Genomic DNA, 42,990 nt, shown 5'->3' on the forward strand with positions numbered 1-42,990 from the left:
GCGGCCGAGAACGGCGACGCGATCTTCGGCAACATCGACACCTGGGTGCTGTGGAACCTGACCGGCGGCGTGGACGGCGGCGTGCACGTCACCGACCCGACCAACGCCAGCCGCACCATGCTGATGGACCTGGAGACCCTCGACTGGGACGACGAGCTGCTGTCGTTCTTCGGCATCCCCCGCTCGATGCTGCCGGAGATCAAGCCGTCGTCCGCGCCGGAAGCCTACGGGACGAGCCGTCCGGACGGGCCGCTCGGCGGCGAGGTGCCCCTGACCGGCATCCTCGGCGACCAGCAGGCGGCGACGGTCGGGCAGGTGTGCTTCGCGGTCGGCGAGGCCAAGAACACCTACGGCACCGGCAACTTCCTGCTGCTCAACACCGGCGAGGAACTCGTCCGGTCCAAGGCGGGGATGCTCACGACCGTCTGCTACAAGTTCGGCGACCAGCCGACCGTGTACGCGCTGGAGGGCTCGATCGCGGTGACCGGGTCGGCCGTGCAGTGGCTGCGCGACCAGCTCGGCATCATCTCCGGCGCCGCGCAGAGCGAGTCCCTGGCCCGGCAGGTCGAGGACAACGGCGGCGTCTACTTCGTGCCCGCCTTCTCCGGCCTGTTCGCGCCCTACTGGCGCTCCGACGCCCGCGGCGCCATCGTCGGCCTGTCCCGCTTCAACACCAACGCGCACCTGGCTCGGGCCACCCTGGAGTCGATCTGCTACCAGTCCCGCGACGTGGTCGAGGCCATGCGCCAGGATTCGGGCGTCTCCCTGGACGTCCTGAAGGTCGACGGCGGCGTCACCGCCAACGAGCTGTGCATGCAGCTCCAGGCCGACATCCTCGGCGTCCCGGTCTCGCGCCCCGTCGTCGCCGAGACCACCGCCCTCGGCGCCGCCTACGCCGCCGGCCTCGCCGTCGGCTTCTGGAACAACACCGACGAACTCCGCCAGAACTGGAACGAGGACAAACGCTGGCACCCCACCTGGGACGAGAACCAGCGCGAGGCCGGATACGCCGGCTGGAAGAAGGCCGTCGAGCGCACCTACGGCTGGGTGGACGTGGACTGAACGGCGCATGGCCCCTCTGGACGGGCCGCAGATGACATAGGTTACAATGAGTGACAATATCGTCACTAACCGGAGTGTACTCCGGGCGCCGAGAGGATCGCGCATGCTCAGACGCCTCGCCGTCACCGTCCTTGCCGCAGGTGCCCTTCCGGCGGGCGCCCTCGTGGCGGACGCCGGCGCCGCACAGGCCGCCGCCGTCCAGCGGCACGGCCGGGCGGAGGTCGACTTCACCGGCACCGTCGCGCTCGGCAACTGCTCGGGGTCGCTGGTGCGGGGGCCGCGCTCCCGCGACACCGACCACGCGCTCGTCCTGACCAACGGGCACTGCCTGGAGTCGGGGATGCCGCGGGCCGGCGAGGTGATCGCCGGCCGGCCCTCGTCCCGGACGTTCCAGCTCCTCGACCGGACGGGCGGCGCCGACCTCGGCACCCTCACCGCGACCCGGCTCGAGTACGCCACGATGACCGACACCGACGTGGCCGTCTACCGGCTGGACACCACCTACGGCGCGATCCGGTCCAGGTACGGCGTGTCCGCGCCGCGCCTGGCCACGTCCGGGCCGCGCGACGGCACGGAGATCCGGGTCGTGTCCGGCTACTGGCGGAAGATCTACGCCTGCGCGGTCGACGCCACCGTGCACCGGCTGCGCGAGGCGGGCTGGACGTGGCGCGACTCCATCCGGTACACGTCCGGGTGCCGGCCGATCCACGGCACCTCGGGCTCGCCGATCATCAGCGTCCGGACCGGGCAGGTGGTCGGCGTCAACAACACCGCCAACGACGACGGCGAGCGCTGCACCCTCGACAACCCCTGCGAGGTCGCCCGCGACGGGCGTATCACCGTGCGCCACGGCACCGGCTACGGGCAGCAGACCTCCGGGCTCGCACGCTGCCTCGGCGCCGGCAACCGCGTCGTCCTCGGCGGGACGTGCACTCTGCCCAGGCCGTGACGGCCGGGGTGCTCACCCCTCGGCCAGCAGTCCCATCCGCAGCCGGTCGAGGGTGGCGCGCAGCAGCCGCGACACGTGCATCTGCGACAGCCCGATCTGCTCGGCGATCTGCGTCTGCGTCTTGTTGCCGAAGAACCGCAGCAGCAGGATGGTGCGCTCCCGCTCGGGGAGGTCGTCGATGAGCGGGCCGAGGGCGTGGCCGTCGATGAACGCCTCCAGCGCCGGGTCGTCGGACCCGAGGTACTCGCCGACCGTGCCGTTCTCGCCGCTCGGCGACCCGTCCGCCGGAGCCTCCAGCGACAGCGGGCGGTAGGCGTCGCAGGCGATGATGACCTCGATCGTCTCCTCCTGGTCGATGCCCATCAGCTCGGCGATCTCGGCGGTCGTCGGGGACCGGCCGTGCTCGCGGGTGAACTCCTGCACGGTGCGCTGCAGGATCGGCCGCAGCTCCTGGATGCGGCGCGACACCCGGATCCCCCAGGTCTTGTCGCGGAAGTGCCGCTTCACCTCCCCGGTCACCACCGGGTAGGCGTAGGTGACGAAGCGGTCGCCGATGCCCGGGTCGAACCGGTTGATGGCCTTCACCAGGCCCAGGTAGGCGACCTGCTGGAGGTCGTCGAGCGGCTCGCCCCGGTTCGCGTACCGGCGCGCCACGCCGCGGACGAGCGGAGCGTGCATGTCGACGATGCGCGCGCGGAGCCGTTCCCTCCGGGGATCGTCCTCCGCCAGCCGGTTCATCTCCGCGAGCAGGATCTCGGTCTGGCCGTCGTTGAACCGGGTGGATTGCGCCGACGTCATGCGTGCTCTCCTTTACGGGCGAGGCCGGCGAGGGCAGGAGGCTGTCGCTCGCTGCCGACCCCCTACCCGCCGCGGAAGCGATCACACGGATCCGCCCGCACCGGGCGGATAGACGCACCTCATGCGGGTAACCGGGCGGTGAGCGGGAGGCGGCGAGGCAGGAGGTGGAGCCGTGAGCACGATCACCGAATCGGTCATCGTCACCGTCCCGATCCGCACCGCGTGCGACCAGTGGACGCGGTTCGGGGCGTTCCCGTTCATGGACGGCTCCATGGACGGCGCGGAGGAGGTCCGCCGGCTCGATGCCACGACGCTGCGCTGGACGGCGCGCGGCGGCCCGGCCCTCGCGGGCGTGGTGACGTTCCACCGCCTGGACGAGACCACCACCCGCGTCACCGCGCGCCTGGAGATCGGCCCCGAGGGCCTCGCGGGCGCGGGCGTGGACCGCACCGGTGCGCTGACGCACCGCGTCCGGGGGGACCTGCGCCGCTTCAAGACCTTCATCGAGTCGCGCGGCGCACACATGAAGCCGCGCGGCGCGCGCGGCCCGGCGGTCGGCACGGCGGGCACCGACCGCTCGGACCCCTGACCGCCATTACGATGGGGAGTCCCCCGGGCGGCGCCCGGGAGACGGCGGTGGGGCCCGCCGTGCCCGGTGTCCGGGCGAACCGCGGAGCACGACCGCCAACGGTCCCTACCGGTGAACGCTGTCGCTACTGGTAGGAGCACGTCATGCCCACCCCTCCCGTGGACCCCGATGTCGACCTGCACGATCCGGCCCAGCGAGCCGAACTGTTCCGGGCGCCCTGGGGGACGCTCGGCGCGGTGTCGGCGGGCGGCGTGCTCGGTGCGCTGGCCCGGTACGGGCTCAGCACTGCGTTCCCGAACGGGCCGGGGGAGTTCCCGTGGGCGGTCTTCTGGGTCAACGTCTCCGGCTGCCTGCTGATCGGCGTGCTGATGGTGCTGATCACCGAGGTCCGTCAGGCGCACCCGCTGGTCCGGCCGTTCCTCGGGGTGGGCGTGCTCGGCGGCTTCACCACGTTCTCCACCTACGCCGTCGACGTCCAGCGGGCGGTGGAGCACGGCGCGCCCCGCGTCGGGCTGGCCTACCTCGCGCTGACGCTCGCCGCCGCGCTCGCCGCCGTCCTCGCCGGGGTGCGGCTGACCAGGGCGTTCGCCCGACGCCGGGCACCGGAGGACGCCGCGTGACGATCCTGCTGGTCGCGCTGGGCGCCGCCGTCGGCGCCCCGCTGCGCTACCTGACCGACCGGGCGGTGCAGGCCCGGCACGACTCGGTGTTCCCCTGGGGGACGTTCACCGTGAACGCGGCCGGCTCGTTCATCCTGGGCCTGCTCGCGGCCCTTCCGGTGGACGGCGGCGCGATGGCCTTCGCCGGGACGGGCTTCTGCGGCGCCCTGAGCACCTACTCGACGTTCGGCTACGAGACGCTGCGGCTGGCCGAGACCGGTGCCCGCTTCTACGCGCTCCTCAACGCCGCCGCCGGCGTCGCCGCGGGCCTCGGTGCCGCCTATTTCGGCATGGTCGTCGCGCAGGCGCTGCCCGGCGGGTGACGCGGCCGGCCGAAACGGGGGGGAGAAAGCTGGTGCGGCCCATGCTCGCAGCTCGGGGCACTTGGCTCCGAACCGACGAGTGGGCCGCGAGGAGACTCTGCCCCGGAGAGCATGACCGTAAACCGGAAGGTGTTTGAAGTGTCGCGCCGAGGGCAGCACGCCCTGCCGCGCGGGGCATGGCCGGGACCGCGCCCGGCATGGTCGGGACCGCCCCGGGTAGCAGGTGGCCATGGCGAGCGGAGGACGGATGCGGGTCCTCGTGACGGGGTGGCCGAGCTTCCTGCACGGCGAGGCCACGGCGGGCGACGTGCTGGCGATGGAGGCGGTGCGGCAGGGTCTGGCCGCGGCGGGCGCGGAGTGCGACCTGGCGTGGAGCCCGGTGTTCCGGCCGGGCGGCCTCGGCCTCGACCGCGCCGACCCCGCCGCCTACACGCATCTGGTGTTCGCCTGCGGGCCGCTGCGCGGGCGGCAGATCGAGGAGCTGCACCGCCGGTACGCGCACTGCGTCCGCGTCGCCGTGGGCGTCTCGGTCGTCGATCCCGACGACCCCGCGGTCACCGGGTTCGACGCCGTCCTGCCGCGCGACACGCCCTCGGCCGCCCCGCGGCACGACCTCGCGGCGCTGCCGGAGAGCCCGTCGGTGCCGGTCGTCGGGGTCGTCCTCGCGCCGGGCCAGCGCGAGTACGGGCACCGGCGGCTGCACGAGCGCGTCGGCCGCGAGCTGGAGGGCTGGCTCGCCACCCGCGAGTGCGCGCGGCTGCCGCTGGACACGCGCCTCGACCCGCGCGACTGGCGCATGTTCGCCACGGCCGCCGAGTTCGAGTCGGTGCTGCGCAGGCTCGACCTGGTGGTGACGACCCGGCTGCACGGCCTGGTCCTGGCGCTGAAGAACGGGGTCCCCGCGCTGGCGGTGGACCCGGTCGGCGGCGGCGCGAAGGTGACCGCGCAGGCGCGGGCGTGGTCGTGGCCCGCCGTGGTCACCGTCCCCGAGCCGGCGGCCCGGCCGGGCCGGGAGGGGGAGCCGCTGCTGGACGCGGCGGTGCTGGACCGGTGGTGGGCCTGGGCGCTGTCGGCGGAGGGCGCCGGGCGGGCCGCGGCGGCCCCGCCGGACGGGAGCGTGATCGGCGAGCTGCTGGACGTCCTCGGCGCACGTTAAGGACTGGATATATCGGGCATTTTCTGCATTTCATACGCAGGAAGGAGCGTCCGCCATGCGGCATGAGGAGTTCATCGGACAGGTCCAGCACCGCGCCCACCTCTCCGGTCACGGCGAGGCCGAGCGGGCGACACGGGCCGTCCTGGAGACGCTCGGCGAACGGATACCCGAGGGGCTCGCCGACAACCTCGCGGCGCAGCTGCCGCACGAGATCGGCGAGCACCTGCGCCGGACCGAGGTCTACGGCGGTGCGGGCAGCGGCGAGCGGTTCGGCCGGCACGACTTCATCGAGCGGATCGCGGTCCGCTCGGGTGCCGACGAGCCGCGCTCGGCCTACCTGGCCCGCGTCGTGCTGGAGGTGACCGACGAGGCGACCGAGGGGGGCGTGACGGACAAGGTGCGGCACAGCCTCCCCTCGGACCTCCGGGACCTGGTGTCGGCCGGCCACAACGGCTGAGGGCGAGCGGCGGCTGAGGACTCGGCGGCCGAGGGCTCACGGGCTGAAGGCGCGCGGAACGGCCGCGGGGACGTTCGTCCCTCGCGGCCGTTCCGCGTGCGGGATCGGGCGGGGCGGGATCAGGCGGGGCGGGCGATGAGCAGCTCCCGCCCGAACCATTCGATGGTGCCGCGCAGGCCCTCCTCGACCGTGATCTTCGGACGCCAGCCGAGCAGCTCCTCGGCGAGGGCGGTGTCGGGGCGCCGGACGCGCGGGTCGTCCTGCGGCCGGTCGACGAACCGGATCCGGGACGCCGAGCCGGTCAGCTCGACGACCTGCCGCGCGAGGTCGGCCATCGACACCTCGTAGGGGCTGCCGATGTTCACCGGCCCCGGGTGGTCGGACATCGCGAGGGCGAGGATGCCGCGGACGGTGTCGTCCACGTGGCAGATCGAGCGGGTCTGCGAGCCGTCGCCGGTGACGGTGAGGTCCTCGCCGGTCAGCGCCTGCCGCAGGAACGTCGGGATGGCGCGGCCGTCGTCGGGCCGCATCCGCGGCCCGTAGGTGTTGAAGATCCGCACGATCGCGGCGTCGAGGCCGCGGGCGTGCCGGAACGCGGAGGTCAGCGCCTCGCCGAACCGCTTGGCCTCGTCGTACACGCTGCGCGGGCCGACCGGGTTCACGTTGCCCCAGTACGACTCGGGCTGCGGGTGCACCAGCGGGTCCCCGTACACCTCCGAGGTGGAGGCGAGGACGAACCGGGCGCCCTTGGCCTCGGCGAGGTCGAGCGCGTTGCGGGTGCCCTGGCTGCCGACCTCCAGGGTCTGGATCGGGTACCGCAGGTAGTCGGCCGGGGAGGCGGCCGAGGCGAGGTGGAACACGTACCCGACCTCGCCGGGGACGCGCACGGGGTCGGTGAGGTCGCGCTTGACGAACCGGAAGTCCCGCCGGCCGGCCAGGTGCGCGATGTTGCGGGACGTCCCGGTGAGCAGGTTGTCCATGCACACCACCGAGATCCCCGCGGCGAGCAGCGCCTCGCACAGGTGCGAGCCGAGGAAGCCGGACCCTCCGGTGACGACGGCGCGCGGGTGTCTCATCATTGCCTCCTCATCAGTTCGGGTGCTCCGCGGTCCGCGTGCGCGAGCACCGCCTCGGCGGCGGCGGCGGCCTGGTCCGCGGAGATCTCCAGCAGCCCCGGGAAGGGCTCGCGCCCGTGCGGGTCGCCGCGGCGGCCCGCCCACAGGACGCGGTGCTCGGCGCGGCCGGGCGGCCCCCACCGGGCGGGCGGCGTCGGGCCGAACAGCAGCACCGACGGCGTGCGGAAGGCGGTCGCGAGGTGCGCGACGCCGGTGTCGCCGCACACCACCAGCCGGGCGCCCGCGACGAGCGCGGCCAGCTCCGGCAGGGACGTGCGGCCGGACAGGTCGGCGGCCGGGCCCAGCCCGGCGAGGGCGGCCACGCGGCCCGCGAGCGCCGTCTCGCCGCGCCCGCCGGTCACGACGACGCGCTCGCCGCGCTCCCGCAGCGCCGCCGCGACCGCCGCGAACCGCTCGGCGGGCCAGCGGCGCGCCGGGAACGCGGCCCCGGGGTGGACGACGGCGGCGCCCGGCGCGGGCGAGGCCGCGGCCGGCACCGGCAGGTCCAGCTCGCCCGGGTCGGCGGGGAACCCGTACCAGGCGGCGAGGCGGCACCAGCGCGCCACCTCGTGCTCGTCGGGGTCCCACGCCGGCCCACCGGTGTGGGCCGCGGCGGGGCAGGCGAACGCCAGCATCCGGCCGGGCGCGAGCGCGGCGAGAAGCCGGTGGCTCCGCGGCCCCGAGCCGTGCAGGTTGACGGCGGCGTCCACCGGTCCGGCGGCGCGGAGCGGGGCGTCCAGGCCGTCCGCCGGGAGGACGTCGTCGACCGCGCCGGTCGCGCGGGCCAGCGGGCCGAGCACCGCCGGCGCGGCGAGCGCGATCCGGGTACCGGGCAGCCCGCGCCGCAGCGCCCGCAACGCGGGCACGGCGGTGAGCAGGTCGCCGAGCCCGAGGGCGCGCAGCACCAGCGCGCGGCGGGGCGTCACGGCCACGACGGCTCGTGCGAGGGGCAGACGACCAGCTCGCGCACCTCGCACCCGGCCGGCTGCGCGAGCGCGAACGCGATCGCCTCCGCCACGTTCTCCGGCGGGTTCAGCACGGCGTCCGCGCCCGGCCTGTACTGGTCGGGGCGGCCGTCGAAGAACGCGGTGTCCATCCCGCCCGGCACGATCATCGTGACGCCGACCCGCCCGGCCGTCTCGGCGGCGAGCGCCCGGGTGAACCCGACGACCCCGAACTTGGACGCGCAGTACGCGGTGGCGTCGCCGAGCGCCCGGAACCCGAGCGTGGACGCGACCGTGACGATCCGCCCGTGCGGCTCGTTCTCCAGGTAGGGGAGCGCGGCGCGGGCGACGGCGGCGGTGCCGAGCAGGTTCACCTGCACGACCCGCTCCCAGTCCTCGGCGGGGACGTCGCACAGCGCCCCGCACGCGTCGATCCCGGCGGCGGTCACGACGGCGTTCAGCCCGCCGGCGGCGCGGGCCAGCCCGTGCACGGCGCGCTCGGCGCAGCGCCGGTCGGCGAGGTCGGCCTGCATGTGCTCGAAGTCGTCCTTCGGGGGGTGCCGGTCGAGGATCAGCGGCCGGCCGCCGCCGTCGGCGACCCTGCGCGCGACGGCCGCACCGAGCCCGGAGGCGCCGCCGGTGATGAGGACGTTCATGACGCGGTTCCCTTCTTCGTGGACAGCAGGCGCGTGGTGGAGCGCCCTTCCAGCAGGGGCAGCAGGACGACCTCGCCGCCGTGCGCCCGGACCGTCGCGGCCTCGGGCAGCGTGGTCCCGGCGTAGTCGGCGCCCTTCACCCACACGTCGGGCCGGAGCCGCTCCAGCAGCGGCGCCGGGGTGTCGTCGTCGAACACCAGCGCGGCGTCGACGTCGCTCAGCGCCTCCAGCACCCGGACCCGGTCGGCGGCCGGCGTCACCGGCCGCGTCGGCCCCTTGCGGCGCCGGACGGACGCGTCGGAGTTGACGCAGACGATGAGGCAGCCGCCGAGCCGCCGCGCCTGCTGCAGCAGGCTGACGTGCCCGGCGTGCAGCAGGTCGAAGCAGCCGCCGGTCGCCACCACCGTCCCGCCCGCGCGCCGCGTCCGCTCGACGACGTCCCAGGCGTCCTCGCCGCGCTCGGGCACCAGCCGGGCGGTGCCGGTCTCGGCGAGCTGCGCCGACAGGGCCGCGGCGGCCCCGGCCCGGACGAACTCCGACGCCCGGTCGACGCCCTCGGTGACGGCGGCGGTGAGCGCCGCGCCGTCGGCGAGCGCGCCGACCGCACCGGCGGCGAAGCTGTCGCCGGCGCCGCACGAGTCGCCCCGCACGGGCCGGGCGGGTGCGAGGAACGGCGCCTCGGACCCGTCGCACAGCAGCGCGCCCTCCGCGCCGAGCGTGACGGCGACGCCCTCGATGCCGTAGGCACGGCCGAGGTGGCGGCCGCGCCGGCCGGCCGCCGACAGCCCGGACCCGCCGATGTCGGCGCCGTCCGCCGCGGCCAGCCGCGCGGCCTCCCGCTCGTTCGGGGTGAGCAGCCGGACGCCGGGCACCGGCGGCTCCCCGCGCGGGTGCGGGTCCCACACGACCGGGACGCGCGCCGGCAGCGCGCCGAGCAGCGAGCGGACCGCGCTGTGCCCGGTGACGCCGCGGCCGTAGTCGGAGACCAGCACGGCCCCGGCCCCCGCGATCGCGTCGGTGACGCGCGGGCCGACGGGCCCGTCGAGGGCCCGCCCTTCCCCGGCGTCCAGGCGCGCCACCGACTGCCCTCCGGACCGGATGCGCAACTTGCAGGGCGTCTCGCCGTGCAGGTGGAACGCGGCGACCTCCAGGTGCCGCTCCAGCATCGCGCGCAGCCGCCGCCCCGGCTCGTCGTCGGCGAGCGCGGTGACGAGCACCACCTCCCGCCCGGCCGCGGCCGCGAGCAGCGCGGCGAGGCCGGCGCCGCCGGGCCGCGGCAGCTCCTCGGCCCCCTCCACGACGGGGACGGGCGCGTCCGGGCACAGCCGGCTGCTGGTGCCGACGATGTCGATGTCGAGCAGGACGTCGCCGACCACCACCAGTGGTGCCGTCATGGCGTCTCCCTCCGCTCAGGCACGGGTCGCCCCGAGCGCCTCGTCCACCACCCCGCACAGCAGGTGGATCGCCGCGAGATGGATCTCCTGGACGGTCGAGGCGGTCCCGGCGGCCACGGTGACCGCCTCGTCGCACGCCGCGGCGAGCGGGTTCGGGCCGGGCCCGGTGACCGCCCAGGCCGCCATCCCGAGCCGCCGGGCGCCGCGCGCCGCCGCGATCACGTTGGGGCTGCGGCCGCTGGTCGACAGGCACACCAGCACGTCCCCGGGCCGGCCGTGCGCCCGCACCTGCCGCTCGAAGACGTTCGCCGCCCCGTAGTCGTTGCCGATCGCGGTGACCGAGGAGGTGTCGCCGTGCAGCGGGATCGCCGACAGCGGGCACCGCTCGCTCTCGAAGCGGCCGACGAGCTCGGCGGTCAGGTGCTGCGCCTCGGCGGCGCTGCCGCCGTTGCCGCAGGCCAGCAGCCGCCCCCCGCCGCGCAGCACCCCGGCCAGGCGGCGCCCCCACCCCTCCAGGACGGGCACCTGGTCGCGGAACAGCAGCGCCGCCTCGGCGAGCGCCTCCAGCCGCCGGTCGTGCACGGTGGAGGTGCGGGTCCCGGTCCCCGCCTGCGCGGTCACGCCGCCACCTCCGTCAGCGCGGCCGCGTGCCGGTACACCTCGGCGGTGTCGGCGGCGATCCGCGCCCACGAGTAGCGGCCGCGGGCCCGGTCCGCCGCGGCGGACCCCATCGCGGCGCGCTTCACCGGGTCGTCCAGCAGCGCCCTCATCGCGGCGGCCGCCGCCTCCGGGTCGCGCGGCGGGACGAGCGTGCCGGTGGCGCCGTCCGCGACGGTGTCGAGGTGCCCGCCGACGGCGCTCGCCACCACGGGCACCCCGCAGGCCATGGCCTCCAGCGGCACCATGCCGAACGGCTCGTACCAGGGGAGCGCGGCGACCAGGGCCGCCGACCGCAGCAGCGGCGGCACCTCCGCGCGGCCGAGCCGGCCGAGGAACTCCACCCGGTCGGCGACGCCGGCGTCCCGCGCGACGCGCCGCAGGCGGCGCACCTCGGGGTCGCCGTCCAGGCCGCCGCGCGGCGGCCCGCCCGCGATCGCCAGCACGGTGCCGGGCACATCCGCGAGCGCGCGGATGGCCGTGTCGACGCCCTTGCGCTCCACGAGCCGGGACAGCACCGCGACGCGGCGCGGACCGCCGTCCCCGGCGGCGAGGCCGTCCGGGGTGAACAGGCCGAGGTCCACGCCGCACGGCACCACCCGGACGCGTTCCCGGGGCACGCCCATCGCGCCCAGCTCGGCGACCTCGTCGGAGCAGGTGGCGATGACGGCCTCGGCGGCGCGCCCGATCGCGCGTTCCAGCCGGACGCGGGAGGCGGGGCTGGTGTCCTTGCCGCCCTGGTGGCGGCGCTTGACGGTGCCGAGCGCGTGGTAGGTCTGCACGACCGGCACGCGCCGCGCCCCGGGCGCCTGCGCGGCCTGGACCGCGGCGAGGCCGCTCATCCAGAAGTGGGCGTGCGCGACGTCGGGCGGGTCGGCGGCCCAGCGCCGCTCCAGGTACGTCCCGAAGTCGTGCATCCAGGGCAGCAGCCCGTCCTTGGGGATGCGCTCGGGCGGCCCCGCCGGGACGTGCTCGACGGCGACGCCGGGCGCGAGCCGCACCCGGTCCGGCAGGGCGGGGGCGTCGCGCCGCGTGTAGACGGTGACGTAGTGTCCCTGGCGGCCGAGCTCGGTGGCCAGTTCCGCGACGAACACGTTCTGCCCGCCGCCGTCCGCCCCGCCGAGTCCGCCGTCGGCGGCGAGCGGGCTGGCGTGCTCGGAGATCATGGCTATCCTCATCGCGTTACCTCCTGGAGAGTTCGCCGCCAGTCGCGCAGGAAGCGCGCCAGGCCGTACCGCTCGACGGCGTGGGCCCGCGCCTCCTTGCCCATCTGGCGGGCACGCGGCGGGTCCGCGGCCAGGGTCCGCGCGGCGTCCGCCAGGGCGGCGACCCGCGTGGACAGCACCCCGGCCTCCGGCGGCACCGCCTCGACCGCCTCGGTGGTGGCGAGCGCCACCACCGGCAGGCCGAGCATCATGGCCTCGATCAGCGCGAGGCCGAGCGAGGTCCACCGGTAGGGGTGGACGTAGACGCGGCGGCGGGCGAGCTGCTCGTGCATCCTCGCCTGCGGCAGGTCCTCGAAGGTCCACAGCGACTCCGGGGGGATGCCGAGGCGCCCCGGGACGCCGGCGACGTTCATCCCGAACAGGTCGACGGGGACGGCCGCGGCGAGCTCGGGCAGCAGGTCGGTGCCCGCGACGCGGCCGCGGCGCAGCGGGTCGTTGATGACCACGCCGGCGCGCGGCATGTCGGCGGTGTACCGGTAGCCGGGGTCGACGACGCCGTGCTCGATGACCAGGACCGGTGCCCGGCCGCAGTTCCAGAACAGCCGGTTGAAGTGGGTGACGTGCACGACCGGGATGTCGGCGCGGTCGTGCAGGAAGTGGCGGCTGTCGGGCACGACCTCCTCGGGGAGGCCCGCGTCGGCGGGGGTCCGGCGCGGTGTGTCGTGCTCGACGTAGACGGCGGGGACGTCGCGTCCGGGGCGCCGGCCGAGCCACTCCTCCGCCAGCCGCAGCTCGTGGGGGCGCTGCAGCACGACGGCGTCGACGTGCTCCTGGCGGAGGCGTTCGGGCGGCACCTCCACCGCCCGGTCGGGCCAGGTGAAGGTGCCGGGCCGGCCCCGCCCGTCCGGCCCGCGGCCGGGGACGACGGGGACGAGCGTGGTCTGCGGTCCGTGCACGAACGATGTCGCCCACGAGCCGTGCACGTGCCACATCAGGACTCTCATCGCGCGGGCGCCTCCTCCACGGTCGCCACGACCTCCACGGCGGCGGCGACCTCGTCGGCGGTGACGGTCGACAGGCAGGGGTGCCCGTCGACCGGGCATTCGCGGGCGCGGCTGTCCCTGCACGGGGCCCCCTGGTCGCCGAGCAGCGCCAGCGGGACCCCGAACGGCGCCCAGCGGGCGGCGGGCACGGTCGGCGCGAACAGCGACACGACCGGCGTCCCGACGGCCGCCGCGAGGTGCGCGGGGCCGGTGTTGCCGGCGACGACGGCGGCGGCGCCCGCGAGCACCGACGCCAGCTCCGGCAGCGATGTCCGGCCGCCGAGGTCGAGGCCGTCCTCGCCCGCCACGAGCGCGGTCAGCTCCTTCTCGTCGCCGTGGCCGGTGACGACCACCCGGCGGCCCGAGGCGCGCAGCAGCCGGACCGCCTCGGCGCAGCGCCCCGGCGGCCAGGCGCGCGCCGGCACGGACGTGCCGGGGTGCACCACCACGTAGCCGGGCCCGCCGGTGAGGTGGTCGGTGGCGGGCAGCGGCTCGCGGACCCGCAGCCGGGTGTCGGCCGGGGCCGGGAACCCGGCGTCCTCGGCGAGCGCCAGCATCCGCAGCGGCTCGGGGACGTCGGTGTCGGGCCGGTGCCGCAGGTCCAGCAGCGATCCCGGGTAGTCCTCGCTGATGCCGCCGATCCAGGGCGTCCCGGCGAGCCGCAGCAGCAGCGCCAGCGGCAGCGGCGACTGGTGGAACGAGGTGAGGACGAGCGCCCGGTCGAAGCCGCGCAGCTCCCGGACGAGCCGGTCGACCGCGGACCGCTTCACCGGCACCCGGTCGGGGTCGATCCAGGGGGCGCGCCACTCGATGACGCGGTCGACGCCGGGCAGCATGTCGGCGGCGGCGCGGCCCCGCGGGCCGCACAGCAGCACGACCTCGTCGGCGCGGGCGGCGACGGCCCGCACGGCGGGCCCGGCGAGCAGCACGTCGCCGAGGTTGTCCTGGCGTGCCACGAGGACCCTCATCGGCGCCGCCTTCCGCCGAGGACGAGTCCGCCGCCGAGGACGGGTCCGCCGCCGGGGGCCGGTCCGCCGCCGAGGACCAGTTCGACGGCGGCGGCCAGCGTCGGCGCCGTCTCCGGGGCCCGCGCGATCTCCGCGGGCCGGGTCCGCGCGGTCGGGACGAGGATGCCGCGCGCCCCCGCGGCCGCGGCGGCCTCGACGTCGCCGCCGGTGTCGCCGATCACGGCGCAGTCGGAGGGCAGCACGCCGAGCCGCTCGGCGGCGCGCTCGATCATGCCGGGCTCGGGCTTGCGGCACTTGCAGCCGTCGCCGTCGTCGTGCGGGCAGAACTCCCACACGTCGATGGGACCGAGCAGCTCCTCGGCGCGGGCGTTGACGCGCCGCACGTCCCCGGTCCCGATGAGCCCCTTGGCGACGCCGGACTGGTTGGACACCACGCCGATCCGGACGCCGTGGTCGCGGAGCCGGTCGAGGGCGCGCCGCGCGCCCGGCACCGGCTCGACCCGCGCGGGGTCCCCGTTGTAGGGGACGTCCCGGATCAGGGTGTCGTCGCGGTCGAACAGCACGGCCCGGGGGCCGCCCCAGCGACGCGCCCGCCGGTGGACCACCAGCCCCCGGACGCGATGCAGGACGGCGGCCGGCGGGATGGCGGCGCTCGTGACGAGCATCGTCGCCACCTCCCCGGGAGTCTTCGGGCCCGGCCTGATCCGCTCGTAGGCGAACCGCGCGGTCAGCGCGGTCCAGGCGCCCGCCGCGGCGGCGGCGACGGCCGCGCCGCGCCGGTCGCGCGCGGCGGGCGCCGCCGCGAGCGCGAGGAGCCCGGCGGCGGTGGTGAGCGCGTGCCGCCCGAGCAGGCCGCGGCCCTCGCCGGCGCGGGCGCGCCAGCCGGGCCCGTGTACCCGCCCCATCAGGACGTCGTCGGCGTTCCCGGCCTGCGCCCGCACCGACGCCCAGAACCCGGCCGGCCGGACCGGGTGGGTGACGCGCCGGTCGCCGAGGACGAGCCCGTGCCCGGCGTCCAGGGCGCGCAGCGCGAGGTCCGCGTCCTCGCGGTAGGCGCGGCGGAAGCGCTCGTCGAAGCCGCCCAGTTCGGCGAGGACGCCGCGCCGGTAGGCCATGTCGGCGGTGATCCATTCGGCGCTCGCGAGCCCGGCCGTGCCGCGCTCCCCGTCGGTGGGGAGCCGGCCGTCCGGCAGCGGGACGCTGACCCGGCCCTGCGACCCGCCGGCCGAGGGCGGCAGGTCCGCGAGGTCGGCGGCCAGCCGGGCGGGCCAGTCCGGCGCCGGCACGACGTCGTCGTCCAGGAACGCCACCCACTCGGTCGCGGCGGCGCGCCAGCCGGCGTTGCGGGCGGCGGCGGGCCCGCGGCCCCCCGAGCGCAGCACCCGCACCGGCGGGCCGGGCGCCGCGGGCAGCGGCAGCGGCGCGCCGGGCGCGGGCCGGTCGTCCACGACGATGATCTCGTGCGGGCCCCGTTCCGGTCCCGCCTCGAGCGCGGCGAGCAGCGCGCCCAGCGTGCCGCGCAGGCTCTCCCGGCCGATGGTGGGGACGACGACGGTGTAGTCCATCAGGCGCGAACCTCCCGGCGGCGCACCGTGAACGGCCCGATCGCGAGCAGGTCGACCGGCGCGGAGCCGAAGCACTCCAGCGCGTCGCGCGGGTCGTCGACCATCGGGCGTCCGGCGGTGTTCAGGCTGGTGTTGACGAGCACGGGCAGCCCGGTCCGGCGGCGGAACTCCGCGAGCAGGCGCGCCACGAGCGGCTCGGCGCCGGACTCGACCGTCTGGACGCGGGCGGTGCCGTCCACGTGCACGACCGCGGGGATCCGCTCCCGCCACTCCGGCCGGACGCGGTGGACGAACAGCATGTACGGGCTCGGGAGCGGGCCCTCGAAGATCTCCGGGGCGTCCTCCAGCGCGACCATCGGCGCGATCGGCCGGAACTGCTCGCGTCCCTTGACGTCGTTGAGCCGCTCCACGTTCCCGGCGTGGCCGGGGTGGGCGAGCAGCGACCGGTGCCCGAGGGCGCGCGGCCCGAACTCCGAGCGGCCCTGGAACCACGCCACGATCTCGTCGCGGGCGAGGGCCTCGGCGACCTCGGCGGCCACGTCCGCCGGCCGCTCGTAGGGAATCTTCGCGGTGTCGAGCCGCGCGGCGATCTCCCGGTCGCTCCACTCCCGGCCGAGGTCCGCGCCGGGCATGCCGGTGAGCGGGTCGCCGCCGCCCCGTGCCACGTGCAGCGCGGCGCCGAGCGCGGTGCCGGCGTCGCCCGCCGCGGGCTGCACCCACAGGGCGTCGTAGGGGCCCTCGCCGGCCAGCCGGGAGTTGGCGACGCAGTTCAGGGCCACGCCGCCGGCGAGCATCAGCCGCCGCGAGCCGGTCCGGCCGTGCAGCCACGCCGCGAGGTCGAGCAGCACCTCCTCCAGGCGCGCCTGGACGCTCGCGGCGAGGTCGGCGTGGTCGCGGGTCCACTCGCCGCCGGGCCTGCGCGCCTTGGCGAGCGCGCCCCAGTCGACCGGGGCGGCCTCGAAGCCCCCGTCGCCGGTCGCGCGGACGTGCTCGCGCAGCTCGTCCAGGAAGCGCGGCTCGCCGTAGGACGCGAGCGCCATGACCTTGTACTCGTCGCTGGAGCGCAGGAAGCCGAGGTGCTCGGTGAGGTCCTCGTACATCAGGCCGAGCGAGTGCGGGAGCCGCTGCGCGTGCAGCGGCTCCAGGACGCCGTCCCGGTACGTGCCGGCCAGGTGCGAGTGCGACTCGCCGCGGCCGTCCAGGACCAGCACGTCGCCGTCGCCCGGCGCCGGCGCGGCGAGCGCGGCGGACGCGGCGTGCGCGACGTGGTGCGGGACGTACCGGACGATCCCCGGGTCGAGCCCCGGCAGCGCCGTCGCGAGGAAGTTGGGGGCGCGCCGCGCGTACAGCGTGCGCAGCCGCTCCCACTGCTCGTCGTGCCCGGTGAGGCCGGGTTCGACCAGGGCCGGGTCGTAGGAGTAGGCGACGGCGTCGAGGTCGCCGGGCTCCAGCCCGGCCTCCTCCAGGCACCAGCGGGCGGCCTGCTCCGGCAGCTCCCAGCCGGAGAACGGCACGGGACGCTTCCCGTGCTTGCGGCGGCTGAAGCGCTCCTCCTCCGCCGCCGCGACGATCCCGCCGTCCACCACCAGCGCGGCGGCCGGGTCGTGGAAGATCGCGTTGATTCCGAGCACGCGCATGTGAGCCCCGTTTCGGCGCGGCGTTCCCTGCCGCAGCGGTAATTCGGTGCAACATTCCTTCGGTGCAGCGTTCGTTGCGCGCCGCGTTCGTCCGGCGCGGCTTGCGTTCGCTCGGCCTGCGTCCGGCGCAGGCTCCGGTGAGGTGCCGATGTCGTCGTCGTGGACATCGGCTCTGGCGGTATCGGCCCCGGGCGCCCTCGCCCGGAAGCGAATTCCCTATAGGTGATTCGACCTACTGGTGAATCGACATAGCCGATAACAGTGGACCTAAACGCTCAAGTCAGAAAAGTCGCTGCTGGCCGAAGTGCCTGCTAGGTCGCCATGTGTGGCACATAGAGGGTGAGAGACCGGGTACTGGGCGGTTCATGCGATTCACCGTCGTCGTCATCACCCGGGACCGGCGGCAGTCGCTGCTCGCCGTGCTCGCGCGCATGCGGGAGATCACCGAGGACGCGTCGGTGATCGTGGTGGACAACGCCTCCCGGGACGGAACGGCCGAGGCGGTCGCGGCGCGGTTCCCGGAGGTGACGCTCCTGCGCGCACCGGGCAATCTCGGCGCCGTCGGCCGCAACCTCGCGGCCGACCACGTCCGGACGCCCTACATCGCGTTCGCCGACGACGACACCTGGTGGGACCCGGGCGCGCCGTCCCGCGCCGCCGGCCTGCTCGACGCGCACCCGGAGCTCGCGGTCGTCACCGGGCGGATCCTGGTGGAGCCGGGCGGGCGCGAGGACCCGATCGTGCCCGAGCTGCGGCACTCGCCCGTCCCCGGGCCGGCCTGGCTGCCCGGGCCCGCGCTCGGCTCGTTCCTGGCCGGCGCGTCGATGCTGCGGACGGAGGCGTTCCGGCAGGCCGGCGGGTTCTCCCCGCGGCTGTGGCTCGGCGGCGAGGAGGAGCTGCTCAGCGCCGACCTCATGGCGCTCGGCTGGCACCTGTGCTACGCCGAGGACGTCGTCGTCCACCACGAGCCGTCGCGGCTCCGCGAGCCGCACCTGCGCCGCCGGCACGGCATCCGCAACACGCTGTGGTTCACCTGGCTGCGCCGGCCGCTCCCGGCCGCCGCCCGCCGCACCGCCCGGCTGCTGCGCACGCTGCCGCGCGACCGCGTCACCGCCCGCGCGCTCGCCGAGGCGGCCGCCGGGCTCGGCTGGGTGGCCCGCGAGCGCCGCACGCTGCCGCCGGACGTCGAGGACCGGCTGCGCACCCTGGAGAGGTCCCAGCGCGAGTCCACGGCACGCCGCTACGTGAGCTGAAGGAGCACCCATGGCCGATGTCACGATCGTCGTGGCCACCCGCGACCGCGCCCCCGAGCTGCGCCAGAGCCTCCGCCGCCACGCGGCGCCGGTCATCGTGGTCGACAACGCCTCCGCCGACGGCACCGCCGAGGCCGCCCGGGAGGCCGGCGCGACCGTCCTGCGGCTGCCCGGCAACCGGGGCGCCGCCGCCCGCAACGCCGGAGCCGAGCGCGCCGGCACCCGCTACGTCGCCTTCGCCGACGACGACTCCTGGTGGGCGCCGGGCGCGCTGGAGCGGGCCGTGGAGATCCTCGACGCGCACCCGCGGACGGCGCTGCTGGCCGCCCGCGTCCTCGTCGGGCCGGACGAGCGGCTCGAACCGGTCTCCGCGCAGATGGCCGAGGCGCCGCTCGGCCGGCCGGAGGGGCTCCCCGGGCCGGCCGTGCTGGGCTTCCTCGCCTGCTCGGCGATCGTGCGCCGGGACGCGTTCCTCGACGCCGGCGGCTTCTCCGACGTCCTGCACTTCGCGGGGGAGGAGGAACTGCTCGCACTCGACCTCGCCGCCGCCGGGTGGGGGCTCGCCTACGTGCCGGAGCTCGTCGTGCACCACCACCCGTCCCGGACGGGCCGGAACCCGGCCGCGCGGCGGCGCCGGGAGGTCCGCAACCGGCTGCTCACCGCGTGGCTGCGCCGCCCGCTCCCGGCGGTCGCCCGCACGGCCGCGTCCGCGCTGGCCAGCCGGGACGGGCGGGCCGGTCTGGCCGCCGCCGCCCGCGCGCTGCCCTCGGTCGCCCGCGCGCGGCGCCCGCTGCCGCCCGCGGTCGAGGCGGCGCGGGCGCGGCTCGCCGGCTACTGAGCGCCGGGCCCGCCGGTCAGGCCCGCGCGGAGGTCCTGGCGCGGGCCAGCCACAGCGCGCAGACGGCGCCCGCCAGGGTCGCGGCGGCGAGCGCCCACCCCGTTCCGTACTCGGCGTGCCGGGTGGAGCCGCTCGACTCCGCCAGGCCGAGGAACAGCGTCCCGGCGGTGGCGATGCCGATCACCTGGGCGAGCTGCATCAGGGTGAGCAGCAGCCCGCTGGCGTCGGCGGCGTCCTCGGCCGGGACGTGCTGGAGCGCGGTCGTCATGATGATCGGCATCACGCCGAGCCCGAACCCGATGACGACGGTGAGCGCCTCGTAGCCGACGCCGCCGCCCGCCAGCGGCCCGACGCACAGGTAGCCCGCCGCCGCGATCGCGAACCCGGTCGGGACCGCGCGGCGGTGCCAGGCCGCCGGCAGCCGCTGCCAGTTCAGCCCGACCAGCGCGAACGCCGTCACGCACGGGACGAACGCGAGGCCCGACTCCAGCGGCGACATCCGCAGGTCGCCCTGCAGGTGCAGGGTGGTGGTGAACAGGAACGCCGCCCAGCTGCCCGGCCCGAACATGATCGTGACGCAGGCCGGGGCGAGCAGCGGCGCGCGCAGCACCCGCACCGGGATCAGCGGCCGGCCCCCGGCCGCGCCCGTCCGGCGCTCGACCGCGGCGAAGGCGGCGAGCAGCACCGGGCTCGCGGCGAGCGAGACCCAGCCCCACGCCGGCCAGCCCAGCTCGTGGCCCATGATCAGCGGGACGACGAACAGCAGCACCGCGGCGGCGATCGTCACCAGCCCCGGCAGGTCCAGCTGCCCCCGCGCGCCCCCGGCGAAGGGGCGCTCCTCGTCGCGGGGCAGCACGCGCGCCCCGGCGAGCAGCAGTCCCAGACCGATCGGGACGTTGACCAGGAAGACGCCCCGCCAGCCGCTGCCGAGCAGGTCGGCGCTGACCAGCAGGCCCCCGGCCACCTGCCCGACCACGATGCCGCCGGCGATCACGGCCGAGTAGTAGCCGAGCGCGCGCGCCCGCGCGGCGCCGGTGAAGTTGCGCTGGATCATCGACATCACCTGGGGCGTCAGCAGCGCGGCCGTGGCGCCCTGCAGGAACCGGAACGCCACGAGCCACCCGGTGGACGGCGCGAGCCCGCAGGCCAGCGACGCGGCCGTGAACCCGGCGAGGCCGAGCTGGAACATGCGGCGGTGGCCGGCGAGCGCGCCGACCCGCGCGCCGGTGATGAGGAGGACGGCGTAGGCGATGATGAACCCGGCGACGACGAGCTGCAGCCCCGCCCCGGAGGCGTGCAGGTCCGTGCGCATCGTCGGGAGCGCGACGTTGACGATGCTCGCGTCGAGGATGCTCATGAACTGGCCGAGCAGGATGACGGCGAGGAGCGCGCCGCCGGATCCGGTCCGCGAACCCCGTTCGGGAACAATCCTCCGCAGATCGGTTGTCTGTGTCATGAGTGCAAGCGTGCGGCCTTGCCGGTACCGGTAAAGAGAGCCTGTCGATACTGGTACTGACAGCACCTGGAACGCGCCGCCCGCCGGGGGCAGGCTGGGGAGCGTGACGATGACGAGCACCGAGACGAGGGCGGGCGGGCCGGCGGCCCCCGCCCGCGGCCGGGCGCGGCCGCGCCGCCGCACCGAGCTGGCGGCGTTCCTGCGCAGCCGCCGGGCGCGCATCACCCCGGAGGACGTGGGCATGCCGCCCGGGCCCCGGCGCCGCACCCCCGGCCTGCGCCGCGAGGAGGTCGCGCAGCTCGCCGGGGTCGGCGTGACCTGGTACACCTGGCTGGAGCAGGGCCGCCCGATCAACGCGAGCGCGCAGGTGCTGGACGCGGTGGCCCGCACGCTGCGCCTCGACGGCGCCGAGCGCGAGCACCTGTACCGGCTCGCCGACGTCCCCGGGGCCGCGCCGGAGGAGGACGACGGCAACCTCCCCGAGGACGTCCAGGCGATCCTGGACGCCCTGTCGCCCATGCCCGCGTCCGTCGCCAACGGCCGCTGCGACATCCTCGCCTGGAACGACGCCTACGCGGCGATCTTCCCGGCCGTGGTGACCGCGCGGCCCTGCGAGCGGAACACGATGTGGCTGTCGTTCACGCTGCCGCAGTGCTGCAACCCCGTCGCGAACGTGGCGGAGACGGCGCCCGGGCTCGTCGCGACCTTCCGGCACCGCTACAGCCGCCACCTCGACGAGCCCGGCTGGAAGGAGATCGTCCGGCGGCTGCAGGCGGCCAGCCCGGAGTTCGCGCGGCTGTGGGCCTCCCATGACGTCGCCCAGGCGCACTCGGCCCTGAAGGTCTTCCGGCACCGCGCCGTCGAGGGGGAGATCCGGACCCGCACCACCGGAATGGAGCTCAGCGCCGCGCCCGGTGCGCGGCTGGTCGCCTACACGCCGATCGACGAGGAGAGCCGCGAGCGGATCGCCTGGCTGCTGGCCCACCCGGAGGCCGCCGAGCACCGGCACTGACCCGGTCACCGGCACCGGCCCGGGCGCCCGGTCAGGACCGGGCGCGGCGGGCGATCACCACGAGGTCGATCGCGGCGATGACGGCGACGGCCGCGCAGATGCCCGCCGCGGCCCAGTCCCCGTCGCCGTCCCCCTGCGCGCCGAGCGCGAACAGGATCGCGGCGGCGACCGCGACGACCAGCGCGATCCCGGACAGGATCGCCCGCAGCCGCAGCGGGCTGCGGGCGTTCAGCGGCTCGCTGCCGCGCGGCTGCTCGTGCGGGTAGGGCCCGTGGGAGCCGGGCCCGCGCCAGTCGGGGCCGTACGGCTCGTAATCGTCGCGGCCGGGCTCGTCGTGCCCGTGCTCGTCGTGTCCGGGCTCGTCGCGGGCAGGCTCGTCGCGGGGGTTCCGCCGCTCGGGGGTGCCCACGGCGTCACCGGGCGAACGTGCCGACGAGCGTCCCCGTCGCCACGACCTTGTCCTGCAGGGCGTCCTGCAGGTCCTCGGCGGTGAAGCCGTCCCGGAGCCCGGACGGCTCCGACAGCCCGTAGAGGCGGAAGAAGTACCGGTGGGGGTCGTCGCCGACCGGCGGATGCGGCCCGCCGTACCCGGCGGTGCCGTAGTCGTTGCGGCCGGCGACCGCCCCGGTGGGCTGCTCCCCGGCGTCCAGGGAGGTCGTCGCCGGGTCGATCCCGGCGAGCAGCCAGTGGGTGAACGTGCCGACGGGCGCGTCCGGGTCCTCGCAGACGAGGGCGAGCTCCACGACCTCCTCGGGCGGCTCGGACCACTCCAGCGGGGGCGAGACGTCCCCGCGGTCGTGCGAGTACTCCGACGGTATGAGCGTGTGGTCGTTGAACGCGCTGCTGCGCAGCGTCATCTCCTTCATGCGCTGGTCGTGCCCGGTCCGGGCGGGTCGATGCGCCTCGGACCGGGCATATCGACCCGCCCGGCCGCGCTCAGTGGGCGCTGGACGCCGCCCAGATGTTGATCCCCGCCTCGACCGCGTCCCGGTCGATCGCGGCGAGCTCGTCTTCGGTGAAGTCGAGCCGCTCCAGGGCGGCGAGGTTCTCCTCCAGCTGCCGGACGCTGCTCGCCCCGATCAGCGCGGAGGTGACCCGCCCGTCCCGCAGCGACCAGGCCAGCGCGAGCTGGGCGAGGGACTGCCCGCGCCCCCGCGCGATCTCGTTCAGCGTCCGGACGTGCCGCAGGTTCTCCTCGGTGAGTAGGCCGGCGTCGAACGAGGTGCCCTTGCTGGCCCGCGACCCCTCCGGGATCCCGTCGAGGTACTTGTCGGTGAGCATGCCCTGCGCGAGCGGTGAGAACGCGATGCAGCCGACGCCCTCGCGCTCGAGCGTGTCGAGGAGCCCGCCCTCGATCCAGCGGTTCAGCATCGAGTAGGACGGCTGGTGGATCAGCAGCGGCGTGCCCATCTCCCGCAGGATCGCGGCGGCCTCCGCCGTGCGCTCGGGGGAGTAGGACGAGATGCCCGCGTACAGCGCCTTCCCGGACCGGACGGCCCGGTCCAGCGCGCCCATCGTCTCCTCCAGCGGCGTCTCCGGGTCGAACCGGTGGCTGTAGAAGATGTCCACGTAGTCGACGCCCATACGGCGCAGCGACTGGTCGAGGCTGGCGAGCAGGTACTTGCGCGACCCCCGGTCGCCGTAGGGGCCGGGCCACATGTCGTAGCCGGCCTTGGTCGAGATGATCATTTCGTCCCGGTAGGGCGCGAGGTCCTCGCGCAGGATCCGGCCGAAGTTGATCTCCGCGGACCCGTACGGGGGCCCGTAGTTGTTCGCCAGGTCGAAGTGCGTCACGCCGAGGTCGAAGGCGCGCCGCAGGATCGCCCGCTGGACGTCCAGCGGGCGGTCGTCGCCGAAGTTGTGCCACAGCCCCAGGGAGATGGCGGGGAGCCGCAGGCCGCTGCGCCCGCACCGCCGGTAGGGGATCCGCTCGTATCGTCCGCTGTCCGCCGTATAGGTCATGGTCACGAGTATTTCAGGGCCCGCTTGACGACCTTGCCGGCCGGGTTGCGGGGGAGGGCGTCGAGGAACACCACGTCGCGCGGCACCTTGTGCCGGGCCAGGTTCCCGGCGACGTGCGCCCTGACGTCGTCCTCGGTGAGGCCGTCCGCCACCACGTAGGCGCGCAGCCGCTGCCCGAACTCCGCGTCGGGCACGCCGACGACCGCGGCCTCCGCGACGCCGGGGTGGGCGGCGAGCAGGTCCTCGACCTCGCCCGGGTGGACGTTCTCGCCGCCCGACACGATCATGTCGTCGGCGCGCCCGTCGACGTGCAGGCGCCCGGCGGCGTCGAGGTGGCCGAGGTCGCCGACGGCCATCAGCCCGCCGACCTCCTCCCTGCCGCCCCCGCCGGTGTAGCCGCCGAACCGGGCGGGGGTGTCGACGAAGATCCTGCCGACCGCACCGGGCGGGACGGGCCGGTCGTCGTCGCCGAGGACCGCGACCCGCGTGCCGGCGGGCGGGCGCCCGACGCAGCCGGGCGCGGCGGCCAGGTCGTCCGGGGTGGCGATCGTGATGCAGGACGCCTCGGTGGAGCCGTAGAAGTTGTAGAGCGACGGCCCGAACGCGGCGAGCACGCGGCCGCCGAGGCCGGCGTCCAGCCGCGCCCCGCCCGACATGACCACCTTGAGCCGGGACAGATCGCGGGACTCCCGGCCGGGCACCGCCAGCATGCGGCTGAGCATCACCGGGACCGCGACGAGCGAGGTGCAGCGGTGCCGTTCCAGGTCGTCCAGCACCTGCGCCGCGTCGAAGCGGCGGCGCAGCACCAGCGTGGACCCGAGCCCCAGCGCCAGCAGGGCCGAGGTGAGGCCGAGCCCGTGGAACAGGGGCGGGCCGACGAACATCGCCTCGCCTGCGCGGAACGGCACCTTCGACAGGATCCCGCCCGGCAGCGCCAGCGACCGCGGCTGGGCGCGCGGCGCGCCCTTGGGACGGCCCGATGTGCCGCTGGTGAGGATGACCAGGGAGCCGTGCCGGGAGGGGGCGGGCGGCGGCGCGCCGTCCGCGCCGGCGACGAGGTCCTCCATTTCGGACTCGGTGAGGCGCGGCATGTCCAGGCCGTCCACCAGCGGGGCGAACTCGTCGTCGTGCAGCAGCACCGTGACGCCCTCGCGCGCCACCGCGTCGCGGAGCTGCGGGGCGGCGAAGTCGGTGTTGAGGAACAGCACGGACGCGCCCGTCTTCGCCGCGCCGGACATCGCCTGCAGCAGGCCGCGGTGGTTGCGGCACAGGACGCCGACCGTGCTCCCCGGGCCGGCGCCGCGGGCGAGCAGCGCGGCCGCGAGCGCGTTGCAGCGGCGCTCCAGCTCGCCGAACGTGAGGCTCCCGCGGTCGTCGACCAGCCCGGTCCGGCCGGGGGAGCGGTGCGCGGGCACCGCGGTGGCGGCGCCGAGCGGCCCGTAGGCGCGCATGGCCCGCGCCGTCGCGGCCAGGGCGCGCGGCGGCATCGGGCCGATCATCCCGGCGCGGGCGGCGGCCCGCAGCGCGGTCAGCTCGGCGGTGATCCGGGTGTGCGCTCGCATGCGGGAAGCGTAGTGACATGTGGAACAGATCCACAAGAAATGTCTCTCTGATTCACCCCACACGGCTCACAGGTACACAAAAGGAACAGGTGTCGGCTGTCACCTCTGCGACGCGTGAACGGGGCTCCCCCGTGGCAAGAAGAGTCAGAGATAAGGACGAGGAGGTCCCCGTGGTCGTGCTGCGCAGTTACGTGTCGGGTTCATGGCGTGCTCCCGAGGACGAGGGAGAGCCGCTGCACGACGCCGTCACGGGGGAGGAGGTGGCCCGCATCTCCTCGGCGGGGGTCGACATGCGCGGCGCGCTGGAGTACGGGCGGGAGGTCGGCGGCCCGGTGCTGCGGGGGCTGACGTTCCACCAGCGCGCGGCCCTGCTGAAGGCGCTGGCGTCCCATCTGCGCGAGCACCGCGAGGAGCTGTACGCCCTGTCGGCCCGGACGGGCGCCACCTTGGCCGACGCCAAGTTCGACGTGGACGGCGGCATAGGCGTCCTGTTCGGCTATGCGAGCAAGGGCAGGCGGGAACTGCCGAACGACACGGTGCTGATCGAGGGCGACGTCGAGCCGCTCGGCAGGGGCGGCACGTTCGTCGGGCAGCACCTCTGCACGCCGTCGCGCGGCGTCGCCGTGCAGATCAACGCGTTCAACTTCCCGGTGTGGGGGCCGCTGGAGAAGCTCGCGCCGGCGTTCCTCGCCGGGGTGCCGAGCCTGGTCAAGCCCGCGAGCCGGACCGCCTACCTCACCGCCCGGCTGGTCGAGCTGGTGGTGGAGTCCGGCATCCTGCCCGAGGGCGCGGTGCAGCTGGTCTGCGGCGCGCCGCGGGACCTCCTCGACCACCTCACCGAGCAGGACATCGTCGCGTTCACCGGGTCGGCGGCCACGGCGCGGCGGCTGCGCGCCCATCCCGCCGTCGCCGGCCGGTCGGTGCGGTTCAACGCCGAGGCCGACTCGCTGAACTGCTCGATCCTCGGGCCGGACGCCGCGCCCGGCACCCGGGAGTTCGACCTGTTCGCCGACCAGCTCGTCACCGAGATGACGGTGAAGGCGGGCCAGAAGTGCACGGCCATCCGGCGCGCGCTCGTCCCCGCCGCGCTCATCGACGACGTCGCCGAGGCCGTCCGCGACCGGCTCGCGCGGGTCACGGTCGGGAACCCGGCCGACCCGGACGTGCGGATGGGCGCCCTCGCCGGCCTCGACCAGCGCGAGGAGGTGCGGCGGTCGCTGAAGGCCCTCATGGACGCCGGCCGCCCCGTCTTCGGCGACCCGGAGCACGTCGAGGTCGTCGGCGCCGACGCCGAGCGCGGCGCGTTCCTGTCCCCGGTGCTGCTGCGCGCCGACGACGCCGGCCGCGCCGAGCCGCACGAGGTGGAGGCGTTCGGGCCGGTCAGCACCCTGCTGCCGTACGAGGGCGCCGCGGCGGCGGTCGAGCTGGCGGCGCGCGGCCGCGGCAGCCTCGCCGGGTCGGTGGTCACCGGCGACGCGGAGTTCGCCCGGGAGGTCGTCCTCGGCCTCGCGCCCTGGCACGGGCGCCTGCTCGTGCTGAACGCCGAGGACGCGGGGGAGTCCACCGGGCACGGGTCGCCGCTGCCGCCGCTCGTCCACGGCGGGCCCGGCCGCGCCGGGGGCGGCGAGGAGCTGGGCGGCGTCCGCGCGGTCGTGCACCACATGCGGCGGACCGCGCTGCAGTCCGGGCCGGCGATGCTCACCTCCATCACCGGGCGCTGGGTGCCCGGCACCGACCGGACCGTCACCGCCGAGCACCCGTTCCGCCGGTACCTGGAGGACCTGCGCGTCGGCGACACCGCCGTCGGCGGCCCCCGCACCGTCACCCTCGGCGACGTCGAGCACTTCGCCGAGTTCACCGGGGACACCTTCTACGCCCACACCGACGAGGAGGCCGCCAGGGCGAACCCGTTCTTCGGCGGCCGGGTCGCGCACGGCTACCTCGTCGTGTCGTTCGCGGCCGGGCTGTTCGTCGAGCCGTCGCCGGGCCCCGTCCTCGCGAACTACGGGCTGGAGCGGCTGCGCTTCCTCACGCCCGTCAAGCCCGGCGACGAGCTGACCGTCACCCTCACCGCCAAGCAGATCAGCCCGCGCGAGGGCGCCGAGTACGGCGAGGTCCGCTGGGACACCGACGTCACCAACCAGGAGGGCGCGTCGGTCGCCAAGTACGACGTGCTGACGCTGGTGGCCAAGAGGCCCAAGCACGACTGACGACGCCGGAGCGGAGCGGAGGGCGAAGGCGGCGTCCGGTCCCGCTCCCGGGGGTCTGGGGGTCGCCCGCCCAGGGAAAGAACAAGGTCGCGAGGAGTCGGCGGGGGCGACGCTCACCGGAGCTGAACGGGGTACGCCCATGATCAGTCCCCTGCACATCCAGACGGTGCGCGAGGTCGTCCGCACCGGGTCGTTCGCGGACGCCGCCCGCAACCTCGGCTACACCGCGTCCGCCGTGTCCCAGCAGGTCGCCGCGCTGGAGCGGGCCTGCGGCCTGCTGCTGTTCGAGCGCCGGGCGCGCAGCGTCCGGCCGACCAGCGCGGCGTTCCTGCTCGTCAGCAAGGGCAACGACGTGCTGTCGGCCCTCGCGACGCTGGAGCGCGAGCTGCGCACCGTCGCCAGCGGCGAGCGCGGCGCGCTGCAGCTCGGCAGCTTCCCGACCGCGAGCGCCCGCATCCTGCCGCGGGTGCTGGCGGAGCTGTCCCGGGTCCGGCCCGGCATCGAGATCACCCTGTCGGAGGGCGAGCCGGACGAGCTGCTGCCCGAGCTGCTCGACGGCGACCTCGACCTCCAGCTCGTCTACCGGTACGACCTGTTCCCGCGCACCTGGCCCGACCAGGTCGTGGAGACGCCGGTGATGGACGAGAACCTCGTGCTGTGCATGCCCGCCGACCACCCGCTGGCGGGCGGGCGGACCGTCCGGCTGCGGGACCTGCGGTCGGAGACGTGGATCGCGAGCCGCCCGGACAGCTCCGGAGCGCGGGCACTGCTGCGGCTGTGCGGCACCGCCGGGTTCACGCCCCACATCGCGTTCCGCAGCAACGACTACGCGGTGGTGTGCGGGCTCGTCGGCTGCGGCCTCGGCATCGCGCTCGTCCCGGCGCTCGGCTGCGTCCCGGCGCCGGGCCTGCGGATGCTGCGGCTCAGCCGCCGCGCCCCGCGCCGGCACGTGACGGTGCTGCGCCGCTCCACCAACACCAACCCGCTGGTCAAGGACGCCATGCGCGGCCTCACCGAGGTCGCCCGCTGCGTCGAGGCGGAGATCAGCGGCGCCACCGGCCCTTGAGCTCCATCGCCGCCCGGACCCGCCGCTGCGCGAGCGCGACCGCCGCCTCGTGCGCGGTCGTGCCCCGATCGCGCGCGGCGGCGAGCACCCGCGCGGTGTTCTCCCGCATCTTCGCCGACACCGCGGCGAACACCGCGTCCGGGTCGGGGCGGAACGCCGAGTACCGGGCGTCCATCGCGAACCCGGCCGCGACGACGCCGCCCGCGTTGGCCACGAAGTCGGGCACGACGGTGACGCCGCGCGCCGCGAGGACCCGCTGCGCGTCCGGGCGGGTGGGCAGGTTCGCGCCCTCCACGACGATCTTCGCCTGGACGGCGGCGGCGGTGCGCGCGTCGATGACGTCCTGCAGCGCGGCCGGGACGAGGACGTCCGCGGGCAGGCGCAGTTCGGCGCCGGTCTCCAGGAGCCGCCCGCCGCCGTACTCCCGCACCGCCGCGTCGCCGGCCTCGGCCCGCAGGGCCAGGAGCCTGCCGACGTCGAGGCCGTCGGGGTCGTGCAGGGCGCCGTGCGCCGTCGAGACCGCGACGACGGCCGCGCCCAGCTCGTCCAGCCGCCTGGCCGCCGCGTGCCCGACCGCGCCGAACCCCTGCACCACGGCCCGCGCGCCGCGCAGCGAGGTCCCGGCGTGCGCGGCGGCGGCGTCGGCGGCCTCCGCGACCCCGAACCCGGTGACGCCGAGCTCGTCGTAGGGCATCCCGCCCAGGGCGTGCGGGGTGCCGACGGCCGCGCCGCGGTCGCCCAGCTCGTCCTGGACGATCGCCGCGTCGCGCTCGGTCAGCCCCATGTCGAGGCCCGCCACGTACCGGCTCGGGATCTCCCGCGCCAGCGCGCGGACGAACGACCGCAGCACCGCCTCCCGGTCCGGCGCCGCCGGATCCGCCGCGATCCCGGCCTTCGCGCCGCCGAAGAACAGGTCGGCGCCCGCCCACTTGTAGGTCATGACCCGCGCCAGCCGCGCCACCTCGGCGACCGTCACCGCCGGGCTCATCCGCATGCCGCCCTTGCCCATCCCGCGGGCGGTGTTGTCGATGACGAGGACGCCCCGCATCCCGGTGCGGGTGTCGGACACGCACACGACGCGTTCGGGGCCCCATTCGTCCATCAGCGCGAGCACGTCAGACACGGTTGGCCTCCGGGCGGAGGGCGTTCCCGGCGAACCGGGCGGCGTGCAGGGGGCCGACGTCGGTGAACGGCGTCCGGCCGAGGTACAGGTCCCGGACGACCTCGCCGACCGCCGGGCCCTGCAGGAACCCGTGGCCGGAGAAGCCCGTCGCGTACAGGAACCGGGACACGCGCTCGTCCTCGCCGATGAGCGCGTTGTGGTCGGGGGTGACCTCGTAGAGGCCCGCCCATCCGCCGGTCAGCCCGGCGTCGAGGAGCCGCGGCGCACGGGCGCCGATCGCCGCGGTGAGGCGGGGCAGCCACGCGTCGGAGCGGCCGAGCCGGAACCCGGGCGCCTCCTCCGGGTCCGACATGCCGAGCATCAGCCCCGCGCCCTCGGCGTGGAAGTAGAACGAGGTGGCGAAGTCGATCGTCATCGGCACCGGGCGCGGCAGGCCGGGCATCGGCTCGGTGAACACGATCTGCCGCCGCAGCGGCTCCACCGGCAGCGCGACGCCCGCCATCGCGCCGACCGCCGCCGACCAGGGCCCGGCCGCGCAGACGACCGCGGACGTCGCGATGCGGCCCCGCGACGTCTCCACCGCCGTGATCGCGCCGCCGTCCGCCTCGATGCCGAGGACCTCGCAGTGCGTGCGGATCGCCGCGCCGTGCCGCCGCGCGCCGGTCGCGTAGCCGAGCACGACCGACTCGGGGGTGCAGTGCCCGTCGTCGGGGGAGAACGCCGCGGCCAGCAGCCCGTCCGTACCGATCAGCGGGGACAGCCGGCGCGCCTCCGCGACCGTGATCATGCGGCTGGGCACGCCCAGCCGGTTCTGGAGGGCGACGCTCCGCTCGAACGAGGCGACGTCCTCCGGCCGCGACAGCAGGAACAGGTACCCGACCCGGTGCAGCTCGATCTCCTGGCCGGGGCGCTCGCCGAACCGGGCGAACGCCTCCAGGCTGCGGGCGCCGAGCCGGATGTTCACCTCGTCGGAGAACTGCGCCCGCACCCCGCCCGCCGCCTTGCACGTCGAGCCGGAGCCCAGCTCGTCCCGCTCCACCAGGACCACGCCCCGCACCCCCGCCTCGGCGAGGTGGAACGCGATGCTCGTCCCCATCACGCCGCCGCCGATGACGACGACCTCCGCCTCGGTCTCCACGCGCCGCCCCTAGAGCCGGAACCCGAGGTCGGGCTCGATCTGCGGGACGTCCATCTGCGCCTTCTGCAGCCGTCCGGAGTAGTCCCAGTTCATCGACTGCCAGCGGGTGAACTGGTCCAGCACCCAGGCGCCCGACTGGCGGCTGCCGTTGCCCGAGCGCCCGTTGCCGCCGAACGGCAGGTGCGCCTCCGCACCGGACGTGGAGTTGTTGACGCTCACCATCCCCGCCGAGATCCGCCGCCGGAACGCGAACGCCTTCGCCGGATCGGTCGTGTAGATGGACGCCGACAGGCCGTAGCCGGGCGCGTTCGCCAGCTCGATCGCCTCGTCCAGCGTGCGGTAGGATGCCACCCCGATGATCGGGCCGAAGGTCTCGTTCATGAACAGCTCGTCGCCCGGCCCGACCCCGTCCACGACCACCGGGTGGTAGTACAGGCCCGCGGCGGCGTCGCCGGTGAAGCCCGCGCGCGGGTTCGCCGCCGTGATCCGGCCGGTGCCGGTCGAGCCGTGCAGGGTGTGGCCGGGACCGATCCAGCCGAGGGTCTTCTCGAACCCGTCCGCGAACCGCTCGCTGATCAGCGGCCCGTACAGCACGTCGCCCGCCGGGTCGCCGACGGTCGCGGCCCGCACCGCCGCGTCCAGCAGCCGGACGAACTCGCCGTGCGCCGACTCGTGGACGATCGCCGTGCCGAGCGACGTGCAGCGCTGCCCCGCCGTCCCGAACCCGGAGAACAGCGCGCCCTCGACGGCGAGCGGGAGGTCCGCGTCCTCGGTGACGACCATCGGGTTCTTGCCGCCGAGCTCCAGGCACGGCGTCTGGAGGTGGCGCCCGCACAGCTCCCCGATCCGCGACCCGACCTCGGTGGAGCCGGTGAAGCCGACCTTGCCGACGAGCCCCTCGCCGAGCGCCCGCTCCAGCCCGGCGAACGTCTCCGGCCCGCCGGCGTACACGACGTTGAGGACGCCGTCCGGAAGCCCGGCGTGCGCCAGCAGCGCGGAGAACGCCTCGGCGCACGCCGCCGCGTACTCCGCGGGTTTCCACACGACCGTGTTCCCGCACAGCAGCGCCGGGACGATGTACCAGGACGGCACCGCGACCGGGAAGTTCCCGGCGGTCACGACGGCGACGACGCCGACCGGGTCGCGGAAGGTGAACAGCTGCTTGTCCGGCATCTCCGACGGGACGGTCTGACCGTACAGCCGCCGCCCCTCGCCGAGGAAGAACGCGCAGGTGTCGGCGATCTCCTGGACCTCGCCGAGGGCCTCGGCGTACGGCTTGCCGACCTCGCGGACGACGACGCGGGCCAGCGCCGCCTTGTTCGCCTCGACCAGCCGGCCGAGCGCGGCGACCGCCTGCCCGCGCACGGGCGGCGGCACGTCCCGCCACGCGTCCTGAGCGGCGCGGGCGGCCCGGCAGGCGCACATGAAGTCGTCCGCGCCCGCCAGGGACACCTCGGCGACCGTCTCGGACGTGCGGGACGGGTCGGTGGAGCGGTACACGCGCGGGCCCGCCGGGATCCGGGCGCCGCCGATGAGGGAGGAGAGCACGGTTCCAGCCTGAACGGGCCGCCGAGCCGAGCCAAGATCGGACAGAGCGCGGCTTCCTTAACGCGAGCCCAAGCCCGGCTGAGCCTCCCGCCGCCCCGGGGCGTTAAGCGTTCCTTGGCCAAGTCACAACCGGTCGGCGGTCTCGCGGGGCTGGGATAGCGGGCCGCCCCAGTCGATGCTCGACGCATGCCCGAACCCGCCGACGCGCACTTCCTGGAGGCGGCCGCGTCCCTGGCGCCGTCCCCGCCGTCCGGGGCGCTGACCGCGCCGGGCCCGCTGACCCCCGAGCGGTGCCTGGAGCTGTTCGACGCCCAGCTCGGCAGCCGCCACCTCGACCTGGCGGCCCGGCTGCTCCGGGCGCGCGGCCGCGGCTTCTACACGATCGGCTCGTCCGGCCACGAGGGCAACGCCGCGGTCGCCGCCGCGCTCCGCCCCGACGACCCCGCGCTGCTGCACTACCGCTCGGGCGCGTTCTTCCTGGAGCGCGCACGCCAGGTCCCCGGCCAGACGCCGCTCCGGGACGTGCTCCTGGGCCTGGTCGCCGCCGCCGAGGAGCCCATCGCGGGCGGGCGCCACAAGGTGTTCGGCAGCGGCCCGCTGAACGTCATCCCGCAGACGTCCACGATCGCCTCGCACCTCCCGCGCGCGCTCGGCCTGGCGTTCGCGATCGAACGCGCGGCCCGCCTCGGCCTGGCGACGCCGTGGCCGCGCGACGCCGTCGTCGTGTGCAGCTTCGGCGACGCCTCCGCCAACCACTCCACCGCGGCGGGCGCCGTCAACGCGGCCGTGAACTGCGCGTTCCAGGGGCTGCCCCTGCCGCTGCTGCTGGTGTGCGAGGACAACGGCCTCGGCATCAGCGTCCGGACGGCGCCCGGCTGGATCCACGCCGCCTACGGCTCGCGCCCCGGCCTCGCCTACTTCCACGCGGACGGCTGCGACCTCGCCGACGCCTTCGCCGTCTCCGCGGAGGCCGCCGCCTGGGTGCGCGAGCACCGCCGTCCGGCGTTCCTGCACCTGCGCACCGTGCGGCTGATGGGCCACGCCGGATCCGACGCCGAGTCGGCCTACCGGACGCCCGCCGAACTGGCCGCCGACCTCGACCGCGACCCCCTCCTCGGGACCGCGCGGCTGCTCGTGGACCTGGGAGCGGCGACGCCCGCCGGGATCACCGACCGCTACGAGGCCAAGCGCGCCGAGGTGGCGGCCCTGGCCGACGAGGTCGCCGACGCGCCGCGCCTCTCGTCCGCCGCCGAGGTCATGGCACCGCTCCGGTACACCCCCTCCCGGTGCGAGCGGGCCCCCGCGGGCGAACCGGTCACGGTGGCGCAGGCGATCAACCGGACGCTCGCCGCGCTGCTGGACGAGCGTCCGGGGATGGTCGTCTTCGGCGAGGACGTGGCGCGCAAGGGCGGCGTCTACGGCGTCACCCGCGGGCTCCTGAAGCGGGCAGGGGCGGCGCGGGTGTTCGACACGATCCTGGACGAGCAGTCGGTCCTCGGCCTCGCGCTCGGCTTCGGGCTCGCCGGGATGCTGCCGGTGCCCGAGATCCAGTACCTCGCCTACCTGCACAACGCCGCCGACCAGATCCGCGGCGAGGCGGCGACGCTGCCGTTCTTCTCGTCCGGGCGGTACCGCAACCCGATGGTCGTGCGGATCGCCGGCTACGCCTACCAGAAGGGGTTCGGCGGCCACTTCCACAACGACAACGCGGTCGCCGCGCTCCGCGACGTCCCCGGGCTCGTGATCGCCTCGCCCGCCCGGCCCGACGACGCCGCCGGGATGCTGCGCGCCTGCGCCGACGCCGCCGAGCGGGACGGCCGGGTGTGCGCGGTGCTGGAGCCGATCGCCCTCTACCACGTCCGCGACCTGCACGAGGACGGCGACGGCGGCTGGCTTGCCCCCGCCGGCGGGACGGTTCCGGTCGGGCGGGCCCGCACCTACGGCGACGGCCGCGACCTCACCATCGCCACGTTCGGCAACGGCGTGCGGATGAGCCTGCGGGCCGCGCGGCGCCTCGCGGCACGGGGCGTCCGCTGCCGTGTCCTCGACCTGAGGTGGCTGGCCCCGCTGCCGGTCGCGGACCTGCTCCGCGAGGCGCGCGCCACCGGCGCCGTCCTGGTGGCGGACGAGACGCGCCGCACCGGCGGCGTGTCCGAGGGCGTCCTCGCGGCGCTCGCCGACGCCGGGTTCGCGGGGCGGGCGGCCCGGGTCGCGAGCGAGGACAGCTTCATCCCGCTCGGCGACGCCGCCGGCCGCGTCCTGCTGTCGGAGCGGGCGATCGAGGACGCGGCCGAGGCGCTCGTCAGGTCGGCTCGATGACCGGGTCGCCGCCGAGGTAGGCGGCCTTCACCCGGTCGTCGCGCGCGAGCGCCGCCGCCGGGCCGTCCAGGACGACCCGGCCCGTCTCCAGGACGTACGCGCGGTCGGCGAGCCGCAGCGTCTGGTGCGCGTTCTGCTCCACGATGAGGACCGTGGCGCCCTGGTCGCGGATGTCCCGGACGACGCGCAGCACCTGCTGCGCCGTCTGCGGCGCCAGGCCCATCGTCGGCTCGTCCAGGGCCAGCAGCCGGGGCCGCAGCATCAGCGCCCGGCCGATCGCGAGCATCTGCTGCTCGCCGCCCGACAGCAGCCCGGCGAGCTGCCCGCGCCGCTCGCCGAGCCGGGGGAACATCGCGTACACCTCCCCCCGGCGGGCCGCGACCGCCGCCCGGTCGCGGCGCCGCAGGTAGCCGCCGAGCAGCAGGTTCTCCGCGACGCTCAGCGCCGGGAACACCCGCCTGCCCTCCGGGACGTGCCCGAGCCCCGCCGCGACGATCCGGTGCGCGGCGAGCCGGGTGATGTCGCGCCCGCCGAACTCGACGCGCCCCGACCGGGCCCGGTGCAGGCCGGTGACCGTGCGCAGCGCGGTGGTCTTCCCGGCGCCGTTGCTGCCGAGCAGCGCGACGATCTCGCCCTCGCCGACCTCGAACGAGACGCCCGCCAGCGCCTCCACCGCCCCGTACCGGGCGTGCAGGCCGCTCACCCGCAGCAGCGTCATCGCAGCACCTCCGTGACGAGGCCCGTCTCCGGGTCGTCCGGGACGCCGAGGTAGGCGGCGACGACCCGCGGGTCCGCGCGGATCTCGGCGGGCGGCCCCGCGGCGATGGCCCGGCCGTTCTCCAGCACGGTCACCCGGTCGGAGATCGACATGACCAGCGCGACGTCGTGCTCGATCAGCACGACCGCGGTACCGAGCGCGCCGATGCGGGCGATCAGCTCCATCAGCGCCCGCTTCTCGGTGGGGTTCGCGCCCGCCGCCGGCTCGTCCAGCAGCAGCACGCGGGGCTCGGCGGCGAGCGCCCGCGCGATCTCCAGCCGCCGCCGGCCGCCGTAGGGGAGCCCGCCCGCCGGGCGGTCGGCCTCCTCCAGCAGGCCGGTGAACTCCAGGCAGCGCCGCACCGCCTCCAGGTCGGCGCGGGACGGCGGCCGCAGCAGGCCCCGGTCGCGGGCGAACCGGCCGATCAGGACGTTCTCGGCGACCGTCATCTCCTCGAACAGCCGGATGCTCTGGAACGTCCGGGCGAGCCCGGCGGCGGCGACCCGGTGCGGGGGCAGCCCGCGCACGCTCCGCCCGGCCAGCACCACCGACCCGGCGGACGGCCGGATCATCCCGGTGACGCAGTTGAACGCCGTCGTCTTCCCCGCGCCGTTCGGGCCGATCACGCTCACCACCTGCCCGGCGCCCGCGCGGAGCGCGAGCCCCTCCAGGGCCGTGACGCCGCCGAACGCCCGGGACAGGCCGTCCACCTCCAGCAGCGTCCCGGACGCGGCGGGCGGCGGCTGCGGCGCCGGGCCCGCCTCCGCCGGGAGCCGCAGCCGGCGCGGCCGGTACGGCCACACCCCCTGCGGCCGCAGGATCACGATCGCGATGAGCAGCAGCGCGAAGAACAGCCCCCGGTACTCCTGGACGGTCCGCAGCGCCTCCGGCAGCGCGACGATCACGACCGCGCCGACCATGACGCCGGGCCGGCTGCCCATCCCGCCGATGATCACCACGAGCAGGATCATCAGCGAGGTCAGGAACGTGAAGCTGGACGGGTCGACGGTGCCGAGCTGCGCGGCGTTCAGCGGGCCCGCCACGGCCCCGGTCATCGCGCCGAGCACGTAGGCGAGCAGCTTCACCCGCCGGGCCGGGACGCCGACCGCCTCGGCGGCGGTGTCGTCGGCCCGGATCGCCCGCCACGCGTACGCCAGCCGCGTCCGCGCCAGCAGCGCCGTCGCGGCCAGCACCGCGGTGAAGAACGCGAGGGCCAGGTAGAAGAAGTCCCGCGGCACGACGATCTCCCGGCCGCCGAGCGCCACCGGCGGGATGCCGGTCAGCCCGTTCGGGCCGCCGGTGACCTCCAGGTTCACCACCGTGATCCGGATGATCTCGCCGAAGCCGAGCGTGACGATCGCGAGGTAGTCGCTGCGCAGCCGCAGCGTCGGATAGCCGATCACCACCCCGGCGGCCGCGGCGGCGGCGATGGCGGCGGGCAGCGTCGGCCAGAAGTCCCACTCCAGCTTCAGCATCAGCAGCCCGGCCGTGTAGGCGCCGATCGCGAAGAACGCCGCGAACCCCAGGTCGAGCAGCCCGGCGTACCCGACGACGATGTTGATGCCGAGCCCGAGGATCGCGTAGATCAGGATCGTGCCGACGACGGTCAGCGCGTAGTCGTCGAGGACCAGGCCGGCGGCGAGCGCCGCCGCGATCAGCAGCGGCCAGCCGCCGTACCGGGCCCACCCCTCGTACCGGGCAGACACTCCGAACCGGGCCCGCACGCCCGCGCGGCGCCTCACGCGCGCTCCACGACGCGCTCGCCGAACAGGCCGGTCGGTCTCAGCGCCAGCACCGCGATGAGCAGGCCGAAGATGATGACGTCCGTCCAGCGGGACGAGACGTACCCGGCGGAGAACGACTGGACGAGCCCGATCGCGACGCCCGCGACCATCGTCCCCGGCAGGTTGCCGATGCCGCCGAGCACGGCGGCGGTGAACGCGCGCAGCCCGATGAGGAACCCCATCCCGAAGCTGATCTGCACGTAGTAGAGCCCGTACATGACGCCCGCCGCCCCCGCGAGCAGCGACCCCACGAAGAACGTGGCGAGGATGAGCCGCTCGACGTTGATGCCCTGGAGCCGGGCCGCGTCGCGGTCCATCGCGAGGGCGCGCATCGCCGTCCCGGTCACGGTCCGGGTGACGAACAGCCACAGCGCCGCCATCAGCGCCAGCGACAGCAGGACGAGCGCGAGCTGGCCGTAGGTGACGCGGACGGCGCCGCTGAATATCTGCCCGCCGTCCAGCGCGTTCGGGTAGGACTTGAACCGGGCGTGGGTCAGCACCTTGACGCCCTCCTCCAGTGCCAGCGACACCCCGATCGCGGCGATCAGCAGCGCCAGCCGCGGCGAGGACAGCAGCGGGACGTAGGCGGCCCTGGCGATCCCGGTGCCGACGACGCCGGTGGTCAGCGCGCCGACCGCGACGGCGGCGAGCACGGCGGGCAGCGCCATCCCGCCGGTCGCCCCGAGGGTGGTCAGCGTCCCGAACCCGGCGAACGCCCCGATCATGAACACGTCGCCGTGCGCGAAGTTGATCAGCCGGACCACCCCGTAGATCATCGAGTAGCCGAGCGCGATCAGCGCGAGGAACGCCCCGATCGTCAGCCCGTTCACCAGGTACTGGACGAACTCGCTCATGGCCGGGGCCTCGTCACGAGGTCTTGGCGTCCACCCAGGTGGCGCCGCTCTTGTCGAGCTTCTTGTAGGCGGTGAACGCGCCGCCCTCGACGCGGACGGTGATGTAGAGCGGGTCGGTCCGGTCGCCCTTGGCGTCGAAGGTGATGGGCCCGGTGATGCCGGGGAAGTCCTTGATCTTGTGGAGCGCGGCGGTGATGTCGGCGCCCTTGGTGGACCCCGCGTCGTCGACCGCCTTCGCGACGACCTTGACCGCGTCGTACTCGTACACCGAGAACGGCCCGGGGTCGGCGCCGTTCGCGCTCTTGTAGGCGGACACGAACTTCCCGGCGGCGGGCAGGTCCTTGGCCAGCGGCGCGGTCGTGGCGACGTAGCCCGCGGCGGCCCGGCCCGCCGTCTTCAGGACGGTCGAGTCGGTCGTCGCGTCGCCGCCCATCAGGGTGAACTTCAGCCCGAGCTGATCGCGCTGCTTCATCAGCAGCCCCGCCTCGGCGAAGTAGCCGGTGAAGTACAGCACGTCCGGCCGCGTCGAGGCGACCTTGGTGAGCACGGGGCTGTAGTCGGACTGGCCCGGCTGGAGCGCGTCCTGGTAGACGACCTGCCCGCCGAGCTGCTTCACCGAGTACGCCGCCGCGTCCGCCAGGCCCTTGGCGTAGGTGGTGTTGTCGTGCAGCAGCGCGATCCGGCGCGCGCGCAGCTCGCCCGTCATGAACTTGGCGGCGACCGTGCCCTGGTTGTCGTCGCGCCCGCAGGTGCGGAACACCTTGCCCTTGCCGGAGTCGGTGAGGGACGGGTTCGTGGAGGCGTCCATCACGAACGGGACGTTCCGCCGGCCGTAGATCGGGATCGCCGGCACCGCCGCGCCCGAGCAGTACCCTCCGGCGACCGCGACGACCCCGCTGTTCAGCAGCTTCTGCGCGGCCTGCGCGCCCTGCTGGGCGCTGCACTGGTCGTCGGCCTCGACGATCTCGACCGTCCGGCCGTCCACCCCGCCGGCCTCGTTGATCTCGGCCGCCGCCACCTTGGCGGCGGCCAGGATGTCCTGCCCGGCGGAGGCGGAGTCGCCGCTCAGCGGCGCCGGGACGCCGATCTTGATGGGGCCGGAACCGCCCTCGCCGCCCGACCCGCACGCCGCGGCGAGCGGGGCCAGCAGCAGGCCGGCGCCGGCCGCGGCGAGCAGGCGGAACCGGCGGCGGCGGTCCGGCGGTGTCAGTGGGGTCATCGGCGCCTCTCCGTCGCTCGCGGTGCGGGATGCTGAAAGCGTGGAACGCCGCGGGACGGCCGTCGAGGCGGCCGAGCATGCGATCTCATGTAGTGATCGATAAGAACCGCTTGCCCTTCCGCCCTCGACAGCGCGGCGGCGGGGTCGCGAAGATCACCCCATGGCCGAAGTCCTGCTGCTGTCCGCCGCCGACGTGCGCGCCGTGTTCGACCTCCCGGCGGCGATCGCCTCGCAGCGGGCCGCGTTCGGCGCGCTCGGCCGCGGCGAGGCCCGGCTCGCGCCCCGGCTGCTGCTGGACGGCCCGGACGGCGACGTCGCGTTCTGCTACGTCTCCCGGCTGCCCGGCACCGGCGCCGTCGCCAAGTTCGGCAGCGTCCACCCCGGCAACGCGGCGCGCGGGCTGCCGACCGTCGCCGCGCTCGTGGCCGTGCAGGACCCGGTGGACGGCCGGCCCGTCGCGATCATCGAGGGGGAGGCGGTCACCACGCTGCGGACGGCCGCGGCGAGCGCGGTGGCCGCCGACCACCTCGCGGTGCCGGACGCGTCCCGGCTCGCGGTGGCCGGCTGCGGCGTCCAGGGCCGCGCGCACGTCCGCGCGATGGCGGCGGTCCGCCCGATCGCCCGGACGGCCCTGGCCTGCCGCCACCCGGACACGTGCACCGTCGCCGCCGAGCTGGCGGAGGAGCTGGGAACGCCGGTCGAACGCGCGGCGTCCGTCCGGGAGGCGGTGGAGGACGCGCAGATCGTCGTCACCGCCACGACCAGTGCCGAGCCCGTCGTCCTCGGCGCGTGGCTCGACCCGGGATGCACGGTCCTGAGCGTCGGGTCCTTCGCGCCGGACCGGGCGGAGGTCGACGACGACGTCCTCACCCGGTCGGCGGCCGTCGTCGTGGACGACGTGGCGACCGCGCTCGACCACGCCGGGCCCGTCGTGGCGGCCATCCGCGCCGGGCACCTGAGCCCGGAGGAGGTGCGGCCGCTCGGGCCCGTCGTCGCGGGCCTGGCCCCCGGCCGCGAGGACCCCGCCGACATCCTCTTCTACAACAGCGTCGGCATCGGCGTGCAGGACACGGCCGCCGCGTCGGTGATCGTCGAACGCGCCCGCGCGGCCGGCGCGGGCCGCCACGTCGAGCTGTGACGCGGGGTCAGCCGACCCAGACGGTCTTCGCGTTGCAGAACGCGCGCATGCCGTCCGCCGACAGCTCGCGCCCGTAGCCGGACCGCTTCACCCCGCCGAACGGCAGCTCCGGGTACGAGGTCGTCTTGCCGTTGATGAACACCTGCCCGGCGTCCAGCTCGCGGACGAACCGCTCCCGCTCGTCGTCCTCGCGGGTCCAGGCGTTGGAGCCGAGCCCGAAGCCCGTCGCGTTCGCGACCTCCACCGCCTCCGACACCCCGCGCACCCGGAACAGCGACGCGACCGGCCCGAAGACCTCCTCGTGGTACATCCGCATCTCCGGCGTCACCCCGCCGATCACGGTCGGCGGGTAGAACCAGCCCGGCCCCTCCGGGCGCCGCCCGCCGCACAGCACCGACGCGCCCTTGCCGACCGCGTCCGCGACGAGCTCCTCGACCTCGGCGCGGCCCTGCTCGCTGACGAGCGGGCCGACGTCGGTGGCGTCGTCCATCGGGTCGCCGACCCGCTGCGCGCGCATGTGCTCCACGAACAGCCGCTCGAACTCGTCGGCGCAGCCGATGTCGACGATGAACCGCTTCGCGGAGATGCAGCTCTGCCCGTTGTTGAGGCACCGCGACTCCGCCGCCGTGCGCGCCGCCGCCTCCAGGTCGGCGGACGGCATCACCACGAACGGGTCGCTGCCGCCGAGCTCCAGCACGGTCGGCTTGATCTCGTCCCCGGCGATGGCGGCGACCGAGCGTCCGGCGGGCTCGCTGCCGGTCAGCGTCGCGGCCTTCACCCGCGGGTCGCGCAGCACCCGCTCGACCTTCGCCGAGCCGATCAGCAGCGTCTGGAACCCGCCCTCGGGGAACCCGGCGCGGCGGAACAGGTCCTCCAGGAACAGCGCCGTCTGCGGGACGTTCGAGGAGTGCTTCAGCAGCCCGACGTTCCCCGCCATCAGGCCCGGCGCCGCGAACCTGATCACCTGCCAGAGCGGGAAGTTCCACGGCATGACCGCCAGCACCGGGCCGAGCGGCCGGTAGCGGACGTAGGCGTCGGACGCGCCGACGTCGCCCGGCGCGGCGGGGCGCCGGTCGGCGAGGAACTCCGCCGCGTGCTCGGCGTAGTACCGGCACGCCTTCGCGCACTTCTGCGCCTCCGCCCCGGCGGACTTCAGCGTCTTGCCCATCTCCGTCGTCAGCATGGCGCCGATCTGCTCGGACTCCCGGTCGAGGATGTCCGCCGCCGCGTTCATCCACTCCGCGCGCCGCTCCAGCGGAGTGTTGCGGTAGGAGGCGAACGTCTCCGCCGCCAGCGCGACGCGGCGGTCGACCTCCGCGTCGGAGTACGCGTCGAAGGTCTTTTCGACCTCGCCCGTCGCGGGGTTGGTCGTCGCGATCGTCGTCATGTCGGGATGCTCCCTGATCGTCCGGTCCGTTGACCGGCACGTGCCCGGGTGGCCTCCCAGGAAACGCCCGTCAGGCGGGGATCACGCACACCGGCGACGGGACGGCGAGGGGCGCCCCCGCCGGCACCGGGACGCCGTCGCCGCCGATCCGGAAGGTCGCGATCGCGCCGCCGCGCTCGTTCGCCACGTGCATCCACTCGCCGTCCACGTACAGGTCGCGGGGCCAGTGCCCGCCCGAGGGGACGTCCGCGACGGGCGCGAGCGCCGCGCCGCCGTCCAGCACCCGGTGCGCCGTCACCACGTCCGTGCCGCGCATGGAGGTGTAGGCGAACCGGCCGCCGTCCCCGAGCCTGATCGCCGCGCCCTGGGCCGCGGAGCCCGCGGGACCGGCCGTCGCGGGCGACTCGCCCGCGACCTCCAGCCGCGCGTACCCGTCCAGCGGACGCAGCGTGACCACGACCGCCGCCAGCTCGGTCAGCACGTGCACGTGCCCGCCCGGGTGGACGACCATGTGCCGCGGCCCGTACCCGGCCGGCAGCGGCGTCTCCCCGGCGAGCCGCAGCGCACCGCCCTCGATCCGGAACGAGCGGACGAGGTCGGCGCCGAGGTCGGTCGTCAGCACGGTCCCATCCGGAGCGTGCACGACCATGTGGGCGTGCGGGCCTTCCTGCCGGTCGGTCCGAGGCCCGCTGCCGTGCCCCGCCACCACCGAGGCGTCCCCGGCGAACCCGCCGTCGCCCGCCAGCGGGTAGGCCCGGACCGTCCCGGAGCCGTAGTCGGCGGCGACCAGGTGGCCGCCGTCCGGCGTCACGGACAGGTGGCACGGCAGCGCCCCGGCCGCCCGCCGCCCGATCTCCCGCAGCCGTCCACCTTCAACCGCATAGGCGGTTACACCCCCCGCATCCTCCTCGCGCACCGCGTACAGCACGCCCTTCCCGGGATGCACCGCGAGGTAGGACGGGTTCACCGCTTCGGCCGCGAGCTCGGGCGGCCCCAACACCCCGCCGGCGTCCCGCACCACCCGGTAGATGCCGGCCCCGTCGCCCGCCGCACCGGTGTACGTCCCCACCCAGAACGCCCGCTCGCTCACCCGAACTCACCCCGTCCATGATCCACTCGTCCAGCCGGAGCCTAGCCCCAATGCCGGGAAGTTAAGGGTCTTCGGCTGTTGTCGAGTTGGTCGGGGTGAGGATGTCGATGGCGATGGTGGCCTGGTAGGTGGTTCG

At 75.6% G+C, this 42,990-nt stretch carries 39 protein-coding genes; 14 read left to right on the plus strand and 25 right to left on the minus strand.

Annotated features, from left to right (window positions below):
• A partial coding sequence (gene glpK, locus CHF16_RS36365) for a glycerol kinase GlpK (RefSeq protein ID WP_089330766.1) occupies positions 1-1,062 on the plus strand: 1,062 nt, incomplete at its 5' end.
• Between the two features lie 103 nt (positions 1,063-1,165).
• Positions 1,166-2,011, plus strand: a complete 846-nt coding sequence (locus tag CHF16_RS36370; protein ID WP_089330732.1) for a S1 family peptidase — start codon at positions 1,166-1,168, stop codon at positions 2,009-2,011.
• Between the two features lie 12 nt (positions 2,012-2,023).
• On the opposite strand, the gene CHF16_RS36375 is transcribed toward CHF16_RS36370, so the two are convergent.
• Positions 2,024-2,809 carry a SigB/SigF/SigG family RNA polymerase sigma factor gene (locus CHF16_RS36375; protein ID WP_089330733.1) on the minus strand — a complete coding sequence of 262 codons (786 nt, stop codon included), beginning with the start codon at positions 2,807-2,809 and terminating at the stop codon, positions 2,024-2,026.
• 172 nt (positions 2,810-2,981) lie between these two features.
• Here CHF16_RS36375 and CHF16_RS36380 point away from each other — a divergent pair, with 172 nt between their 5' ends.
• The 5 genes from CHF16_RS36380 (at position 2,982) to CHF16_RS36400 (ending at position 5,993) form a co-directional block, all read left to right on the plus strand.
• Positions 2,982-3,398, plus strand: coding sequence for an SRPBCC family protein (locus CHF16_RS36380; protein ID WP_218827001.1), 417 nt, complete (start codon positions 2,982-2,984; stop codon positions 3,396-3,398).
• A gap of 143 nt (positions 3,399-3,541) precedes the next feature.
• On the plus strand, positions 3,542-4,018 hold the full coding sequence (gene crcB, locus CHF16_RS36385; RefSeq protein ID WP_089330734.1) for a fluoride efflux transporter CrcB: 477 nt from the start codon (positions 3,542-3,544) through the stop codon (positions 4,016-4,018).
• Positions 4,015-4,380 carry a fluoride efflux transporter FluC gene (locus tag CHF16_RS36390; protein WP_089330735.1) on the plus strand — a complete coding sequence of 122 codons (366 nt, stop codon included), beginning with the start codon at positions 4,015-4,017 and terminating at the stop codon, positions 4,378-4,380. Before crcB ends, CHF16_RS36390 begins: the two co-directional genes overlap by 4 nt.
• Positions 4,381-4,609: 229 nt before the next feature.
• Complete coding sequence (locus CHF16_RS36395) at positions 4,610-5,536, plus strand: polysaccharide pyruvyl transferase family protein (protein ID WP_218827002.1); 927 nt, start codon at positions 4,610-4,612, stop codon at positions 5,534-5,536.
• Positions 5,537-5,591: 55 nt separating this feature from the next.
• Positions 5,592-5,993, plus strand: a complete 402-nt coding sequence (locus tag CHF16_RS36400) for a DUF2267 domain-containing protein (RefSeq protein WP_089330737.1) — start codon at positions 5,592-5,594, stop codon at positions 5,991-5,993.
• 119 nt (positions 5,994-6,112) lie between these two features.
• On the opposite strand, the gene CHF16_RS36405 is transcribed toward CHF16_RS36400, so the two are convergent.
• The 10 genes from CHF16_RS36405 to CHF16_RS36450 are packed head-to-tail and all read right to left on the minus strand — an operon-like array spanning position 6,113 to position 17,138.
• Positions 6,113-7,069 (minus strand): UDP-glucuronic acid decarboxylase family protein, encoded by a 957-nt coding sequence (locus tag CHF16_RS36405; protein WP_218827003.1) that lies wholly within the window; start codon positions 7,067-7,069, stop codon positions 6,113-6,115.
• Positions 7,069-8,040 carry a glycosyltransferase family 9 protein gene (locus tag CHF16_RS36410; RefSeq protein WP_245869755.1) on the minus strand — a complete coding sequence of 324 codons (972 nt, stop codon included), beginning with the start codon at positions 8,038-8,040 and terminating at the stop codon, positions 7,069-7,071. Before CHF16_RS36410 ends, CHF16_RS36405 begins: the two co-directional genes overlap by 1 nt.
• Entirely contained in the window at positions 8,031-8,708 is a 678-nt protein-coding gene (locus CHF16_RS36415) for an SDR family oxidoreductase (RefSeq protein ID WP_089330739.1), read from the minus strand. The genes CHF16_RS36410 and CHF16_RS36415 overlap by 10 nt, the downstream gene beginning before the upstream one ends.
• Complete coding sequence (locus CHF16_RS36420; RefSeq protein WP_089330740.1) at positions 8,705-10,102, minus strand: PfkB family carbohydrate kinase; 1,398 nt, start codon at positions 10,100-10,102, stop codon at positions 8,705-8,707. Before CHF16_RS36420 ends, CHF16_RS36415 begins: the two co-directional genes overlap by 4 nt.
• Before the next feature lie 15 nt (positions 10,103-10,117).
• Positions 10,118-10,669, minus strand: a complete 552-nt coding sequence (locus CHF16_RS36425; RefSeq protein WP_089330768.1) for a D-sedoheptulose-7-phosphate isomerase — start codon at positions 10,667-10,669, stop codon at positions 10,118-10,120.
• Between the two features lie 50 nt (positions 10,670-10,719).
• Positions 10,720-11,937: a glycosyltransferase gene (locus CHF16_RS36430; protein ID WP_089330741.1), complete on the minus strand. Its 1,218-nt coding sequence runs from the start codon at positions 11,935-11,937 to the stop codon at positions 10,720-10,722.
• The gene (locus CHF16_RS36435; protein ID WP_089330742.1) at positions 11,934-12,929 is read right to left on the minus strand and encodes a glycosyltransferase family 4 protein; all 996 of its coding nucleotides are present in this window, start codon (positions 12,927-12,929) and stop codon (positions 11,934-11,936) included. Before CHF16_RS36435 ends, CHF16_RS36430 begins: the two co-directional genes overlap by 4 nt.
• Positions 12,926-13,936 carry a glycosyltransferase family 9 protein gene (locus CHF16_RS36440; protein ID WP_089330743.1) on the minus strand — a complete coding sequence of 337 codons (1,011 nt, stop codon included), beginning with the start codon at positions 13,934-13,936 and terminating at the stop codon, positions 12,926-12,928. The genes CHF16_RS36435 and CHF16_RS36440 overlap by 4 nt, the downstream gene beginning before the upstream one ends.
• Positions 13,933-15,501 carry an HAD-IIIA family hydrolase gene (locus CHF16_RS36445; protein ID WP_089330744.1) on the minus strand — a complete coding sequence of 523 codons (1,569 nt, stop codon included), beginning with the start codon at positions 15,499-15,501 and terminating at the stop codon, positions 13,933-13,935. The genes CHF16_RS36440 and CHF16_RS36445 overlap by 4 nt, the downstream gene beginning before the upstream one ends.
• Complete coding sequence (locus tag CHF16_RS36450) at positions 15,501-17,138, minus strand: carbamoyltransferase family protein (protein WP_089330745.1); 1,638 nt, start codon at positions 17,136-17,138, stop codon at positions 15,501-15,503. The genes CHF16_RS36445 and CHF16_RS36450 overlap by 1 nt, the downstream gene beginning before the upstream one ends.
• 365 nt (positions 17,139-17,503) lie before the next feature.
• Between CHF16_RS36450 and CHF16_RS36455 the strand changes: the two genes are divergently transcribed.
• Both CHF16_RS36455 and CHF16_RS36460 read left to right on the plus strand, forming a co-directional pair.
• Complete coding sequence (locus CHF16_RS36455; protein WP_089330746.1) at positions 17,504-18,391, plus strand: glycosyltransferase family 2 protein; 888 nt, start codon at positions 17,504-17,506, stop codon at positions 18,389-18,391.
• A gap of 10 nt (positions 18,392-18,401) precedes the next feature.
• Positions 18,402-19,229 (plus strand): glycosyltransferase family 2 protein, encoded by an 828-nt coding sequence (locus CHF16_RS36460; protein ID WP_089330747.1) that lies wholly within the window; start codon positions 18,402-18,404, stop codon positions 19,227-19,229.
• A 16-nt stretch (positions 19,230-19,245) separates the two neighbouring features.
• Here CHF16_RS36460 and CHF16_RS36465 read toward each other — a convergent pair whose 3' ends face one another.
• On the minus strand, positions 19,246-20,685 hold the full coding sequence (locus CHF16_RS36465) for an MFS transporter (RefSeq protein WP_089330748.1): 1,440 nt from the start codon (positions 20,683-20,685) through the stop codon (positions 19,246-19,248).
• Positions 20,686-20,794: 109 nt separating this feature from the next.
• Between CHF16_RS36465 and CHF16_RS36470 the strand changes: the two genes are divergently transcribed.
• Positions 20,795-21,697 carry a helix-turn-helix transcriptional regulator gene (locus CHF16_RS36470; RefSeq protein WP_179271873.1) on the plus strand — a complete coding sequence of 301 codons (903 nt, stop codon included), beginning with the start codon at positions 20,795-20,797 and terminating at the stop codon, positions 21,695-21,697.
• A gap of 31 nt (positions 21,698-21,728) precedes the next feature.
• Here CHF16_RS36470 and CHF16_RS41070 read toward each other — a convergent pair whose 3' ends face one another.
• The 4 genes from CHF16_RS41070 to CHF16_RS36490 form a co-directional block, all read right to left on the minus strand.
• Entirely contained in the window at positions 21,729-22,106 is a 378-nt protein-coding gene (locus CHF16_RS41070; protein WP_218827004.1) for a DUF6343 family protein, read from the minus strand.
• Positions 22,107-22,110: 4 nt separating this feature from the next.
• Entirely contained in the window at positions 22,111-22,563 is a 453-nt protein-coding gene (locus CHF16_RS36480; RefSeq protein WP_089330750.1) for a YbhB/YbcL family Raf kinase inhibitor-like protein, read from the minus strand.
• Between the two features lie 70 nt (positions 22,564-22,633).
• Complete coding sequence (gene mgrA, locus CHF16_RS36485) at positions 22,634-23,659, minus strand: L-glyceraldehyde 3-phosphate reductase (protein WP_089330751.1); 1,026 nt, start codon at positions 23,657-23,659, stop codon at positions 22,634-22,636.
• Positions 23,660-23,661: 2 nt separating this feature from the next.
• Positions 23,662-25,221, minus strand: a complete 1,560-nt coding sequence (locus CHF16_RS36490; protein WP_089330752.1) for an AMP-binding protein — start codon at positions 25,219-25,221, stop codon at positions 23,662-23,664.
• 170 nt (positions 25,222-25,391) lie between these two features.
• Here CHF16_RS36490 and paaZ point away from each other — a divergent pair, with 170 nt between their 5' ends.
• The gene (gene paaZ, locus CHF16_RS36495; protein ID WP_089330753.1) at positions 25,392-27,431 is read left to right on the plus strand and encodes a phenylacetic acid degradation bifunctional protein PaaZ; all 2,040 of its coding nucleotides are present in this window, start codon (positions 25,392-25,394) and stop codon (positions 27,429-27,431) included.
• Positions 27,432-27,570: 139 nt separating this feature from the next.
• Positions 27,571-28,497, plus strand: a complete 927-nt coding sequence (locus tag CHF16_RS36500; protein WP_089330754.1) for a LysR family transcriptional regulator — start codon at positions 27,571-27,573, stop codon at positions 28,495-28,497.
• Here CHF16_RS36500 and CHF16_RS36505 read toward each other — a convergent pair.
• Genes CHF16_RS36505 through CHF16_RS36515 form a run of 3 tightly spaced genes read right to left on the minus strand, consistent with a single transcriptional unit; the run spans position 28,475 to position 32,306 of the window.
• The gene (locus tag CHF16_RS36505) at positions 28,475-29,620 is read right to left on the minus strand and encodes a Glu/Leu/Phe/Val family dehydrogenase (protein ID WP_089330755.1); all 1,146 of its coding nucleotides are present in this window, start codon (positions 29,618-29,620) and stop codon (positions 28,475-28,477) included. The genes CHF16_RS36500 and CHF16_RS36505 overlap by 23 nt on opposite strands.
• Positions 29,613-30,758, minus strand: a complete 1,146-nt coding sequence (locus CHF16_RS36510; protein WP_089330756.1) for an NAD(P)/FAD-dependent oxidoreductase — start codon at positions 30,756-30,758, stop codon at positions 29,613-29,615. Before CHF16_RS36510 ends, CHF16_RS36505 begins: the two co-directional genes overlap by 8 nt.
• Positions 30,759-30,767: 9 nt before the next feature.
• On the minus strand, positions 30,768-32,306 hold the full coding sequence (locus CHF16_RS36515; RefSeq protein WP_089330757.1) for an aldehyde dehydrogenase family protein: 1,539 nt from the start codon (positions 32,304-32,306) through the stop codon (positions 30,768-30,770).
• Positions 32,307-32,492: 186 nt separating this feature from the next.
• Here CHF16_RS36515 and CHF16_RS36520 point away from each other — a divergent pair, with 186 nt between their 5' ends.
• Positions 32,493-34,625 carry a thiamine pyrophosphate-dependent enzyme gene (locus tag CHF16_RS36520; RefSeq protein WP_089330758.1) on the plus strand — a complete coding sequence of 711 codons (2,133 nt, stop codon included), beginning with the start codon at positions 32,493-32,495 and terminating at the stop codon, positions 34,623-34,625.
• Here the strand turns inward: CHF16_RS36520 and CHF16_RS36525 are convergent.
• The 4 genes from CHF16_RS36525 to CHF16_RS36540 are packed head-to-tail and all read right to left on the minus strand — an operon-like array spanning position 34,609 to position 39,239.
• Positions 34,609-35,343: an ABC transporter ATP-binding protein gene (locus tag CHF16_RS36525; RefSeq protein WP_089330759.1), complete on the minus strand. Its 735-nt coding sequence runs from the start codon at positions 35,341-35,343 to the stop codon at positions 34,609-34,611. The two genes, CHF16_RS36520 and CHF16_RS36525, sit on opposite strands and share 17 nt — an antisense overlap.
• Positions 35,340-37,124, minus strand: coding sequence for a branched-chain amino acid ABC transporter ATP-binding protein/permease (locus tag CHF16_RS41705; RefSeq protein ID WP_245869756.1), 1,785 nt, complete (start codon positions 37,122-37,124; stop codon positions 35,340-35,342). The genes CHF16_RS36525 and CHF16_RS41705 overlap by 4 nt, the downstream gene beginning before the upstream one ends.
• Positions 37,121-38,020: a branched-chain amino acid ABC transporter permease gene (locus CHF16_RS36535; RefSeq protein WP_089330761.1), complete on the minus strand. Its 900-nt coding sequence runs from the start codon at positions 38,018-38,020 to the stop codon at positions 37,121-37,123. The genes CHF16_RS41705 and CHF16_RS36535 overlap by 4 nt, the downstream gene beginning before the upstream one ends.
• Positions 38,021-38,033: 13 nt before the next feature.
• The gene (locus CHF16_RS36540) at positions 38,034-39,239 is read right to left on the minus strand and encodes a branched-chain amino acid ABC transporter substrate-binding protein (RefSeq protein WP_089330762.1); all 1,206 of its coding nucleotides are present in this window, start codon (positions 39,237-39,239) and stop codon (positions 38,034-38,036) included.
• A gap of 160 nt (positions 39,240-39,399) precedes the next feature.
• Between CHF16_RS36540 and CHF16_RS36545 the strand changes: the two genes are divergently transcribed.
• Entirely contained in the window at positions 39,400-40,377 is a 978-nt protein-coding gene (locus CHF16_RS36545) for an ornithine cyclodeaminase family protein (RefSeq protein WP_089330763.1), read from the plus strand.
• A 7-nt stretch (positions 40,378-40,384) separates the two neighbouring features.
• Here the strand turns inward: CHF16_RS36545 and CHF16_RS36550 are convergent, their stop codons facing one another.
• Together CHF16_RS36550 and CHF16_RS36555 are read right to left on the minus strand one after the other, a co-directional pair.
• Positions 40,385-41,764 carry an NADP-dependent succinic semialdehyde dehydrogenase gene (locus CHF16_RS36550; protein WP_089330764.1) on the minus strand — a complete coding sequence of 460 codons (1,380 nt, stop codon included), beginning with the start codon at positions 41,762-41,764 and terminating at the stop codon, positions 40,385-40,387.
• Between the two features lie 70 nt (positions 41,765-41,834).
• A complete protein-coding gene (locus CHF16_RS36555; RefSeq protein ID WP_089330765.1) occupies positions 41,835-42,854 on the minus strand; it encodes a lactonase family protein in 1,020 nt (339 codons plus the stop codon).
• Positions 42,855-42,990: the final 136 nt, after the last annotated feature.

It is taken from the genome of Actinomadura meyerae, from assembly GCF_900188445.1.
Classification (GTDB): Bacteria; Actinomycetota; Actinomycetes; order Streptosporangiales; family Streptosporangiaceae; genus Spirillospora; species Spirillospora meyerae.

Coding starts and splice junctions, on each gene's coding strand:
- CHF16_RS36370 (WP_089330732.1), top strand. CDS start 1,166: ATGCTCAGACGCCTCGCCGTCACCGTCCTTGCCGCAGGTGCCCTTCCG.
- CHF16_RS36375 (WP_089330733.1), bottom strand. CDS start 2,809: ATGACGTCGGCGCAATCCACCCGGTTCAACGACGGCCAGACCGAGATC.
- crcB (WP_089330734.1), top strand. CDS start 3,542: ATGCCCACCCCTCCCGTGGACCCCGATGTCGACCTGCACGATCCGGCC.
- CHF16_RS36395 (WP_218827002.1), top strand. CDS start 4,610: ATGGCGAGCGGAGGACGGATGCGGGTCCTCGTGACGGGGTGGCCGAGC.
- CHF16_RS36400 (WP_089330737.1), top strand. CDS start 5,592: ATGCGGCATGAGGAGTTCATCGGACAGGTCCAGCACCGCGCCCACCTC.
- CHF16_RS36405 (WP_218827003.1), bottom strand. CDS start 7,069: ATGAGACACCCGCGCGCCGTCGTCACCGGAGGGTCCGGCTTCCTCGGC.
- CHF16_RS36415 (WP_089330739.1), bottom strand. CDS start 8,708: ATGAACGTCCTCATCACCGGCGGCGCCTCCGGGCTCGGTGCGGCCGTC.
- CHF16_RS36420 (WP_089330740.1), bottom strand. CDS start 10,102: ATGACGGCACCACTGGTGGTGGTCGGCGACGTCCTGCTCGACATCGAC.
- CHF16_RS36430 (WP_089330741.1), bottom strand. CDS start 11,937: ATGAGGATAGCCATGATCTCCGAGCACGCCAGCCCGCTCGCCGCCGAC.
- CHF16_RS36435 (WP_089330742.1), bottom strand. CDS start 12,929: ATGAGAGTCCTGATGTGGCACGTGCACGGCTCGTGGGCGACATCGTTC.
- CHF16_RS36440 (WP_089330743.1), bottom strand. CDS start 13,936: ATGAGGGTCCTCGTGGCACGCCAGGACAACCTCGGCGACGTGCTGCTC.
- CHF16_RS36445 (WP_089330744.1), bottom strand. CDS start 15,501: ATGGACTACACCGTCGTCGTCCCCACCATCGGCCGGGAGAGCCTGCGC.
- CHF16_RS36450 (WP_089330745.1), bottom strand. CDS start 17,138: ATGCGCGTGCTCGGAATCAACGCGATCTTCCACGACCCGGCCGCCGCG.
- CHF16_RS36455 (WP_089330746.1), top strand. CDS start 17,504: ATGCGATTCACCGTCGTCGTCATCACCCGGGACCGGCGGCAGTCGCTG.
- CHF16_RS36460 (WP_089330747.1), top strand. CDS start 18,402: ATGGCCGATGTCACGATCGTCGTGGCCACCCGCGACCGCGCCCCCGAG.
- CHF16_RS36465 (WP_089330748.1), bottom strand. CDS start 20,685: ATGACACAGACAACCGATCTGCGGAGGATTGTTCCCGAACGGGGTTCG.
- CHF16_RS36470 (WP_179271873.1), top strand. CDS start 20,795: ATGACGAGCACCGAGACGAGGGCGGGCGGGCCGGCGGCCCCCGCCCGC.
- CHF16_RS36480 (WP_089330750.1), bottom strand. CDS start 22,563: ATGAAGGAGATGACGCTGCGCAGCAGCGCGTTCAACGACCACACGCTC.
- mgrA (WP_089330751.1), bottom strand. CDS start 23,659: ATGACCTATACGGCGGACAGCGGACGATACGAGCGGATCCCCTACCGG.
- CHF16_RS36490 (WP_089330752.1), bottom strand. CDS start 25,221: ATGCGAGCGCACACCCGGATCACCGCCGAGCTGACCGCGCTGCGGGCC.
- CHF16_RS36500 (WP_089330754.1), top strand. CDS start 27,571: ATGATCAGTCCCCTGCACATCCAGACGGTGCGCGAGGTCGTCCGCACC.
- CHF16_RS36520 (WP_089330758.1), top strand. CDS start 32,493: ATGCCCGAACCCGCCGACGCGCACTTCCTGGAGGCGGCCGCGTCCCTG.
- CHF16_RS36525 (WP_089330759.1), bottom strand. CDS start 35,343: ATGACGCTGCTGCGGGTGAGCGGCCTGCACGCCCGGTACGGGGCGGTG.
- CHF16_RS36535 (WP_089330761.1), bottom strand. CDS start 38,020: ATGAGCGAGTTCGTCCAGTACCTGGTGAACGGGCTGACGATCGGGGCG.
- CHF16_RS36540 (WP_089330762.1), bottom strand. CDS start 39,239: ATGACCCCACTGACACCGCCGGACCGCCGCCGCCGGTTCCGCCTGCTC.
- CHF16_RS36545 (WP_089330763.1), top strand. CDS start 39,400: ATGGCCGAAGTCCTGCTGCTGTCCGCCGCCGACGTGCGCGCCGTGTTC.
- CHF16_RS36550 (WP_089330764.1), bottom strand. CDS start 41,764: ATGACGACGATCGCGACGACCAACCCCGCGACGGGCGAGGTCGAAAAG.